We start from the raw sequence: 55609 nt of genomic DNA, 5'->3' as shown, positions 1-55609 counted from the left end.
TGATCGACGGCAAGTTCGTGATGGAGGACGGGCGACGCACAGACGTCCTCGCGGGACGCTCCGTACGCCGGACGCCGTAGCCGGCCCCCGCAGGCCCCGCCGCTACTTCCTCACTTCTTCTTGCCCTTGATGTCGATGTGGGCGTTGAACTTCGCGCCCAGGACGGTCACAAATACATTGCCCTGCCGTCCGCGCGTGGCCAGGGTGTCCCCGACCTGTCCCTTGCCGAGGGCTTCCTTGTCCTGGATCTTGGTCGAGTAGAGGTGCGTGAACTGGTCGTAGCGCTGGGTGGCCAACTCGGAGGCTTCCTCCCACTCCCCCTGGAAGGTGGCGTACTCGGCCTCGGTCATGCCGGATCCGAAGGTGAAATTGGGGTAGTTGGCCTGCTCGTAATGGTGCCTGCACAAATCGAGGAGCAGACCCGCGTTGCTCTTCACTCCGACCGCCTTCACCAGGGAGTCGGCCTGCTTCTGGATCACCGCCGTGCGCTCCGCCACCCGCTCCGCGCGCCGCTGTTCGGCCACGTCGTCGTCGAGGGTCTTCTTGGCCGCCGCCAGCCCGTTGTTCTTGTCCTCGTAGGTCGCGATACGGACAGAGGCTTCCCGCTTGCGCTGCGGGATCAGTCCCCAGGGAAGGCCGATCGACTCGCTGTAGGCCGTGAGCAGTTCCGTCGCTTCCGTCTCGTCGTTCGCGTACTCCACGTGACCGAGCATCTTGGTCATGGTGCCCCCTTCGTCCCCGCCGGTCCGTCCGGCGGCGAGTGCCGCGGGCAACGTCTCACCGCAGGGGGCAGTCGTCACCGGGTGGCGGCCCGTCCGGTTCGGCCGCGGGCAGCGCCAGCTCGAACCACACCGCCTTACCGATCCCGTACGGCCGGGCGCGGGCCCCCCACGCGTCGGCCAGCAACTCCACCAGCGCAAGACCCCGCCCCGACTCGTCTTCCGGGCCCGCCTCCCTCGGGCACGGCAGCGCATCACTCGCGTCCGCCACCTCCATTCGCAGGACACCCCCGTCCAGCACACACCTCGCCTCGACCTCCCGCCCCGCCGAAACCCGCCCGTGCCGTACGGCGTTGGTCATCAACTCGCTGAGCAGCAGTACGGCGGTGTCCGCCACGTCGTCCGGGACCTTCCAGGCCCGCGCCTGCTCGGAGAGGAGCGAGCGCGCCCGGCCGACACTGCGCGGAGTACGCGGCAGCCGCCAGTCGATCTCCCTCGGGAGGGGGGAAGTTGTGCGTTCCATGGCTCATACGCTGCCTGGCCGGGCATAGCCTTCTGGAGTATCGACGCGGGTACAGAACGTAACCGTACCCACCGTGCACCAGAGGGGCGGGCGCGATGACCGAGGTGAACTCCCAGCCGCCGATGGCCTGGCGTTACTGCGGCAATCAGGTCAAGCGGTGGCGGGAACAGGCGGGAACCACCCGCGAGGAGCTGTGCAAAGAGACCGGCTATCACTACGAGTACGTCAAGTCGATGGAGAACGGCCGCCGCAAACCGACGCTCCGGCTGCTCCAGATCGCGGACGAGATGTGCGATGCGCATGGGTTGTTGCTGTCGGCGCAGGACTATCTGAAGCCGGAGCCGTTTCCGGCGCGGTCGCAGGAGTACATGCAGGCGGAGGCAGAAGCGATCGCTCTGCACTTCTACGCACCGCTACTGGTTCCGGGACTCCTCCAGACCGAGGAGTACGCACGGGCGCTGATCGCCGCGAGTTGTCCGCCACTCGACGACGAGACCATCGAGGCCAGAGTGGGCGCCCGACTGATGCGACAGGAGGCGTTCACGCGCAGACCGACCACCACGTTCGGATTCGTGGTCTACGAAGCGGCGCTGCGCACTTTGGTTGGAGGCTGCGACGTTATGCGGCGCCAGCTTCTCCGCCTACTGGAGGTGGGCACGCTGCGCAACGCATCCATCCAGGTGCTCCAAGCCAGCCGGTGCAGCGGGCCCGCCCTCAACGGGTCTTTCGTACTGCTGGAGACCAGCGATCACGAGCAACTCGCCTACATTGAGGCGCCCGAGACCAGCGCCCTTTACTCCGACCCTGGCAAGGTCAGTGAGCTGAGCCAGTCGCATGGCATGATCCGAATGCAAGCCCTCGGAGTCGAAGACTCGGCCCGGTTCATCAAAGAGTTGGCGGAGGAGCTATGAGCGCTCGACTTACGTGGTTCAAGTCCAGCTACAGCGACAGCCAGGGCGCGGAGTGCATCGAAGTAGCCCTGGAATGGCACAAGTCCAGCTACAGCGACAGCGAGGGCAGCAACTGCGTAGAGATAGCCACCCGCCCCCACACCATCCACATCCGCGACTCAAAGCTCGGCGAAGCCGGCCCCACCTTCACCGTTCCCGCCACCGCATGGGCCCGATTCACGGCCGAGCTCCGGGACGCGGGATCCGAGCGCCTTTCCTGAGAAACGGGCGGTGGGTCTCAACCCGCTACCTCCGGGCGGCCGGGCGCGGCAGCTTGCAGCCCTTGCGGCCGAGGTCGATCTTGCTGTCGTGGCCGACGCAGGGCACGATCCCGTACGTCTCCTGGGCGTAGTTGATGTCCTTGCGGACCGTTACGTTGCCGTGCCGGTCGACCTCGCACGGGTTGTCGAGGGTGCAGCGCTCGCCGTCCTCGTTCCCCGTGTTGTTGACGGCGGTGACCTTGCCCGTCTTGTGGTCGATCACCGGTGAGCCGGACGTGCCGCCGATGGTCTGGCACTCGGGGGTGTAGCGGACGGAGTCCTTCCAGGTCCACTCGCCCTCCTTGAGGCGGTAGACGAACCCGTCGATCTTGCAGGTGTACGTCTGCTTCCAGTACCCGGAGACGACCGTGATGTCCCGCTTCTTGACCGGGTGGTCGTCCTCGATCTCCAGTGCCTTGATGCCGTACTTCTTCTGGATGTCGGCGTAGCTGGTGGTGAGCTGGTAGATCGAGATGTCGGTGTCGGTCATCGTCGCGTACGAGACCTTGCTCGCCTTGAGGGTCGCCTTCTCCGCGCCCTTCGCGTCGAGGAGCTTGAAGGTGCGGGTGGACGGCTGGTCGACGATGACTTCGCCCGCCGTCGGGAACCCGCTCTCCAGGCAGTGGCCGTTGGAGAGTACGAGCGCGGGGTCGCCCGCCTTCGACTGGGGCATGCGGACGACGGAGCCGGAACAGTTGCTGAGCGCGACGGTCCCCGCGAAGTCGACGCTCTTCTTCGCGGCCTCCCCCGTCGCCCGAGCCGAGGGTGTGCTGTCCGGAGCCGCGGCCGACGGCGCGGAGCCGAACCCTACGAGGGTGAGGGCGAGCAAGCCGCCCGCGAGAGCCTTCTTCATGTGTGGAGCCCCCCTTGTAGCTGTGCCCTGTGTGGTTGTCATGGGCATTCTTCGGGGGCCCACGGATGGGGGACAAGGGGTGAGAACTCTTGCATTTCGCCGGGCCCGGCAGGTCGCCTGACCCGTCGAAAGGGGCACGGTGTGCGAAAGGATGCCGCTCATGGTTGATCCCCAGCACACCGGCAACACCGGCAACCCCAACAGCACCGGCAACACCGGCAACACCGACCCCTCCGGCAAGGCGGCTCCGTCCCGGCGGCTGATCCCCATGACCGGCCGTGACCCGAACGAACACAGCCGGGTCTCCACACCGCTGGAGCTCCTGTTCGATCTCACGTTCGTGGTCGCCGTCGGCACCGCCTCGTCCCAGTTCGCCGAGATGGTCGCCGAAGGACACGCCGGGCAGGCGGTCACCGCGTTCGTGCTTGCGATGTTCGCGATCAGCGTCGCCTGGATCAGCTTCAGCTGGTTCGCCTCCGCCTTCGGCACCGACGACTGGCTCTACCGCGCCCTGACGATGCTGCAGATGATCGGCGTCGTCGTGTTCTCGCTCGGGCTGCCCGCGATGTTCCACTCCGTCGAGGAGGGCGGACACCTCGAACTGCGGGTCATGGTTCTCGGATACGTCGTGATGCGCATCGCCATGCTGTTCCAGTGGTGGCGCGCCGCCCACGACTCCCCCGCCTTCCACGATGTCGGCCTGGCCAACATCCGCTGGACCGCGATCGTTCAGGTCGGCTGGGTCGTGGTCGCCTTCGTCCATCTGCCGCTGGCCGCCGCGTTCGCCGCCTTCGTCGTCCTCGGGGCGCTGGAACTGGCACTGCCGCTGCTCGCGCAGGGCTCCGCGGGCGGCACGCCCTGGCACCCCCACCACGTCGCCGAGCGCTACGGCCTCTTCGCCATCATCGTGCTCGGCGAAGGCGTCGTCGGCACCGTCGCCTCGTCCGGCGGCCTCCTCGGGGGCGCGGACGGCACGCACTGGAGCGGCAACGCGGTCGCCGTGGTCATCGCCGGCGTCGGGCTGACCTTCGGTATGTGGTGGGTCTACTTCGCCACCCCCTTCGGTGATGTCCTGGTCCACCGCCGCAGCCGCGGATACCTCTTCGGCTACGGCCACATCCCTCTGTTCATCGCCATCGCCGGGGCCGGAGCCGGACTGCACGTGGCCGGACTGCGGCTGGAGCACCACTCCGAGCTCAGCGATGTCGCCGTGGTCCTGTCACTGGCCCTCCCGGTCGGCCTCTACCTGCTGATGGTCTATCTGCTGCACACCCTGCTGCTGTCCACGGCAGACCGATTCCACCTGCTCCTGATCTCCCTCACGCTCGTCGTCCTCCTCGCGGCCGTCCTGCTGGCCGCCGCCGACGTCTCGATCGCGGTCTGCCTGCTCGTCGTCATGCTCGCCCCCTTCGTCACCGTGCTCGGCTACGAGACGGTCGGCCACCGCCACCAGAAGCAGATGCTGGAGAGGCTCGGCACGGAGTCTCTCTAGGGGTATCGGGCTAGGGGTATCGGGCGGCAGACGTACCGCGCTCACCGGGCGTACCGGGTGCACCGGCCGGAGTCGCGCCCGCACGGCCAGGCGGGACCGGGCCGAAGCCCGGCCCCGCCTGCCGCGCCGCTCACCACTCTTACGGCTTGGGCAGCGCGCAGCCCTCACGGCTCAGGTCGATCTTGTTGCCGGGTGCCACGCACGGCACGATGCCGTACGTCTGCTGGGCGTAGTTGATGCCCTTGCGGACCGTCACCTTGCCGTTCTCGTCGACCTCGCACGGGTTGTTGTCCGTGCACTCCTCGCCGCTCTCGTTGCCGGTGTTGTTGACGGCGACGACCTTGCCGGTCGCGTCATCGATCACCGGAGAGCCCGAAGTGCCGCCGATCGTCTGGCAGTCGGACGTGTACCGGACCGAGTCCTTCCAGGTCCAGTTCCCCTCCTTGAGGCGGTAAGCGAAGCCGTCGACGCTGCACTTGTACATCTTCTTCCAGTAGCCGGACGCGACGGTGATCGCCTTGCCCTGCTCCGGGTGCGCCGCGTTCAGCTCCAGCGCCTTGATGCCGAACTTGCTCTCGATCTCGCTGTAGGTGCTGGTGAGTTCGTAGAGCGAGAGGTCGGTGTCCGTCATCGTCCCGTACGCGACCTTGCTCGCCTTGACCGTTCCGGCGTCGCCGCCGCTCGCGTCCAGGAGCGTGAAGCTGCGCGACGACGGCTTGTCGACGACGACCTCACCGGGCGCCGGGAATCCGGCCTCCAGGCAGTGGCCGTTGGACATCACGAGCGCCGGGTCGTCCGGCTTCGAGTCCGCCACGCGGACGACGGAGCCGGAACAGTTGCTCAGTGCCACCGTGCCCGCGAAGTCAACTGCCTTCGCCTTTGCGGGCCGTTCGTCACTGACGGCCGTCGCGGGCACCGCCGTGGCTCCGAGGAGCAGGGCGGAGAAGCATGCGACGACGAGAGGCTTGTTCATGTGGGGGGTCCCCTCTGTTGACTATGTGACCGAAGTTGCCTCGGTTTTGTCATGCGCATTGTTGAGGTAGTCGGCCGCGAGGACAAGACCGCATACGGACACGACTGACCGCTGACAGGACAGTCCGGAGTTCCACGCCGGGCCCCGCCACGCCGCATCGGAGGCCGCCACCCCCCTACGTGGCGGAAAACACGAGGCGGGTCTCGTTACGCGGCCGTAAGCTCGCGGACATGCAGGTCATCCAGTCGACGAAGCTCGCCAACGTCTGTTACGAGATCCGGGGTCCGGTGCTCGAGGAGGCGATGCGGCTGGAAGCGGCGGGCCACCGCATCCTCAAGCTCAATACGGGCAACCCCGCGGCCTTCGGTTTCGAGTGCCCCCCGGAGATCCTGGAGGACATCCTCCGCAACGTCGGCGACGCGCACGGCTACGGAGACGCGAAGGGCCTGCTCGCCGCCCGCCGCGCGGTGGTCATGCACAACCAGACCCTGGGCATCGAGACCGACGTCGAGCACGTCTTCATCGGCAACGGCGTCTCCGAGCTCATCGTCATGGCGATGCAGGGGCTGCTCGACGACGGCGACGAGGTCCTCGTACCGGCGCCGGACTATCCGCTGTGGACGGCCGCGGTCTCGCTCTCCGGCGGCACGGCCGTGCACTACCGCTGCGACGAGCAGGCGGACTGGATGCCGGACCTCGCCGACATCGAGCGCAAGGTGACCGACCGCACCAAGGCGCTCGTGATCATCAACCCGAACAACCCGACGGGCGCCGTGTACAGCGAGGACATGCTGCGCGGCCTGACCGACATCGCACGCCGCCACAACCTCCTGGTCTGCTCGGACGAGATCTACGACAAGATCCTCTACGACGACGCGGTCCACACCCCCACCGCCTCCATCGCCCCCGACCTGCTCACCCTCACCTTCAACGGCATGTCGAAGGCGTACCGGGTGGCCGGATACCGCGTCGGCTGGGTGGCCATCTCGGGGCCGAAGGCGCACGCCTCCTCGTACATCGAGGGCCTGACGATCCTCGCCAACATGCGCCTGTGCGCGAACATGCCGGGCCAGCACGGCGTGGTCGCCGCACTCAGCGGGCGGCAGACGATCAACGACCTCGTACTGCCGGGCGGCCGGCTCGTGGAGCAGCGCGACACGGCGTACGACCTGCTGACGCAGATCCCCGGGGTGAGCTGCGTAAAGCCCAAGGGGTCGCTCTATCTCTTCCCGCGCCTCGACCCGAAGGTCTTCAAGATCAAGGATGACCGCCAGATGGTCCTCGACCTGCTCCGGGCCGAGAAGATCATGGTCGTCCACGGCACCGGCTTCAACTGGCCAGAACCGGATCACTTCCGGGTCGTCACGCTCCCCACGGCGACGGACCTGACCGAGGCGGTGACCCGCATCGGCAACTTCCTCGACGGTTACAGCCAGCCGTGACGGCCCGTGACGGTGCTTTTCGACCGCGCTCAACTTTAGACGAGATCTAAGCTAGGATGGATCCAACACCGCTTGGAGGCCACCGCATGTATGAGCCGATCCGCACCAAGTCGGTCCACTCGCTGGCCGACGACGCGACGTACCCGCACCGCTCCCGCGAGGAGGAGCTGGACATCCAGCTCGCCGCGCACCTGGCGGCGCTGCTCGCCGTCACGGACGAGCTGCGCGCCCTGGCGCCCGCCGCCGACCTGGACGACGCCGCAGAGCAGCTGTCGTCCGAGGTGGCCCGGCTGCGTGGAGGGCTCCCGCCCGTCCGCTCGGCCGTGGTGACCGCCATCCACGAACCGCACCTCACCGCCCTGCACCAGCGCGCCCACGCCCTCGCGGGCCGCGCCCTGGTGGTGGCCGCGTCCCGTGCCGACACCGCGGCGGCGATCCTCGCCGCCCGTCGCATGGACGCGCACGCCGGCGCCGCCCACCTCGTCGGCGCCCACTGACGGCCTCGGTCCGCGGCCGGGAAGGCCGCGGACCGGGCGCCACCGACCGAGGCGACAGCTGGGGGTACCCGCCGCCTAGCCGGTGATCTTCACAGTGGCTTGCGCGGACGATCCGCTGTGCAGGTCGTCACCCTCGTAGCTCACCGCGTACACGGTCCTGCCCTTCTTGCTCGGCAGGTCCCTGATCCGGAACGTGCCGTCAGCGGCCACCGACGCCGAGGTCAGCTCACCCGTCGTGCCGAACCTGTCGGTCCGCGTCACCTTGAGGGCGATCCCGGACGGCAGCGCGCGCCCCTGCCCCGTCAGCTTCCCGGTGATCTCGACGCCGCCCGCGCGGGTCGCCTCCGCGGGCGCCGTCACCTCGAGCGCCGTCGCCGCCTTCGCCACGTCGACCGTGAGCGTGACGTCCTCGGCGGGACGGTGCGTGACATCGCCGAGGAACCGCAGCGTGTACGTGGCCTCGCCGAGCCGGTCCGGCACGTCCAGGACGGTGAAGCTGCCGTCGGCCGCGACCTTGGCCGCCGCCACCTCCGTCGTGCCGTCGGCGTCCTTGCGGACCGCCTCGACCTTCACGGGCTCCGCGGGCGCGGGACCGTCGAGCTCCAACTTGCCGCGGATGCCGAGGGGTTCACCGACCACGGGCTTCGAGGGCGTGGTGGTCAGGGTGCCCGCGAAGCGCGAGTCGTACTGGGCGGCCGGCGGCTTGATGACGTGCAGCCAGTGGCTGTAGCTGTCCGTGGTCACCGCGAAGAGCCGCGAGCCGTCCTTCGCCCAGCCAAGGCCCTGCGGCACGACCCGCGAGCCGTCGAGCTCCCCCTCGAAGGCGAACTCCATCGGCGTGGTGCCGTCCGCCGGGTCCGCGGGCTGGATCAGCAGGTCGGACACGCTGCCGGAGGCGTCCGCACCGCGCGCCACGTACTTCCCGTCGCCGCTGAACGCCACCGCCGAGGCCTTCGCGCCCGTCGGCAGCGACTGGTAGCCGGCCGGCGCGTCCGCCAGGTCGGAGGCGTCGAGCAGCCGGGTGCCGTACGCCGCGTCGGCGACGGCGATCCGCTTGCCGTCGGCGCTCTGGGCGATGTCCTTCAGGTCGAGCGCGCCCTTGCCCTCGGCGTCCGCGAAGCGCCGCTGCGGGCCGCGCACCAGGTTGGCGCCGCTCGCGTCGAACGTGGCGAGGAAGGCGTTGGCCGAGTTGTTCGTGCCCGCCTGCCCCACCACGAGGCGGTCCGGGGCGCCGGGCCCGGACTCCAGCTTCAGCCGCCCCCGGCTGTCCCAGCCCGCGTTGAACGAGGAGGTGCCGCTGACCCCGTACAGCAGGGCTTGGTTGTCGGGCCTGTCGCAGTACGAACTGCCGCTGTACGGCGTCTCCGTGAACCACGTCTTGCCGCCCGCGACAGCCACTTCCCGGCCGCAGGTGACGTCGTACGGCGTGCTCGCGGCACCGGTCCTGGTCTGCGTCGCCGTATCGAACGCGAGGATGCGGTTGGACTGCGACACCTGCAAGGTCGCGCCGTCCGCGCTGAGCGCCATGCCGGACGCCGGCTCGTCGGTGGCGAGCGAACCGATGCGCTGGCCCTGGAAGTTGTAGACCAGGACGGCGCTCGGACCATTGCCGCTCTTGTTGCCGTCGGTGACGTAGACCCGCTCGTGCGCGTCGTCGACCACCATCGCCCCGAACGAGTGGATCGGCAGCTTCGCCGCCTCGTCCGAGGGGGTGGCGGCGTACGCGGCGGGCGTACCGACGGCGACCAGACCGGCCGACCCCAGGGCCACCGCGAGCGCGGCGCCCGTCACTCGTCTGAACCGCTGAGACTTCTTCAACTGTGCCCCCCACAGGCTCATTTGACGGCCCGTGATGATCAGCGGGCCCCCGTGGGGGCCATTGAAACATGTGAGAGGAGTGTGAAGGCAAGGTGTTTGAGATGCGAGCGTGTCGCACGGCCGGGCCCCCGCACGCCGTTGTGCGGGGGCCCGGCCGAAAAACGGAACGGCTGAGGTCAGCCGAGACGCTGCACCAGGGCGCGGTACTCGTCCCACAGCTCCTTGGGCGTGTGGTCGCCGAAGGTGTTCAGGTGCTCGGGGACCAGCGAGGCCTCGTCGCGCCAGACCTCCTTGTCGACCGTGAGCAGGAACTCCAGGTCGTCCTTGGCCAGGTCAAGGCCCTCGGTGTCCAGGGAGTCGACCGTCGGCAGGATGCCGATGGGGGTCTCGACGCCCTCGGCCTTTCCGTCGAGGCGGTCCACGATCCACTTCAGGACGCGGCTGTTCTCGCCGAAGCCGGGCCACACGAACTTGCCCTCCGCGTTCTTGCGGAACCAGTTCACGTAGTAGATCTTCGGGAGCTTGGACTGGTCGGGCTTGTCCGCGCCGACCTTGACCCAGTGGGCCATGTAGTCGCCCATGTTGTAGCCGCAGAACGGGAGCATCGCGAACGGGTCGCGGCGCAGCTCGCCGACCTTGCCCTCGGCCGCGGCGGTCTTCTCGCTCGCCACGTTCGCGCCGAGGAAGACACCGTGCTGCCAGTTGAAGGACTCCGTCACCAGCGGCACCGCGCTGGCGCGACGGCCGCCGAAGAGGATCGCCGAGATCGGCACGCCCTTGGGGTCCTCCCACTCGGGCGCGATGATCGGGCACTGCGAGGCGGGCGTGGTGAAGCGGGCGTTCGGGTGCGCGGCCGGGACGCCCGACTCCGGGGTCCAGTCGTTGCCCTTCCAGTCGGTGAGGTGGGCGGGAGTCTCCTCCGTCATGCCCTCCCACCAGACGTCGTTGTCGTCGGTGAGCGCGACGTTCGTGAAGACCGAGTTGCCCCACAGGGTCTTCATGGCGTTGGCGTTGGTGTGCTCGCCGGTGCCGGGGGCGACGCCGAAGAAACCGGCCTCGGGGTTGATCGCGTAGAGCCGGCCGTCCTCGCCGAAGCGCATCCAGGCGATGTCGTCGCCGATGGTCTCGACCGTCCAGCCGCGGACCGTCGGCTCCAGCATGGCGAGGTTGGTCTTGCCACAGGCGCTCGGGAACGCGGCCGCGACGTACTTGCTCTCGCCCTGCGGGGGCGTGAGCTTGAGGATGAGCATGTGCTCGGCCAGCCAGCCCTCGTCGCGCGCCATGACGGAGGCGATGCGCAGGGCGTAGCACTTCTTGCCCAGCAGGGCGTTGCCGCCGTAGCCCGAGCCGAACGACCAGATCTCGCGGTCCTCGGGGAAGTGCGAGATGTACTTCGTGGAGTTGCAGGGCCACGGCACGTCGGCCTCGCCCGCCTCCAGCGGGGCGCCGAGCGTGTGGACGGCCTTCACGAAGAAGCCGTCCTCGCCGAGCTCGTCCAGGACCGCCTGGCCCATGCGGGTCATGGTGCGCATGGAGACGGCGACGTACGCGGAGTCGGTGATCTCCACACCGATGGCGGACAGCGGTGAGCCGACCGGGCCCATGCAGAAGGGCACGACGTACATCGTGCGACCGCGCATCGAGCCGCGGAAGACGCCCTTCTCGCCCTGGAAGATCTCCCGCATCTCGGCGGGGGCCTTCCAGTGGTTGGTCGGGCCCGCGTCCTCTTCCTTCTCGGAGCAGATGAAGGTGCGGTCCTCGACGCGCGCGACGTCGGTCGGGTCGGAGGCCGCGTAGTACGAGTTCGGGCGCTTGATCGGGTCGAGCTTCTTGAACGTGCCCTTGGCGACGAGCTCCTCGCACAGGCGCTCGTACTCGGCTTCGGATCCGTCACACCAGACCACGCTGTCCGGCTGGGTCAGTTCGACGATCTCGCTCACCCAGGAGACGAGGTCCTGGTGGTTGGTGGGGACGGTGCCCAGAGACTCAGAGAGAAGGGGAGCCGCGATGTCGCGCGCCACGATTGCTCCTATACGAGGGGTTTATAGGTTTGTTGCCCCGTGGGGGCTGCGACCCGGACGCTTCACGTGTTGTTCCCTCTGGCGCTCATCCGGTGCCGACCGCACTCATTTGATCATCCGACGGTTCCGCGCATATGTCCAGAGGGCCTCACAGGTGAGCGGCGTGAGTATCGCCACTCGCTCCGGCCGCCCTCCACACGCGAATCCGTCACTTGTACGCTCGGGTATCACCGTGAGCATCGCCACTTGTACGCCACGGTTCCCCCATGACTGATACCTAACTTACGGTTGCGTAGGTACGATGCCGTTATGACCGCTCCCGTCCCTGACGCGATCACGAACAACCAGGCCACCAGCCCCGATTCGTCCACGCGCGACGCCCTGACGCTTCCCGACGTCGCGGAAGTGAAGCCTCTGCTGCGCGGCTGGCTGCACGCGGGCATGTTCCCGGCGGTGCTCATCTCGGGCATCGTGCTCATCGCCCTGACGGACTCCACCCGCGCGCGGATCGCCTGCGGGATCTACGTCCTGACGGCCTGCCTGCTCTTCGGAGTGAGCGCGATCTACCACCGGGGCACATGGAGTGCGCGCGCGGACGGCGTGCTGCGCAGACTCGACCACGCCAACATCTTCCTGATCATCGCGGGCACGTACACCCCGCTGACGATGCTGCTCCTGCCCGACTCCAAGGGGCAGTGGCTGCTCTGGGGCGTCTGGGGCGCGGCCGTGGCCGGCATCCTCTTCCGGGTCTTCTGGGTCGGCGCGCCGCGCTGGCTCTACACCCCGTGCTACATCGCGATGGGCTGGGCCGCGGTCTTCTTCCTGCCCGACTTCATGCGCACCGGCGGCATCGCCGTCCTGGTCCTGGTGATCGTGGGCGGCCTGCTCTACAGCGCGGGCGGCGTGATCTACGGCATCAAGCGCCCCAACCCCTCCCCGCGTTTCTTCGGCTTCCACGAGGTCTTCCACTCCCTGACGCTGGCCGCCTTCGCGGTGCACTACGTGGGCATCTCGCTGGTGGCGTACCAGCACGGATAGACACCGACCCCACCCCCTTCCATGGCCGCGGCTTTCGAGCCGCGGCCATGTGCGTGCGCCGAGGACGGCCTCTGCGGGTTCGCATCTTGACGGTTACTACCTTTTGAGAGTTACCCTCATTTCATGGCCACTGTCACAAGCTCACCTGCCGTGATGCCCGACAATGAGGGCCATGACGGCCGCACGCATCACTCCTTCCGCCCCCCTGGGGCTCCGTGAGCGGAAGAAGCTCAAGACACGCATCGCGATCCGTGAGGCCACGTACCGGCTGATCGAGGAACAGGGGTACGACGCGACGACGGTCGAGCAGATCGCCGAGGCCGCGGAAGTGTCGGCGTCGACCGTCTTCCGTTACTTCCCGACCAAGGAGGACATCCTCCTCACCGACGAGTACGACCCGCTCCTGGAGGAAGAGCTGCGGGCGCGCCCCGCGGGCGAGCCGATCGTGGAGTCCCTGCGGCACGTGCTGCGCCATGCCGTGGGCCTCGGTTTCAGGGAGTCGCCCGAGGAGGTGCGCCTCCGGACGCGCCTGATGGTCGAGGTCCCCGCCGTGCGCTCCCGGATGCTGGAGAGCATGTCGGTCACCGGGCGGATGCTGTGCCGTGTCATCGCGGACCGCGCCGGCCGCGAACCGGGGGACCTGGAGGTCAGGGTCTTCTCGATGAGCCTGATCGGCGCGCTGACCGAGGCGATGGCGTACTGGGCGGAACAAGGCCACGAGGACGACTTGGGCGAACTGGTGAACCGCACCATGGACATGCTGGCCACGGGCTTCGGCTCCGGGCACGGGGCGCCGTAAATCCCCCGGCCTCCGCGCGCCCATCGTGCCATCCTGACCGCATGAACGGTCCGGAGATCCTCATCGACTTCGCCCCCGAGCTGGGGCTTTTCGTCCCGCACGAGCGAAGGGGCGGCCCCACCAAGGCCGTTACGGACGGTGTGTCCACGCTCGGGCACGTCGTCGAATCGCTCGGGGTTCCGCTGACGGAGGTCGGCTCGCTCGTCGTGGACGGCGCCGAGGTCCCGGTCTCGCACGTCCCGGCGGCGGACGAATCCGTGGAGGTCCGCACCGTCCCGCGCCCCCAGCCCGTCCCCGGCGCTCCCCTGCGCTTCCTCCTCGACGTCCATCTCGGCACGCTGGCCCGCCGGTTGCGGCTCCTGGGCGTCGACGCGGCGTACGAGAGCACGGACATCGGCGATCCCGCACTCGCCCGGCGCTCGGCCGCCGAGCGCCGGGTGCTGCTCAGCCGGGACCGGGGTCTGCTGCGGCGACGGGAGCTGTGGGCTGGCGCGTACGTCTACAGCGACGCGCCGGACGAACAACTCCGGGATGTCCTGGGCCGGTTCGCCCCCGAGCTGCGTCCGTGGACCCGCTGCACCGCGTGCAACAGCTCACTGCGGGCGGCGAGCAAGGAGGATGTGGCGGAGCGGCTGGAGGGCGGCACCCGGGGGACGTACGACGTGTTCGCGGAGTGCGGGGACTGCGGGCGGGTGTACTGGCGGGGAGCGCACCATGACCGTCTTGAGGGGATCGTGGCGCGGGCGTTGGAGGAGTTTTCCCCCACCCCGCCCCTTCCCGAAAACCGGTCGGCGCCGGGGCCTTGAGCGCGGTCGTCACCGGCTTCGCCGAGTTCGTCCTCAAACGCCGGGGGCCCAGGGGGCGGAGCCCCATGGTTTCGGGAAGGGGCGGGATCGGGGAGAGCCCCGCAGGGCCCGCCCGAGCCCTCAGCCGGACAGCTTCGCCGCCAGCTCCCCCGGGTCGGTGGTGGGCGCGTCGCAGACGAACCGGCGGCAGACGTAGGCCGCGGGCTGCTCCCTGCCCGCGAGCAGCGGGAACTCGTCGCCGCCCGCGGGACCGACCGCGACCACGGCCCCGGGTGCCGCCCCCAACAGCGCCGTACGGTGCAGGTCGCCCCCCACCTCACCGATCACGGCGACCTCACGCGGACCGTCGAGCGCGGCCTCGGCCACCGCGAGGCCGTTCCCGATGAACCGGGGCGCCCGGGGCGCGAGCCCCTTCACCACCCCCAGCGCCCGCTCCGCCGCGAGGCGATGCGGCTCGGCACCGGTCTGCGCGGCGTACGAGAGCAGCGCGCCCGCGGCCGCCGTCCAGCCGGACGGTACCGCGTTGTCCGTGGGGTCCTGCGGCCGCCGGATCAACTGCTCCGCGTCGGCCGCGGTGTCGTACAGGGACCCGGACTCCGGGTCCACGAACTGGCCGAGCACGTGGTCCAGGAGGAACCCGGCGAACTCCAGCCAGACGCCCTCGCCCGTCACGGACGCCAGCGCGAGGAAGCCCTCGGCGACATCGGCGTAGTCCTCCAACACGCCTGCGTTGGCGCCCACTTGACCGTCCTTGGACGTACGGGAGAGCCGCGCCTTGTCGTCCATGTGCAGCCGCACGAGCAGATCACCGGCGCCGACCGCCGCCGCCACCAGATCCGGCCGGTCGAAGTACGCGCCGACCTCCGCGAGCGCCGCGACGGCGAGCCCGTTCCAGGCGGCGACGACCTTGTCGTCACGGCCGGGCGCGGGCCTCCGCGAGCGCGCGGCGAGCAGCCGCTCCCGGATCGAGGAGAGCCGCTCGGCATCCGCCACCACACCCGGCGCCTCGGGGAGCTGAAGAACCGACGCGCCCTCCTCGAAGGTCCCTTCCTCCGTCACCCCGAAGTACGTGGCGGCCAGCTCGGCGTCCGCGTCACCGAGCGCCTCACGCAGCTGCTCCGGCGTCCAGACGTAGTACGCGCCCTCGACGTGCTTGCCGGTCGCCCCGTCCTCGCTGTCCGCGTCGAGTGCCGAGGCGAAGCCGCCCTCGTTCGTGCGCAGTTCGCGCACCATGAAGTCGGCGGTCTCCAGGGCGACACGCCGCGCGAGGTCCGATCCGGTGGCCCGCCACAGGTGGGCGTAGACCCGGCAGAGCAGCGCGTTGTCGTACAGCATCTTCTCGAAGTGGGGCACGACCCACTCCCGGTCCACGGAGTAGCGGGCGAAGCCGCCGCCCAGCTGGTCGTAGATCCCGCCGCGCGCCATCCGCTCGCACGTGTCGGCGGCCATCTGGAGGGCGCCCTCGGAGCCGGTGCGGGCGTAGTGCCGCAGCAGGAACTCGACGACCATGGACGGCGGGAACTTGGGCGCGCCGCCGAAGCCGCCGCGCGAGGCGTCGTAGTCGCGCGTCAGGCCGAGGAGCGCCTGCGCGAGCTCGTCCTCGCCGGGCATCTCGTCGGCGCCGAAGGAGAGCTGCCGGTCGGCGAGGTCCCGCACGATCTTCCCGGCGACCTCGGCGACCTCGCCGCGCCGGTCCGTCCAGGCGCGCCGGACCCCGTCGGCCACCTGCTGGAAGGAGGGCATGCCGTGCCGCGGCTCGGGCGGGAAGTAGGTGCCGAAGTAGAAGGGCTCGGCGTCGGGCGTCAGGAAGACCGTCATGGGCCAGCCGCCCTGCCCGGTCGCGGCCTGCACGGCCTCCATGTAGACGGCGTCGATGTCGGGCCGCTCCTCGCGGTCGACCTTGATGTTGACGAAGTGCGCGTTCAGGAAGGCGGCCGTGTCCGCGTCCTCGAAGGACTCGTGCGCCATGACGTGACACCAGTGGCAACTGCTGTACCCGACACTGAGCAGCACCGGCACACCCCGCTCCCGCGCCTCGTCAAAGGCCTCCGCCGACCAGGGCCACCAGTCGACGGGGTTGTCGGCGTGCTGAAGAAGATAGGGGGACGTCTCGTGGGCCAGTCGGTTCGGCATGCCTCCCATCCTCGCTCACATGGGCCGCCGATCCGGGGACTGGCCCACGTGATCCGCGGACTCCCTCGCGCCGGAGGCCCGTACGCAGGACACTTGTGACCGCAGGTGACTATTGCTCTCGGAGGGGGACCCATATGCGGGACAGCCATCGGGCCGAAGCCGAGCGGCTGTTGGTGCGGGCGGTGGAGGAAGAGGTGCGGCGCTCCGGTGGCCGTATCGACGGGGGCGTGCTGCTCTCGCGGGCCCGGGCCTCGCTGGATGCCATGGGGCAGACCGCCGCCGAGGAGTACGCCGCCTATACGCAGGCCGTCGAGGAGTCGGAGGCGGGACAGCTCTCCTTCGGGCAGCGCTATGCCAAGGAGGGCGCGGGAACTCCGCTGCTCGTGGCCGCCGTTGCGGCCGTGGGCGCGTGTCTCGCCGACCTCGTGCTCGGGACCGGGGTCTCGACCGCCATGGGTGCGGGCGCGGCCGTCGCCGTCGTCGGCGCCGCCACCACCGTCGTGAAGGTCACCGCGGACCACGTGCCCGCGGCCAGCCGCCGCGCCGGTGCGATCAGCCAGCCGGGCGGGCCCGAGCAGCTGCGGCTGCAGTGGCTGACCGCCCTGGAGGTGCGGGGCATCCGGCCCTTCCTCGACCAGCAGCGGGTGCTGCAGGCCCCCTCCGGCAAGAAGAAGGCCTCACCGCAGCTGCGCGGCACGGACAAGAGCGCGGCGGCGCGCAGGCGCACCGTACTGGAGCAGTCCTTCGCCCAACTCCCCGAGCTGGAAGGGCCGTTCTCGGGGCGCCGCACCGAGCTCGCCCGGGTCGCCCAGTGGGTGCACGCGGCGCGGGCCAGCACCGAGACCCGGCCCACGGTCGTCGTGCTGCACGGCGCGCCCGGCTCCGGGCGCTCCTCGCTCGCCGTCCGTGCCGCGCACGATCTGCGGGACCAGTTCCGGGGCGCCTGCGTCGTCGACCTGCGGGGCGAAAGCTCGCAACCGCTGACCACGCGGGACGCGCTCCTGCATCTGCTGAATCGATTGGGCGCCCCGCGCGAGCAACTGCTCTTCCGTGAGCGTTCCTCGCAGGAACAGCAGGTCAAGCGGCTCAGCGAGCTCTACCACCAGTATCTGACCGGCCTCGCCGTCACCGTCGTACTCGATGACGCCAGCGACCCGGAGCAGGTGCGCACCCTCGTGCCCGAGCGCTCCGACAGCCTCGTCATCGTCACCACCCGCAAGCCCCTGGAACTCCCGGCGGATCTTCCCGCCTGGGTGCATCAGCTGCCGGTGGAGCCGCTGGACGCGGCGGGCGCGGAGCAGCTCCTGCGGGAGGCCGCGGAGGACACCTCCGGGCCCTACGACGCCGAATCCGCCGACGCCGTGCGGGACTTGTGCGGCGGCCTGCCGCTCGCCCTGCGCGTCGCCGGTTCCTCGATCGGCGCGCGCACGACACGTCAGCTCGCCGCCGACCTGGCCGCGTACGGCCCCGTGGAGCCGGTCGAGCGCGTGCTGTGGCTGCGCTACACCGACCAGTCCGAGCCCGCGCGCCGCCTGTTGCGCAGGCTCGCGCTCGCCGGGCGCGCCTCGCTGGGAGCGGCCGCCGCCACTGCCCTGCTCGGCGCCGACGAGAACGAGGCGGCCCGCCAGCTCACCGCGCTCTCCCGTGCCGGCCTCGTCGACCACGTGCGCGGCAGCCGCTACCGCCTGCACGATCTCGTACGGGCCTTCGCGCTGGCCCGTCTCATCGACGAGGAGGAGCCCGCGGAGCGCACCGCCGCGCAGGAGCGCCTGATCGTCAGCTACAGCGAGCTCGCCGGATCGGTGATCCGCCTGGTCGACGGCAAGATGTCAACGCGGGCCGGCCAGTTCGACCGGCACGGCTTCTCCTCGCTCGACGCGGCCCTGCGCTGGCTCGACGACGAGTCGAGCTTCATCACGGCAGCCCTGCGGCACGCGGAGGGCGTCGACCAGGAGGCGGTGCTCAATCTCCTGGGCGCGCTGTGCGACTACTGCCTGCTGCGCGGCGACCTCTACCGCCTGGGCGAGATCAGCGAGCTGACGCAAGCCGTCGACCAGGGGCTTCTCGTACGGAGCGTGCGGTGGCGCACCGGCATCGCGTCCCGGCAGCTCGGCGAGCTCGACCAGGCGCGGACGACCCTGACGTCGGTCGTGGACCTGTACATGGAGGCCCACCAGGACGCGGGCGCCGCCCTCGCCCTCTGCTCCCTGGGGATCACCCTGCACCACCAGGGCAACCTGACGGAGGCGTCGGCGCGCCTGCACGAGGCCCTCGAACTGCAGTCCCCCGACGAGCTCGCCGGTGACCGCGCCTGGACGATGCACGCCCTGGCGGCGGTGGAGCGCGACCGCGCCAACCTCAACGAGGCGCTGCGGCTCCTGGAGGCCTCACTGGCCCTGCACCGCGAGAACGACTCCCTGCACGGCGAGGCCTGGGCGCACTTCCAGCTCGGCCAGCTCTGCCTGCGCATGGGCGACGTACCGCGTGCGGAGGAGCAGCTGCGCGGCGCCCTCGACCTGTACGGGCGCACGCGTGACGGCCGCGGCGAGGCGTGGGCCCTGACGCAGCTGGCGCGGGCCCGCATGGTGGATGGCGACGCGACGGCCGCGGTCGACGGGCTGCGCCAGGCGGTCTCCCGGCACCGCGACAACGAGGACGCGCGCGGCGAGGCGTGGAGCGCCTACTACCTGGGCCAGGCCCTGGAGGAGGCGGGCAGCCTCGACCAGGCGGTGCGCGAGCTGGAGCGCTCCCGCACGATGTTCTCGCGGATGCGGGACGTGTACGGCCTGGCCTGCGCCCGGCACCACTCGGCCCGGGTGACCCGCGACCAGCGCGCCGCCCAGACGGGCTCGCTGCGCAACTCCGGCTTCGCCCGTCAGCTCCTGGTGGACGCCCGCGCCGACTTCCAGCGCATCGGCGTCGCGCACGGCGAGGCCTGGACGTGCCTGGAGCTGGCGGTCGTGGACGCGGGGAACACCCGTGCCCAGCAGGCGCTCGCCCTGTGCGACGAGGCCGCCGCCCTGTTCGCCTCGTACGGAGACCGCCGGGGCGAGGACTGGGCCCGCTTCCTGCGCTGCACCGTGCTGCCGTACGGGGCGCCGGGCGGCTGGGAGATCGGCACCGCCGTCGCCCAGGAGGAGCTCAGCCAGCTCGCCCGCGCCGGTCACCCGACGCGCGACGGCAAGCTGGACGACTACATGGAGGCGTACGGCCTGCTCCTGGAGCGCGGCGCCGAGCTGGAGGCCGGCTGGCAGGCCTGGCGCCTGGGCATGGTGCCGAACCGCCACTCCCGAGAGGTGATGGGAGTGACGGTGGCGACAGCGGGCTAACCCTCGCGGGGCTCGGCCCCGGAGGTCTTCCCGTCACCGGTGGAGACCTCCGCGGGCTCCTTGAAGTCGACCTTCCGCATGTGCTTGCTCATCGACTTCATCAGCCCCCACACGGCGAGAGCCATCACCGCGAAGACGATGAAGCCGAGAACACCCGGGGTCACCTTGTCATCGTCGACCTCTTTGGCGAGAGGGACGAGATGCGTCATTGCCAGATGTGCGTTCACGCTAGGCATTGTCGCGGATGCCCGCAAAGAGGTCGTCCTCGGGGAGGGATGTATCGACGAGCGACTTCGCGAGCTCGTACTCCTCCGTGGGCCAGACCTCCTTCTGGAGCTCCATCGGGACGCGGAACCAGCCGCCCTCGGGGTCGATCTGCGTGGCGTGCGCGATCAGCGCCCGGTCGCGGACCTCGTAGAAGTCGGCGCAGGGAACGTGCGTGGTCAGCGTGCGCTCGACCCGCTCGAATTCGTCCCAGCGCTTCAGCCAGTCCCCGTACGGCGACTCCAGGCCCTTGTCGAGCATCGCCTGGTGCAGCGCCTCGGTGCGCGGCCGGTTGAAGCCCTGGTTGTAGTAGAGCTTCTGCGGCTGGAAGACCGGGCCGTACTCACTCTCGGGGTACTTCTCGGCGTCCGCCGCCCCGTCGAAGGCCACCATCGTGATCTTGTGGGTCATGATGTGGTCGGGGTGCGGATAGCCGCCGTTCTCGTCGTACGTCGTGATGACCTGCGGACGGAAGGAGCGGATCTGCCGGACCAGCTCACCGGCTGCCTTGTCGACGTCCTCCAGGGCGAAGCAGCCCTCGGGCAGCGGCGGCAGCGGGTCGCCCTCGGGCAGACCCGAGTCGACGAAACCGAGCCAGTCCTGCTTGACGCCGAGGATCTCGCGCGCCTCGTCCATCTCCTTGCGGCGCACCTCGTGGATGTTCTCCTGGATGTACTTGTCACCCTGGAGCTTGGGGTTGAGGATGTCGCCGCGCTCCCCGCCCGTGCAGGTCACGACATGCACGTCCACCCCCTCGGACACGTACTTGGCCATGGTGGCCGCGCCCTTCGACGACTCGTCGTCGGGGTGGGCGTGGACGGCCATCAGTCGCAGCTGCTCAGTCAAGACTCGTTCCTCAGTCATCCGGCGCCCTGGTCAATTCGGCGCGATGGGCGGCTTCTATAGTGACGGAACCGGGGGGCGGAAAATTCCGGCATCCCCTTTTCCTGGAGGACGATCATGGCGGCCGTGAGCGACAAGCTCCCCGATGGCCGGTACGGCCGTGAGCGCTCGGCCGACGAGCGCGCGGACCGCAAGCTGAAGATCGCCGGCTCGGTCCTCGGTGTGCTCTTCCTCCTGATGATCGGCTGGTTCGGGTACGACTACGTCTCCGGCACCAAGGTCAGCGGCGAAGTGATCAAGTTCGAGGTCGTCTCGGACAGTGCGGTCGAGGTGCACCTGGAGGTGCGCAAGGACGCGGACGCGAAGGGCTACTGCACCCTGCGCTCGCAGGCCGAGGACGGCGAAGAGGTGGGTCGCGCGGACTTCCGCTTCGACCAGAACGACGGCCGGATCGACAAGGTCGTCACGCTGCGCACGAAGGCGCGCGGGACGAGCGCCGAGCTGCTCGGCTGCCACTCCGGCTGAGCCGGACCGCCGCCGGCCCGCCCCACGCGTCACACTGACCGGCCGACGCCCCCGGTGTACCTGCTCTCACCTGCGTTGACGTATTTCTGATGGCTTATGTCCTCCCCCTCACGCGCCTGAATTGTTAGGCTCGTGGTTTCGCCCACCCGTTAGGGAACATCCTTCTGGGTAGGGCGATGCTTTGTATTCCCAGTACCTACGAGGAGCACCTGTGACCCAGACCAGCGAGAACGTCACCTGGCTTACCCAGGAGGCGTACAACCAGCTCAAGGCCGAGCTGGAGTACCTGTCTGGTCCTGCGCGCACCGAGATCGCTACGAAGATCGCGGCGGCACGTGAGGAGGGCGACCTGCGCGAGAACGGCGGGTACCACGCGGCCAAGGAGGAGCAGGGCAAGCAGGAGCTCCGCGTCCGCCAGCTGACCCAGCTCCTGGAGCATGCGAAGGTCGGTGAGGCGCCGGCGGCGGATGGCGTGGTGGCGCCCGGCATGGTCGTGACGATCGCTTTCGACGGTGACGAGGACGACACCGTGACCTTCCTGCTCGCCTCGCGCGAGTACGCGAGCGCCGATATCGAGACGTATTCGCCGCAGTCCCCGCTCGGCCGCGGCGTGGACGGCAAGAAGATCGGCGAGGACGCGCAGTACGAGCTGCCGAACGGCAAGCTCGCCTCGGTGAAGATCCTCCAGGCGAAGCCCTACCAGTCCTGAGGCCGCTTCGGTCGATGCGGAAGGCCCCCGGCGCCGAGTGCGCGGGGGGCCTTTCGCGTGTCTGGTCGCGTGCCCGGGTCAGGCCGTGGCCGAGCGGTACTTGCGGACCGCGAGGGTCCTGAAGAGCAGGACGATCAGGACCGAGTAGATCACCGAGGCCCAGACCGGGTGCTGCATGGGCCAGGCCGACGAGTCCGAGACGCCGGGATTGCCGAAGAGCTCGCGGCAGGCCTGGACGGTCGCGCTGAAGGGGTTCCAGTCGGCGACGTGCCGCAGCCAGGGCGTCATCTGGCTGGAGTCCACGAACGCGTTCGAGATGAACGTGACCGGGAAGAGCCAGATCAGGCCGCCCGATGTGGCCGCCTCCGGGGTGCGGACCGACAGGCCGATGAGCGCGCCGATCCAGGTGAAGGCGTACCCGAGCAGGAGGAGCAGGCCGAAGGCGGCCAGCGCCTTGCCTATGCCTTCGTGGACCCGCCAGCCGACCAGGAGCGCGACGATCGCGAGCACCACGAGGGTGAGCGCGGTCTGCACGAGGTCGGCGATGGTCCGGCCGGTGAGGACGGCTCCGCGCGCCATGGGCAGCGACCGGAAGCGGTCGATGAGGCCCTTGTGCATGTCGTCGGCGATGCCGGCTCCCGCGCCCGCGGTGGCGAAGGTGACGGTCTGCGCGAAGATGCCCGCCATCAGGAAGTTGCGGTAGACCGCCGGGTCGGTGCTGGCGCCGATCTTCATGGATCCGCCGAAGACGTAGCTGAACAGCACCACGAACATGATCGGCTGGATCAGGCCGAAGATGACCATCTCCGGGATCCGGGACATCCGGATGAGGTTGCGCTTGGCGACGACCAGGGAGTCCCTGACGGACTGGCCGATGCCGCCCGCGGGCCTGGGTCCTGCGGCGGGTTTGGTCACGATGCCGGTCGCGGAGCTCACTTGTCGGCCTCCTTCTTGGGCTCGGCCTTCGCGTCCTCGATGCCGTTCCCGTTGCCGTTGCCGTTGGCTTCGTCCGCCTCGGCGACGTGGCCCGTCAGCGAGATGAACACGTCGTCCAGGGTCGGGCGGCGCAGCCCGATGTCGTCGATCTCGACCCCGCGGGCGTCCAGCTCGCGGATGACCTCGGCGAGCAGCTTGGCGCCGCCGGAGACCGGGACCGTGAGCTTGCGGGTGTGGTTCTCGACGGCGACGTCGCCCTTGCCGAAGCCGCGCAGGACCTCGGTGGCCGAGGTGATCTGCTCGCGCTCGTGCACGACGACCTCGACGCGCTCGCCGCCGGTCTGCGCCTTGAGCTGGTCGGAGGTGCCGCGGGCGATGACGCGGCCGTGGTCGACGACGCAGATGTCGTGCGCCAGGTGGTCGGCCTCTTCGAGGTACTGGGTGGTGAGCAGCAGGGTCGTGCCGCCCGACACCAGCTCCTGGATGACCTCCCAGAGCTGCTGCCGGTTGCGCGGGTCGAGGCCCGTGGTCGGCTCGTCCATGAACATCACCGGGGGCGACACGACGAGCGCGGCCGCGAGGTCGAGGCGGCGGCGCATGCCTCCCGAATACGTCTTGGAGGGGCGGTCCGCGGCGTCGGCGAGATGGAACCGGTCGAGCAGCTCGCCCGCCCTGACCTTCGCCTCCTTCGCCTTCATCTGGTAGAGCTGGCCGACCATCTGGAGGTTCTCGCGGCCCGTCAGGTACTCGTCGACGGCGGCGAACTGGCCCGAGAGGCCGATCGACCGCCGCACTTCGTTCGGATGCTTCAGCACGTCGATGCCCGCGACGACCGCGCGGCCGCTGTCCGGCGTCAGAAGCGTCGTCAGACAGCGCACCGCCGTGGTCTTGCCCGCGCCGTTCGGCCCGAGAAGGCCGAGCACGGTGCCTTCCGGGACATCGAGATCGACGCCGTCCAGAGCCCTTACGTCGCCGAAGGTCTTCACAAGGCCTTCGGCGTAGATGGCGCCTGGCATGTGGGTTCTCCCAGTGGTGTGGGTGACTTCCTACGGAAAAGCTTAGATTTGCCGGGTACGACGTGCCCGGTGACCAGTGACGTGAGACACACCATAACGCGATACATCGCGTCTCCACAACGGGTTTCGCGGAGCCTGTGGACAACGCGAGACGAAGCCTGTGGACAACGCAAAATAGCGGCAACCGGCCGTGCGCGTACGGGAATTTCGGCGCGGCAGCGGCGCGACGCGGCCCGTCAGCCGATGACGGTGTAGCCCGCCTCGCCCAGGGCCCTGCCGACCTCGGCGCAGTGCGCGGGCCCCTTGGTCTCCAGGTGCAACTCCACCTCCACCTCCGTGAGTCCGAGGCGCGGATCGGTCCGCACGTGGCCCACGTCCAGGACGTTGGCGTCGACGACCGACAACACCCCGAGGAGCGTGGCCAGCGCCCCCGGCCGGTCCGTGAGGCGCAGCCGCAGCGACAGGTAGCGGCCCGCCGCCGCCATGCCGTGGCGCAGGATCCGCTGCATCAGGAGCGGGTCGACGTTGCCGCCCGACAGGAGCGCGACCACCGGGCCCTCGAACTCCTGCGGCCTGCTCAGGAGCGCCGCGACCGGGCTCGCGCCCGCCGGCTCGACGACCATCTTGGCCCGCTCCAGGCAGAGAAGCAGCGCGCTGGACAGCTCGTCCTCGGAGACGGTGACGATGTCGTCGAGCAGCTCGTCGATGATCCGGAACGGCACGTCGCCGGGGCGGCCGACCTTGATGCCGTCGGCCATCGTCGCCGGGTTCTCGATCGACACCGGGTGCCCGGCGGCGAGCGAGGGCGGGTACGCCGCCGAGCCCGCGGCCTGCACGCCGATCACCTTGACGTCCGGGCGCAGCGTCTTGACCGCCACCGCGATGCCCGCGGCGAGCCCGCCGCCGCCGACGCCAAGGACCAGCGTGCGCAGCTCGGGGCACTGCTCCAGGATCTCCAGGCCCACCGTGCCCTGCCCCGCGATGATGTCGGGGTGGTCGAAGGGGTGGATGAAGACGGCGCCCGTCTCGTGCGCGTACTCCTGGGCCGCGGCCAGCGTCTCGTCGACCACCTGACCGTGCAGCCGCACCTCCGCGCCGTACTCACGGGTCGCCGCGACCTTGGGCAGCGGGGCGCCCACCGGCATGAAGACCGTGGAGCGCACGCCGAGCAGCGAGGACGCGAGGGCCACGCCCTGCGCGTGGTTGCCCGCACTCGCGGCGACCACACCGGCCGCGCGCTCCTCGGGATAGAGGCCCGCGATCCGCACGTACGCGCCGCGCAGCTTGAACGAGCCCGTCCGCTGGAGGTTCTCGCACTTGAAGTGCACCGGCGCGCCCACCAGCTGCGACAGATGCCTGCTGCCTTCCATCGCCGTCACCCTGGACACACCCGAGAGCATCTTCTGGGCACCGCGCACGTCGTCGAGGGTGACCGTCGGCAAGGAGTGAGTCGTGCGGTAGTTCATGACGGCAAGTCTCCCAGTTCACACCGGGGTCCTCCTGTGGTGACCACGTGCCGAGACTGGTTTGCGCAGCGCCGGTACGCCTCGCGTCCCGGCCGCGTACCCTGTCCCCCAACCCATCGCCCTCGCATGAAGTGAGCCCCCGGCCATGCCCACAACTCCGGACATGACGACCGCCAGCGATCCCGGCCTCCTCGACACGCTGCAACACCAGGTGGCCGTGTTCGCCCGGCGTGCGGAGCAGACGCGCCTCGGCGGCGTCGGACAGGTCCGCAACTCCATGGACCGCGCCGCGTATCTGCTGCTCAACCGCCTCGACAAGGAGGGGCCGATGGGCGTCAAGGCGCTCGCGGCGAGCATGGGAATCGACTCGTCGACCGTCACCCGGCAGGTCGCCCCGCTGGTCGACACGGGCCTCGTCAAGCGCACCTCGCACCCCGAGGACGGCCGCGCCGTGGTGCTCCAGCTGTCGCCGCGCGGCGAGGCACGCCTCAACGAAGTGCGGTCCTCGCGGCGTGACCTGATGGCCGAGCTGACCGGTGACTGGTCCCCGGAGGAGCGCGAAAGCTTCTGCACGCTCCTCACGCGCTTCAATTCCGCGCTCTCCGCCCGCCAGACCTCACAGGCGACGCCGGACGCGCCCGCTTCCTGAGACGGACGGCTCCGAGTACGCCAACCTCTTGACCCCGGCCACCCGCCTGGCCTCATATGAGACCTGGGGGCCCGGTCCCCTCCAGGCGGGAGGCGCGGTGCGCGGACGGCAGGCGTTGGTGAACGCCCGCCGGGCCCGGGAGTTCGAGGCGTTCGTCGCGGGCGCGGCAGGGCGGCTGCTGCATGCGGCGACGCTGCTCACCACCGAGCCCCCGAACGCCAACCCACACGCGCGTGCCCTGCTGACCGCGTCCCTGGCGCACTCGTACGCGACCTGGGACCGGATGCGCGGCGAGGACCCGTACGACCGCACCCGCCAGCAGCTGGCCATCCGCTTCGCGCGCGGGGCCTGGCGGCGGCACCGGAGCCACGGCGGCGTCCTGGCCCGCCTCACGCCCCAGGAGCGGCTGATTCTCGTCCTGCGGCTGTACGAGGGCGTCGCCGAGGAGCAGACGGCTGCGCTGCTCGGCCTGCCCGCCGACCGGGTGGAGACGATCTGCGCCCGCGCCATGGAGACGGTGCTCCACCCGCCGCGCGGCCCGGCACCGACGGTTCCCCTGGGGGAGGCGGCCCCGTCATGAACCAGCACGACCGCAAGGCGAGCGCTGTCCGCCGCCTCCTGGACGACGGCACGCCCCCCTCGGCCCCGCCCGAGCTCTACGAGGAGGCGCTGCGCCGCGGCGGCCGCATGCTGCGCCGCAGAAGGGCGGCGCGCCGGCTGCTGTGGCTCCTGCTGCTCGTGGCGGCGATCGCCTTCGTGGTCTGGGCGTCGGTCGAGCAGCCGTGGGTGGAGCCGCCCTCGCAGACGACCCCACCCCTCACCAGCTGGTGACCCGGCGCCGGAACGAACGGGCCCAAGGGCGCGACTAGCCCAGCGCCTGCTGCAGGTCGGCCAGCAGGTCGTCCGCGTTCTCGATGCCCACGGAGAGCCGCACCAGGTCGGCGGGGACCTCGAGGGCCGAGCCCACCACCGAGGCGTGCGTCATCCGCCCCGGGTGCTCGATCAGGGACTCCACACCGCCGAGGGACTCCCCCAGGGTGAACAGCTTCGCGCGGTCGCAGACGGCGACCGCCGCCTCCTCGCCGCCGGTGACCTGGAAGGACACCATCCCGCCGAACGCCTTCATCTGCTTGGCCGCGGTCTCGTGACCGGGGTGCTCCGGAAGCCCGGGGTAGAGAACACGCGTCACGCGCGCGTGGCGCGACAGCATCTCGGCGACCTTCGTCGCGTTCTCACTGTGCCGGTCCATCCGGACGGCCAGCGTCTTGATGCCGCGAAGGACCAGCCACGCGTCGAAGGGACCGGCCACCGCGCCCATCGCGTTCTGGTGGTACGCCAGCTCCTCGCCGAGGTCGGGGTCGCTGACGACCAGCGCGCCGCCCACGACGTCCGAGTGCCCGCCCATGTACTTCGTCAGGGAGTGCACGACCACATCGGCGCCGAGCGCGAGCGGCTGCTGGAGGTAGGGGCTCGCGAAGGTGTTGTCGACGACGAGCCGGGCGCCCGCCTCCTTGGCGACCTGCGCGACGGCCGCGATGTCCGTGATGCCGAGCAGCGGGTTGGAGGGGGTCTCCACCCAGATCGCCTTCGTACGGTCGGTCACCGCGGCCCGTACCGCCGCCGGGTCGGAGGTGTCGGCGACCGACCACTCGACGCCCCACCGGGACACGACCTTCGCGAAGAGCCGGAACGTGCCGCCGTACGCGTCGTTCGGGATGACCACGTGGTCACCGGGAGCGAGCAGCGTACGCAGGAGGCAGTCCTCCGCGGCGAGACCCGACGCGAAGGCGAGCCCACGCCTGCCGCCCTCCAGGGCGGCCAGGTTCTCCTCCAGGGCGGTGCGGGTGGGGTTGGCGCTGCGGCTGTACTCATAGCCGCCGCGCAGCCCGCCGACGCCGTCCTGCTTGTACGTCGACACCTGGTAGATCGGCGGGACGACCGCGCCGGTCAGCGGGTCGGCGGTGTTGCCCGCGTGGATCGCGACGGTCTCGAAACTCTGGCTGCTGAACGTGTCACTCATGTGGCCAGAGCCTAGTCCGGGACGAGGTCGGGGCCGACAAGTTCGAGACTGGTTCGCCAAGTGTCAGAGCAGTCTGGTTCGCTTGTACTCATGGAGATTCTCTGGGCGCTGATGGCAGTGATCATGATCGGGGCGGTCCTCGGCCCTGTCCTGCTGCGCAGGCGCGGCGGAATCCGCCAGGTCGCCCCCGGTTCACCGGACGCCGCGGACCCGGCGGACTACGGCTTCGCACGGCAGGAGGAGCTGGACATCCGCATGCCGGGCCCGGACCACGACCTCCTCGACGTCCTGGACGTGGTCCAGCAGTCGCAGAGCTGGAAGGCGGCCTCGCAGCTGCTCGCGGGCACGGAGGTGCACGGCGAGGTGCGCTGGCAGCGCGTGCAGGCGTTCGCGGGCGCGGCGTCCCTGGAGCTGCAGGAGCGTCCCGGCGGGGTCAGCGACCAGCCCGGCGGGCAGTGGCTGCGCGTGTGGCGGGCCGAGGCACCCAAGGACGCGGGCGGCGCCGCGGTGCACGCGGAGTTCCTGGTCCAGCAGGCCTGGCGGTCGTCGACGTCCGGGACGGACGAGTTCCGGATCATCCTGGAGGAGGCGAGGGAGGCCTGCGCGCAGGCGGCGCTCCTCTCCCCCGGCGACCCCGTCCCGTACATCATCGAGCTCTCGATCGCGCGCGGCCTCGCGTACCCGCGCGAGGAGTTCGAGCAGCTGTGGCTGAAGATCCTGGACCGTGCGCCCGCGCACATGGGGGCGCATCTGGCGGCCCTGCACTACTGGTGCGAGAAGTGGCACGGCTCGCGCGACCTCGCGCACCACTTCACGGAGGCCGCGGCGGCCCGCGCCCCCAAGGGCTCGCTCCTGTCCGCGCTTCCGCTCTTCGCGGTGTACGAGCACCTGCCCGAAGTGAACCTCGTCCGTGGGTTCTACGAGAGCGAGGTCGTCACCAAGGCCGTGGAGGGCGCCCTCTACGCCGTGCACTCGGCCCGCCCCGACGACCCGATGCTGGCGCACGTGCGGCACCTCCTGATCTTCTTCCTGGTCCGCAGCGAGCGCTGGGCGGAGGCGATGAACCAGCTGGTCCACGTGGACGGCCACGTCGGCGCCCTGCCCTGGACGGTCTCCGGCGACCCGGCCGCGGACTACGCGGTGTACCGCGCGCTCGCCGTCGCGGGGTACGAGGCGAACGGCGGCAGCCCGGCGACGCTGTCGCACTGAGCCGCCGGGTCAGCCGGACCGGTCCGAGGAATGGGTCCGAGGAATGGGTCCGAGGAATGGGTCCGAGGAATGCGGCTCACCCCGCACACGTTGACGCAAGAGCCGCCAGCCCCAGCGCTGCACGCCCCGCTCGCCCCGCTCGCCCCGCTCGCCCCGCTTCAGGAGGACAGCCTTCATGCTCTTCGGCCGCACGCCCGAACTCCCCACCCCCGAGCAGGCCCTCAAGGGCCGCTCGACCCCGGAATTCGAGGTCCCGTCCCGCCACACGGTCCTCGGCAACCCGCTCCTGGGCCCGTACCCCGAAGGCCTGGAGATCGCGGACTTCGGGCTCGGCTGCTTCTGGGGCGCGGAGCGCAAGTTCTGGCAGACCGAGGGCGTCTGGACGACGTACGTCGGCTACCAGGGCGGCTCCACGGAGAACCCCTCGTACGAGGAGGTCTGCTCGGGCCTGACCGGCCACGCCGAGGTGGTCCGCGTGGTCTTCGACCCGGCCCGCGTCTCGTACGCCGCACTCCTGAAGCTCTTCTGGGAGTCCCACAACCCCACGCAGGGCTTCCGCCAGGGCAACGACGTGGGCACCCAGTACCGCTCGGCGATCTACACCCACTCCGCCGAGCAGGAGGCGGGCGCGGTGGCATCGCGCGACGCCTACCAGCAGGTCCTCACGTCGGCGGGCCACGGCGAGATCACGACGACCATCCTCCCGGCGGCCCCCCGCCCGTTCTGGCCGGCCGAGGGCTACCACCAGCAGTACCTGGACAAGAACCCCGACGGCTACTGCGGAATCGGCGGCACGGGCCTCCACCTGGACAGCCCCTCGGAAACGAACTGGGGCCGAGCCTGCCCCACGGGGATCGCTCCGGCGCCTCAGGCCTCGGAGCAGTAGGCCTTCGGGACCCGATCGACCTGACCGTCTGTGCCGCCGACTGTGAATCAGTACGGCGGCACAGCCGTTCCATGCGCGTTCAGCGCCATGACTGCGCAAGGCAAAGGGCCGTCTGCTTGGCGGGGTGGGGCAGTGGTGGGGCGTCTTGGCCGGCGCCCTACTCATCGCCGCGTGGATCAATGAGGCAGCAGGCCCGGCGGCGATCGTCGCCCTGTCCGCCGTAGTCCTCCTGTGGTCCTTCTTCCAGGCCCCAGTGACCTGCGGAGCTCCGGTCAGAGGCCGGAACGACGGCTGCCGCGACAACGCAACCGGCATCCTTATGGGCTGCCACATCCACCAACACCGATGGCAGAAGCTCAAGATGCTGATCTCCCGACGGCGCGTACGTGAGTTCTGCTCTGGGCTGCACCCCCGAGGTTCGTTCGACGACCTGCAATGCGTCCCGCAAGAGCAGTCGGTTCCTCCCCGAGGCGATGGTGCTGAGGAGAGGTGAGATCTCGTGGATTTCCTCTTCAGCTTCCCTCCACGCTTTGGCTCTTGCGTAGCTGTGCAATAGCTCGATGCGGTACAACATGACGCCCCGTGGCGTTGCATGTTCGAGTGCGCTTTGGAACTTGAGGGTCGCCGCGTTCAAGTCCGCGAGACTCAAGAGGGTATGCCCTGAGTGCCCTCCAATTTCCTGCTGGTTCACCCACCATGCCCACTTGGGATCACGTGCGCTCAGGGACTCTTCCACTCCCCCTCGGGCTGCGTCCAAATCTGTCAGAGCTCGCTGACGATCTCCTATCTGAGCGAGCGCCCTGCCTCGCCTGACACGCGCTAGGAGTGCTACACGCGGAGGAATCCGGGACTGCGACAACAGCTCATCGGTGATGCGATCCCTGATGCTGCGGTGGGCGAGTCGGGCTAACCGACTGAGAGCGAGGGATGGTTGGGCGCCTCTCCACCTGTCGTGTCGTGGGTAGGGGCGCACTCGGGAGGGAGGCGCGTTTCTGCCCCTACCGCTTATCCGTGTGACGGACGGCTTCGGTCTGCCGGGGCGTCAACATGCCCGTCCGTTCCAGCGGTGGGCGGGGTGAGGGTGAGGGTGCCTTCGACGATGGCGCGTGCGACACGGTCGATGCGGAGGCCGTGGCGGCGGGCATGGGCACGCAGGCGTTGGAACGCCCAGTCCGGGTCGGTGCCGTGGCTGGCGGCAATATAGCCCTTTGCCTGCTCGATGGCGTTGCGGGTGTTGAGGGCTTGTTGCAGCTGGACGCCCAGAGTGCGGTGCTGGTCGAGAGTGGTCTGCTGAAGCAGAGAGATGGAGGTGGCGTCCGCAAGGGCGTGCGCAAGCTTCCGGTCGGCATCGCTGAGCGACTCAGGGGTGCGACGGAAGAGATTGAGTACGCCGACGGTCTCCTTACGCAGTCGTACCGGCACCGCGTAGACGGACAGGTAGCCGTTGAGGTGGGCATGCGCGCTGAACTCCGGCCACTGCCCGGGGCCGGTCAGATCGTGTTCGAGGGCATGCCCCGCCTGGTATGCGGTGTGACCGGGTCCTTGGCTGGCATCGAGTGCGAAAAGCTCAACCAGGCGCATCCGTTCGGAGGTCGCTGCCACCAGCCGCAGCGGCCCGCCCGGAGCTGCCAGCATCACCCCCGCGTCGCCGATATCCAGCAGCGAGGTGCAGTGTTCCGCGACCCGATAGAGGAAGTCAGCCGGGTCAAAGTCAGCGGCCAGGGTGTCGGCCAGATCGACGAAGGCAGCAGTCAGTCGCTCCTCGCGTGTCGACCGTGAAGACATGGAACCGTCAACGCCGGGCGGTTCGGGTGCGGAGGCAGGATGCGAAGACACAAGGTGCTCCAGTCGTCGGTCTCAGCGAGGGGGGCCAAAAGCAAGGACAGAGACTAGGTTGAATACCACCTGACACCAGCACGCTGAGTGCTCGCAAGGCTACGTCCTCTCGAACCTTCATGAAGGAACGTCTCCTAACGTGTGCTGACAGATCCCACCCAGTCGAGGTTCGGGCCTGACCTGGGGTAATGGTGCGCGTTGAGCGCGCCGCCGGCCGCAGAGGCACTGGGCGGGAGCTGCCATGGGGCGAGTGGACAGGGGGCTTACGCTCGGGCAGGTCTTCGTCACCGACACCGGGCTTCGGCGCATCCCTCAGCCCTACGACGGTGGCGCGGACGTCATCCTGGCGACGAGCGACGAGCGACGACCGACGAGCGCGACCGGCTGAAGGCCGCCCGTGCCGAGTGGCTCTCCGAACACCCCAAGGCCTCTGATCTCGTAGGTGGGCTGCCCGGGGCCGGCCGGCCCTCTGCCGTCAGCGAATCTGCCGCAGGCCGAGAATCCTGACGTGGGGCGGGGTGGCGTCCGATGGTGGGGGGACAGGACAGCGGCCGGCAGGTGTGCCGCTCCCATCGTCAGGAGGACGATCGATGCCACCCATCGTCAATGCCCCGCGAGCCTCCGAGGGCGAGACACCCTCGACGCGGTTCGACGACCATCTGGCCGCGCAGTTGCTGACCCAGCGGATCGTCTTCCTCGGGACCCAGGTCGACGAGGTCTCCGCGAACCGGGTCTGCGCGCAGCTCCTGCTGCTCTCCGCCGAGGACCCGCGGACCGACATCAGCCTCTACATCAACAGCCCCGGCGGGTCCGTCACCGCCGGGCTCGCCATCTACGACACCCTGCGGCTCATCCCGAATGACGTGTCGACCCTCGCCATGGGGTTCGCGGCCAGCATGGGGCAGTTCCTGCTGACCGTCGGCACCGCGGGCAAGCGGTACGCGCTGCCCAACGCGCGGATCATGATGCACCAGCCGTCCGCCGGCATCGGCGGGACCACCGCCGACATCGCGATCCAGGCCGAGAACCTGGAGTTCACGAAGAGGTCCGTCGAGCGGATCACCGCCGAGCACACCGGCCAGAGCGAGGACGTCATCTCGCGTGACGGCGACCGCGACCGGTGGTTCACCGCCGAGCAGGCCAAGGAGTACGGGATGGTCGACCGGGTGCTCGACTCGCTCGCCGACGTACGGCCCGCGGCCTCCAAGCCGCGTATGGGACTGGGGGTCTGACCGACATGAGCCAGTACACGATTCCGACCGTCGTCGAGCGCACCCCGCAGGGCGAACGCGCCTACGACATCTACAGCAGGCTGCTCTCGGAGCGGATCATCTTCCTCGGGACCGAGATCGACGACGGCGTGGCCAACGTCGTCATCGCGCAGCTGCTCCATCTGGAGTCCTCGAACCCCGAGCGCGAAGTCGCCATCTACATCAACTCGCCCGGGGGATCGTTTACTTCGCTCATGGCGATCTACGACACCATGAGCTTCATCAGCGCCCCCATCTCGACGTTCTGCGTCGGACAGGCGGCCTCCACCGCCGCCGTGCTGCTCGCGGGCGGCAATCCCGGGCGGCGTTTCGTCCTCGAACACTCGCGCGTGCTGCTCGGGCAGCCCGCGAGCGGCGGGCAGCAGGGGACGGTCTCCGACCTCAGCCTCCAGGCCAAGGAGATGCTGCGGATCCGCTCGCAGGTGGAGGACGTGCTGTCCCGGCACTCGGGGCACGATGTCGCCACACTGCGCGCGGACATGGACCGCGACAAGGTGTTCACCGCCGAGGACGCGGTGGCTTATGGACTGGCTGATGAGGTGCTGAGTCGGCGGATGCTCGCCGCGGCGTAGAACGCTCCTGGAACGGTCCTACGCGGCCAGGCGGATGTCTCCCTGGCGCGGGCGCGTGGACTGCGCGTGGCGGGTCAACTCGGTCTGGGCCAGGGAGAGAAGGTCCGCCAGGCTCAGGCCGAGCGCCCGGGCGCCGGCCGCGAGGACTTCGGACGAAGCCTCCTTGCGGCCGCGCTCCACCTCGGAGAGGTACGGCATCGAGATGCGGGCCTCGTCGGCGACTTCCTTCAGCGTACGTTCCTGGGCGAGGCGCTCGCGGCGCAGCACGTCACCGACCACGTCCCGCCACAGGGGCTCTTTCGCCGCCGGTGACACGGGAGTTGGCATGGGAGTCATGCGCGTGGGGGCCGTGCGCATGGGGGCGGTGCGCGTGGGAGTCGTGCGCATGGGGTCGGTGCGCGTCGGCGCCTGCCGCGCGGCACGTGGGCGCAACGGGATGACGCGGGCCGACTCCTGGGGCCCGGCCTGCTCCACGGGCTGCGCCTGCTCCGGCTCGTTGTACCGCTCTTGGCTGCTCACCCCTTCAGGGTAGGAGCCGCCGGGCCGCCCGGGCAGTGATCAGCGTTCCGCCCCCGGCGAAATCCCTCCACCAAAGCCGACGTCCACCTCACGTCAGCGCCTCCGCCAGCGCCTCCGTGGCCTTGACCAGCCACGCGGGGTCCCCGTGCCGCATCCCCCAGTGCGCCGCCGTCACCGCCCTCGCCTGCGCCCACCTCCTGGCGCGTTCGCGGTCGACCTCGGCGGCGTCGGCGAATACGTCAAGGCGGCGCAGGGCGGCGGCCCGCGGGTCGGGCGCGGTGAGCAGGGCCTCGAAGCGGGTGCGGAGCAACGTGATCGAGTCGTACGCCGGGTCGCCGACGTACCCCTTGGGGTCGATGGCGAGCCAGGGCTCGCGCTCCGACCTCAGTACGTTGGTGAAGTGCAGGTCTCCGTGGACGAGGGTCTCCGGCTGGTCCCGGCCGAGTTCGCGCACGGTGGCGATCGCCGCGGCCACCACGCGCGCGGGCAACGGCGAACCCAACTCCCGGTCCTCGTCCCGCAGTTCGCACTCCCACTCGGCCACCAGCGAGCTCATCCGGGGCAGCCCGGCGGGCGCGGGCACGGCGAGGCGGCGCGCCAGGCGCCCGGCCACGGCCACCGCCTCGTCGGTGTCCTCCACGCTCGCGAGGGAATGGGCTGAATGCTCTGGATCCGCTGAAGGCGCTGAAGGCGCTCCCGCCCGCTCCAGCAGCATCGCGAACCGCGCGTCGTCCCGCTCGTACAGGCGGACCGCGCCCCGGCCCGCCCACACCGCGAAGGCGTCCGGCTCGTGGACGTTGCCGGGGTGCGGGAAGGAGATCTTCAGGACGGCGGGCGTGCCGTCGTACCGCCGCCTCACGGGTACGACGATGCCGACCTGCCCGTGGGTGACGGCTTCCGAGGGCTCGCAGTCCCAGCGCCGGAGCAGCTCGTCGGCGAGCCCCGGCAGCGTCGCGAGCCAGGCCCGGCCCCGCTCGCCCTCCCGCTGGACCGTGCTGAGCGCGAAGCCCTCTGGTACCTCGATGGGTGTCCCGGTCATCCCGGCACCCTAGGGCCTGTCGGGGACCCCGGGATGGTTACCGTTCACCCATGCCCTTCGCTGAAGCCGCCGACGGCACCGCCCTGCACTACGAGGTCCACGGCTCCGGCCACCCCCTGGTCCTGCTCAGCGGGCAGTCCAACAGCCGCCGCTGGTGGGACCCGGTGCGGGACGACTTCGCCGCCGCGTACCGGACCGTCGTACTCGACTGGCGCGGCACCGGCGAGAGCGGTCGCCCCGACACCGACAGCTACAGCACGCCCGGTTTCGCCCGCGACGTCATCGCCGTGCTCGACCACGCGGGCATCGGCCGCGCCCATGTGTACGGCACGTCGATGGGTGGCCGGGTCGCCCAGTGGATCGCCGCCGACCACCCCGGGCGGGTCGACCGCCTCGTCCTGGGCTGTACGTCACCGGGGGCGCCGCACGGCATCGAGCGCGGCCCCGAGGTGCGGGCCGCCCTCACCCAGGGCGACCCGGCGGACGCGCACCGCGCCCTGCGGGAGCTGATGTACACCCCCGGCTGGATCGCCGAACGGGAGCGTGGCCCCGGGAAACCCGTGTTCCACACCCTCGGCGATCCGGACATGCCCCCGCACGCGCGGCGGCGCCACCTGCGGGCCAGCGCCCGGCACGACGCCTGGGACGCGCTGGTGCGGATCACGGCACCGACGCTCGTGGTGCACGGCACCGATGACGTGTTCAATCCGGCCGCCAACGCTCCCCTGCTCACGGAACGCATCTCCGGGGCGCGGATGCGGCTCATCCCCGGGGCGCGGCACGCGTACTTCGAGGAGTTCGCGGACGTGGCGACGCCGCTCGTGCTCGACTTCCTGGCGGAGGGCGTCCCGGCGGTCGAAGGTTCCTGAGTTCCTAACTGCCGCTGCCGCCGCTGCCGTACGGCCTCGTGAGGATCTCCAGGTTGTGGCCGTCCGGGTCATCCCAGTAGACGCCCCGGCCGCCGTCGTTGGTGTTGATCTCGTCGACGACCGTGTGGTGCGGGTCGGCCCAGTAGGTGAGCCCCGCGTCCTTGATGCGCCCGAAGATGGCGTCGAACTCGTCCTCGGAGACCAGGAAGGCGTAGTGCTGCGAGGTGATCGGGCCGCCGTCGCCCTCGTAGTAGTCCAGCGTGACGCCGTTGGGGATCTCGACGGGGATGAACGGTCCGTACTGGGGGCTCACCTCGAGGCCCAGGACGTCGGCGAGGAACTGGGCGGACGCCTTCTTGTCCCGCGCGGTGACGATCGTGTGGTTGAGCTCGATGGACATCGTGCGACCTCTTCCTGTGCGTCTGAAGTACCCGTGCAGACGCCCACCACACTAGGCACGGCCCGACCGCCCGGCATCGGTCACACGGCCCCCCACCTGGTGCGCAATGCGTCCTAGGCCCGCGGTCCGAGTCGAGTTCCGGCCACACGTCGATGACGCCCGAGACAGCGAGACCCCGAGACAGCGATGACGCCCGGGGCGGCATGGCCTCGGGCGTCATCAAGGGGCGAGGGGCAAGGGGTCAGAGGCAGGGCGCCTCTGACATCAGTGCATCAGTGCATCAGTGCATCAGTGCATCAGATGGTGGCCGCGTCGATCACGAAGCGGTAGCGCACGTCGCTGGCGAGGACGCGCTCGTACGCCTCGTTGATCTGGTCGGCGTCGATCAGCTCGATCTCCGAGCCCAGGCCGTGCTCGGCGCAGAAGTCGAGCATCTCCTGGGTCTCCTGGATGCCGCCGATCATGGAGCCGGCGAGGGTCTTGCCGCCGCCGATCACGGAGAACAGGTTGAGCGAGACCGGCTCCTCGGGGGCGCCGACGTTCACGAAGGCACCCTCCGAGCGCAGCAGGCCCAGGTACTCGTCCAGCGGCAGCGGCGCGGAGACCGTGGAGAGGATCACGTCGAAGGAGCCCGCGAGCTGCTCGAACGTGGCCTCGTCGCTGGTCGCGTAGTAGTGGTCGGCGCCCATCTTCAGGCCGTCGTCCTTCTTGCGCAGGGACTGCGAGAGAACGGTCACTTCGGCGCCCATGGCGTGCGCGATCTTGACGCCCATGTGGCCGAGACCACCCAGGCCCACGACGGCGACCTTCTTGCCGGGGCCCACGTTCCAGCGGTGGAGCGGGGAGTACGTGGTGATGCCCGCGCACAGGAGCGGCGCGGCGACGTCCAGGAAGAGGCCGTCGGGGATGCGGACGGTGAACGCCTCGTCCACGACGACGTGCGAGGAGTAGCCGCCGTAGGTCGGCTCGCCGTCCTTGCCGAGGCCGTTGTACGTCGGCACATTGCCCTTGACGCAGTACTGCTCGAGGCCCGCCTTGCAGTTGTCGCACTCGCGGCAGGAGTCGACCATGCAGCCGACGCCGACGCGGTCGCCGACCGCGAACTTGGTGACGGCGGAGCCGACCTCGGTGACGACACCGGCGATCTCGTGGCCCGGGACCATCGGGAAGATGCCCTCACCCCAGCCGTCGCGAGCCTGGTGGATGTCCGAGTGGCAGATGCCCGCGTACTTGATGTCGATCAGTACGTCGGACGCGCCCACCGGGCGGCGCGGGATGGTGGTCCGCTCCAGGGGGGCCTTGGCGGACGGGGCGGCGTAAGCGGAAACGGTGGTGGTGCTGGTCTGTGCGGTCATGCCCTCAACCGTGCCAGCCATACGGACATCTACCCAGGTCACGGCTCTGCCTACGTCCAGTGGTCCTACTACTGGCGGGGACAGGCTCGTACGCGTACGAGCCTGGATACTGGAAAGCATGGACCAGCCGACCCCCGCCCCCGCCCCCGAGCCCCTCGATGGCCGTGCCGAGCTCAGTGAGTTCCTGCGCACCCGCAGGGCCCGGCTGCAGCCGGAGGACGTCGGGCTGCCGAACTTCGGGCGTCACCGGCGGGTGCCGGGGCTGCGCCGCGAGGAGCTCGCGCAGCTGGCCGGGGTGTCCGTCGCGTACTACACCCGTCTTGAGCAGGGAAACGGCCGCAACGTCTCGGGCGAGGTGCTTGACGCGATCGCCCGTGCCCTGCGCCTCACGGACGCCGAGCACGCCCATCTGACGCATCTGGCGAAGCCGAAACAGCACAAGAAGAAGCGTCCGGCGCGCCCTCAGCGCGTGCGGCCCGCGCTGCTCCAGCTCATGGACGCGATGGACGGCGTGCCCGCCTACGTGGTCGGCCGCCGCTCGGACATCCTCGGCTGGAACCGTATGGCCGCCGCGCTCTTCGGCGACTGGGGCGAGGTGCCGCCGGAGGAGCGGAACTGGGCGCGGATCTGTTTCCTGCGGCCCGATTCACGCGTGCTGTTCCGGGACTGGGAGCAGAAGGCCTCGGACATCGTGAGCTTCCTGCGGATGGACGCGGGCTGCTTCCCCAACGACCCGCTGCTCTCGGCCCTGGTCGGCGAGCTCTCCGTGAAGAGCGAGGAGTTCCGGAGCCTGTGGGCGACGCATGACGTGCGGGAGAAGGGGCACGGCGTCAAGCGCCTGCACCACTCCCTGGTCGGCGATCTGACCCTGTCGTTCGAGACGCTGCGACTGCCGGACGATCACGATCAGTCACTGGTGACGTACCACGCGGAGCCGGATTCGGCCTCGGCCGACGCCCTGCGGCTCCTGGCCAGCTGGGGAGCGGACGCGACACGGACCGGCGCGGCGGGGTCGGGGACGCAGTAGACCCCGCCCTGGACGCCCGCCACACCTTCAGACCCTCAGGGCTGGTACGGGGGCGCGGCGCCCCAGTTCCACAGCGGGACCGGCTGGTCGGTGGGGCGGCTCGCGTCGGGGCCCGAGAAGTAGACCGCGAGGCGGGTGCCCCACTCGACGTAGGCAAGGAAGGCGGAACGGAACTCGGCGTCCGTCGGCAGCCCCGCGTCGTCCGCCGCGTCCTGCATCAGGTTGACCCAGCGGCGGCGCTGCGGCTCGGTGATGCCCTTGCCGAGGTGCTTGCCGACCATGGCGGCGTGCCCGCCGTGCTCCTGGGAGTAGGCGGCCGGGCCGCCGAAGACCTCGCCGAGCCACTGGGCGACGTGCAGGGCGTGCTCGGCGGGCAGGCCCGCGAAGAGCGGGGCGAGGAGGTCGTCCTTGAGGACCTTCTCGTAGAAGATCTCCGTCAGGCGGTCGAAGTTCTCCTCGCCACCCGCCCAGGTGTACAGGGTCGGCGTCGACGCGCCCGTGCCGCGTACGGCGGTGGGTGTGTAGTGGCGCATCTCCTCGATGTTCTCGACGTACGGACGGATCTCCGCGAAGAAGTCACGGAAGAGCTCCGAGCCGCGGAAGCCCTCCAGGTGATCCTTGGTCGACGTCCAGGTGATGCGGAGGATGAAGTGCTCGAAGTCCCCCTCGCAGCGGGTGAGTTCGTAGTCGACGCACTGCGGGGCGGCCGCCAGCGGGACGGCGGCGCGGGTGTACGCGGAGAGGAACTCCGCGGAGCGTTCGGAGGGTATGCGGTAGCGGATGTACTCGACGGTGTGCGCGGTCATGTGACGTCGGCTTCCTCTGCGGTGGGTGCTGCCGGGAGAACCAGCCGCTCTGTGAGCACCTTGTCCGACAACTGGCGGAGCATGGAGGCCAGTTCGCTGTGCGCGTAGGCCTCGGGCCACGGATGTGGCGAGGCGCGGCGCCGACAGACACCGGCGATACGTGATCGCCAGTCCTTTCGGCGCCGCGCCCGGCGGCAACGGCTTACTCGGCGGCTAGCTCATCCGCCTGCCTACTTGCCGTAGTAGGCGTTGTAGATCGACAGCGTCGACTTGTTCCCCTTCTTGTCCGTGATCTTGGCGTGGAAGGAGATGCCCTTGCCCGCGGCCGGGTTCTTGACCTTGATCTTGCCGCCGGAGACGGTGACCTTCTTCCAGGTCTGGCCGTAGTCGTACGAGACATAGGCGGCAAGGGACTTGAGGTTGGCGCCCGCCGCCGCGCCCTGCACCGTCACCGGCACGGACTGGGTCTCGCCGGCCTTGGCCTTGCTGCTCAGGTCGACCGCCGCGGCGAACCGCGCCGTGGAGACCGGCAGCTTCGCGTTGTCGGCCTTCTTGGAGCGGAACGTCCAGCTCGCGTCGATGCGCGTGGAGGCGGCAGCCACCGTGACGCTGCGCTTCACGGACGTCGACAGCTTGTACTCGGCGTCGGCCGCGGGGACCTTGAACGGGACACCGCCGGCCAGCGGGTCCGTGTTCTCGCCGATCTTGGTGGAGCCCTTGTAGAGGGTCGTCTTCACCGACGAGTAGCGCGAGGAGCCCGAGTGCGTCTTGCCGTCGGCGAACAGCGGCAGATAGCCGCTGATCTCGTTGTCCTGACGCCGGACGCCGTACTCGCCGCCGATGCGCGGCCCGAAGACGGCCGTGTTGAACGTCTTCTCGTAGCTCTTGCCCGCCGCGAACGTCTGCGCCGCGCCCAGCGAGTAGGCCGCGTCGACGATCGGCCAGCCATCCGGTTCGACCCCGCCCTGCTGCTCGAAGTCCATGCCCCACTTCACGGCGTCGGCCGTGGACAGGTACAGCGTCCGGGTGCCGGGCAGCTTCTGCGGGATGTTGATCGAGGAGCCGCCCGAACTGCCGGGGAGGTAGCCGAGGGCGCCGATCGTGCCCTTGTTGTCCTTGGCCGCCGCGCCCAGGTCCACCTTCACCGTGGCGAGTTCGGACGCCTTGTAGTGCTTGGTGTAGCCGGTCGCGACCTGCTTGACCTTGCCGCCGGCCACGGTGTCGTACTCGGCGTCGTCACCCTTGAGCCAGTGGCCGTCCCACTGCTGGTGCAGCGAGCCGTCGGTGACCTGCGGGCCCAGGTGCGCGCTCCGGAAGTTGACGTATCCGGCGTCGAGCCACCAGCCGAAGGAGTAGCTGGCGCCGGGCGTGTCCACCGTGTAGTCCGGGGATCCGAAGTGCGGCTTGGCGTCCGCCGACGGCACGGTGATGTCCACCGGCTTCGTGGTGCGGGCGTCCAGCGTCACCGTGGTGTCCTTGGTGATGCTCAGCTTCGGCTGGGCGATCCAGTCGGCGCCCTTGCTGAAGTCCCTCGGGTCGGCGTACATGCTGCTGTTCAGCACGTAACCGCCCTTGGGAACCCGGAGCTTGACCGTGCCGGAGTCGTCGAACGGGTCGAAGGACTTCTCGGTGGCGAGCCCCGAGATGCCCTCCAGGTCCGTGTCGTAGTACTTCGGGGCCTGACCGTCGCGCCCGATGTGCTTGAGCGTCAGCTCGTACGACTCGACCTCGCGCTCGACCGAAGCGGCCGTGCGCACGGACTGCCCGCCGCCGGTCGCCACGACGTACGCGGAATAGGCGCCGTCGACCGTGCCGCCGAGCTTGGTGTCGGTGGTCAGGTCGACCGACGCGGTGCCGCCCGCGGGGACCTTCACCGTCTTCGCGCCGAGCTTGAAGAAGCCCGCGGGAGCCGGGGCGCCCTTGGGGTTCGTGCCCGCGACCGCGAGGTCGAGGGTGACGTCGTCCTTGCCGAGGTTCTTGTAGGTCACCTTCTCCGTGGCCGGCTTGTCGTCGGTGTGCGGCCACTGCTGCATGGCGAAGGAGAGCGACACCGGCTCGGCGATCACCGTCTGCTTGATGGCCTTGTCGACGGCGATGCGTCCCGAACCCTGCTCGAACGGCGTGTACTTGCCGCCCTTCGTGGACGCGGTCAGCGCGCCCTTGAGCTCGGCGTACTTCCAGTCCGGGTGCTGCTGCTTGAGCAGTGCGGCGGCGCCCGCCACGTGCGGGGTGGCCATCGACGTACCGGAGATCGTCAGATAGCCGTCGGGCTCCTGGCCGACCTCCTTGTCGATGACGCTGCCGGGAGCGGCCGCGGCCGTGATGTCCACGCCGGGGGCGGTGACGTCGGGCTTGATGGCGCCGTCGCCGACACGCGGGCCCTGGCTGGAGAAGTCGGCGAGCTTGTCGTCGCCGTCGACCGCTCCGACGGTGAGGGCCGCGTCCGCGCTGCCCGGGGAGCCCACGGAGCCGGGCTCCCCGTCGTTGCCCGCCGCGATCGCGAAGAGGATGCCCTTGTCCGCGGAGAGCTTGTTGACCTCGGCTTCGAGCGGGTCGACACCGGGGGTGTCACCGCCGCCGAGGCTGAGGTTCACGATGTCGGCGCCCTGTTCGGCCGCCCACTCCATGCCCGCGATGATCCCGGAGTCCTCGCCGGAGCCGCCGTCGTCCAGGACCTTGCCGTTCAGGAGCTTGGCGCCGGGCGCCACGCCCTTGAGCTTGCCGCCCGACTTCGCGCCGGTGCCCGCCGCGATGGAGGCGACGTGCGTGCCGTGGCCGTAGTGGTCCTTGGCATCCTCCGCGGGCGTGAAGTTCTTCTCGCCGACGACCTGGTCCTTCAGGTCGACGTGCGTGGCGTCGACGCCGGTGTCCAGGACGGCGACCTTGACGCCCTTGCCGTCGAAGCCGGCCGCCCACGCCTTCGGGGCACCGATCTGCGGCACGCTCTTGTCGAGGCGCGCCTTGCGGACTCCGTCCAGCCATACGCGGCTGACGCCGGACGCCGTGGAGCCGCCCTGGTCCGCGGTCAGCGCGGACCACAGGTCGGTGGCGTCCTGCTTCGGGGTCGTGATGGCGTCGGCGTTGAGGGACTTCAGGGTCCTACGGACCGTGGTGTCACCCGCGGCGCGCACGTCGGACCTGGCCGAGGCAGCCGCTCCCTGGTAGCCGACGATCAGCTTGAGGCCCTTCTTCTGGGCCCTGCGGTTGTCCTTCTTGCTCAGCTCGGTGATGTCGAACAGCCGCTGGTCGAGCTTGCCGGTGGCTATCAGGCGCTGCGCGTCGGCCGGTATCGCGAGCTGGTGACCGCCGACGCGCTTCGTCAGCACGGGTATCCGCTCGCGCCCCTTGGCCCGGTCGAAGCCGGTGACGCGGCCCTTGGAGTCGGCGGTGACGCGGTCGCCGGTGATGAGGGTGATGTGGTGCGTGGTCTGTCCGGCGCTCTCGAGGCCCGCCGGCTGCGCGGCTGCCGCCTGTGCGTCCGGCGACTGCTTCGCCGCCGACGCCGGGCTGGTCATGCCCGCGGCGAGGGCCACGGCCGCCGCTGTGGCGATCGTGGCCCCGTAGGCTCTCTTCACTTTTCTGCGCAAGTCTCCCCCTGGAGGTCAAGGGGCTCTCGCCCCTGAGCCAGGAAGTATTGCTCAGGGTCGAACATCTGCTCAATAGCGCGTCAGAAGTGGCGAGTTGGGCGTGTGGTCACTGAGTGGCGGAGAGTTCGGCGGGATGATGGCTGCGGCCCGCACCCCCGTAGAGGGGTGCGGGCCGCTGCCGTGAAGGTGAAGGGGGTTACCCGGGTCTCAGACCGCGGAACCGGCCTTCCACTGCGCCCAGTCCATGACCCAGCCGTTGAAGCCGTTGTCGGGCTGGACCGTCTTGTCGCCGGTGTTCCGGACGTCCACGACGTCACCGACCATCGAGTTGTCGTAGAACCAGGCGCCCGGGGTGCTCTTGTCGCCCGCGCCCTTGGCGTCCTGGAGGCCGACACAGCCGTGGCTGGTGTTGGCGCCGCCGAAGATGGACTTCGCGCCCCAGTAGTTGCCGTGGATGAACGTGCCCGACTGGGAGAGACGCATGGCGTGCGGCACGTCCTTGATGTCGTACTCGCCCTTGCCGTCGCCGTCCTTGAAGCCGACGGTCGCGCCGTCCATCCGGGTCTCCTTGAACTTCTCGGAGATCACCATCTGGCCCTGATACGTCTTGTTCTCCGGGGAGCCCGCGGAGATCGGGATGGTCTTGACGACCTTGCCGTCCCGCATGACCTTCATCGTCTTCGTCTTGGCGTCGACGACGGAGACCTGGTTACGGCCGATCTTGAACTGGACCGTCTTCTGCTGGACACCGGTGACGCCGTCCGCGCCCTCGACGCCGTCCAGGGCCAGCTTCAAGGTGACCGTGGAGTTGCCCTGCCAGTACTTCTCGGGGCGGAAGTCGATGCGGTTGTTGCCGAACCAGTGGCCGACGACTTCCTGGCCGCTGCTGGACGACACCTTGATGTGGGACTGGACGTCCTTCTTGTTCGTGATCGCCTTGTCGAAGTTGATCGACACCGGCATGCCCACGCCGACCGTGGACCCGTCCTCGGGCGTGAAGTTCCCGATGAAGCTGTTGGCCGGCGAGACCGTCGTGAACTTCGAGTTCTCGTGCGCCTTGCGGCCCTCGGAGTCCGTGGCGGTGGCGGAGATCTTGTAAGTGGTCGCCCGCTCCAGCTGGCCGGTGGGCTTCCAGCTCTTCTTGTCGGCAGCTATCTGCCCCTCGACCGCGGTCCCCTTGTCGGTCGTCATCGTGACGTCCGACAGGGAACCCTTGCTCACCTTGACCGCGGCGGCGCTGTTGATGCTCGCGTTGTCGGAGCCGTCCTTCGGCGCGATCTTGATATCGGCGTCGGACGTCTTCTTGGCGGCTGCTTCGTCGACCTGGTTCTGCGACTCCTTGCCTGCGCCGGCACTGTTCTTGTCGCCGTCGTCGCTGCTGCAGGCCGAGAGCACCAGGACGCCGCCGACCAGAGCGGATACGGCCGCAAGACCCTTGCGCCGTCCGCGCTGTCGCCTACTGTCCGTCATCACACGCTTCTCCATCGTTGCCGAAATCCCCAACACGCCATGAACGCCGGGAGTCCCCGTAATCCCGCATAACGTCCTGCCCGGTTCGTCCCGTTCCACTTCTTCGGAAGATGTGGGGAACACCACGTCCCGCGGTGCGCCAGTGACAGCCGTGCACCCCTGAGACGACGGAACCCCGAGCGGCGGTTGCCGTCCGGGGCTACGGGTTCCGTTTTTTCCGTCCGGTAGACGTACTACTTTCTGTCTACCGCCTACAACCCCCGGCCACCGGCGCCGCCCCCGGCCACAGCCTCGTCGGCCGCACCATCCTCGTCGTCGTCATCATCCTCGTCGGGGTCCCAATCCGGCGAATCGGGGTCGTAGTCGATCTGCTCGCTGCTCCAGGAGGCCTGCGAGAGCTCCACCCCCGGCAGCTGGCTGACCAGGTCGAAGGGATCCACCAGATAGGCGAGCGCCTCCGCGTCGTCCTCCTTGACGGCCGTCTCGGCGTGCAGCCGCTCCTCGGCGGGCATGTGCTCGTCCTCCGCGATGCGGCGCAGGGCGGAGGCCGACAGCTCGCCGGAGTCGTCGACCTCGACCACCAATTCCACGCGGAGCCGTACAAAACGTGATGTCTCAGGTGTGCTCATGAGTCGGAGGGTACGACCCATGACCCCCGCGACTTTCCCGCGACCCGCGCCTTTCATTACCATCGCCCCACACGGCCAATTCGCCAGCGCCACAAGGGGGATCCGATTCCGTGTCCGCACGTCGATCGTTGCTCACCGCCACTGCCGCAGGGGCCCTCCTCGGCGCCCTGTGGTTCGTTCCCTCCGCGAACGCGTCAGCGACGTTCAGATCCCCGGAGGCCCCTGACGCCCCCCGGGTGGTCCACACCGAACAGCGCCGCGCGACGCTGAACTCGGAGCACACCGCCACCACCGCCGCCACCACGGAGGACCGCCTCGCCGACACCGGCGCAGGCGTGGACACGACCCCGTATCTGATCGGCGGAACGGCGTTCCTGGGCCTCGGAGCGGGCTTCGTGGCGTACTCGGTACGCCGGGAACGCCAGGGCCCGGCGTACCGAGGGGCTTACTGAGGTCGCAGTGAGAGGGCTCGCGTGCCGGGCACTCGGGTGACCCTGGCCGCGCGCCGACATGGCCGGATACCGGTCGAGGGCTAGGCATGCGGGTATGAGATTCGAGACCCGGAACAAGAAGACCGGAACACTCCGCGCCCGCCGCCTCCGTCTCGTCGGCGCCCTGTGCGCCGTCGCGGCATCGGCGGCCCTGGTCACCGGCTGCGGGTCGGACAGCGACAAGGCGTCGTCCGCCGAAGCGACCTCAAAAGCGGCGAAGACCATTCCGAAGGAAGCGCCGTCGGAGAGCCCCACGGGCAGCGCGTCCCGCACCCGGGACCAGCAGGAGCGCAAGGATCTGCTCGGCGCCACCAAGGTCACCTACGACAAGGCCGCCGCCACGGCGGTGGACAAGGTCCCGGGCGGCAAGCTGACCGACCTCGACCTGAAGGACGCGGCCGACGTCAAGGACGACAGCGACGATGACGACGACGCGAGCGCAAGTCCGAGTCCCAGTGCCAGGGCCAGTGCCAGCCCGAGCGGCGGCGCGGCCGGCCCGCAGTGGGTCGCCGAGGTCGCCGAGAAGGACGGCACCGTGCACGACGTCCGCATCGACGCCGTCTCCGGCAAGGTGATCAGCTCCGCCCCCGAGAGCGACCAGGACGCCGACGACAAGAAGGAGACGGCCGGCTGGCTCTCCCGCGTCAAGCAGTCGCCCGAGCAGGCGGCCAAGGCCGCCACCGGCAAGAAGAAGGGCACGGTCACCTCCGTCGGCCTGGACGACAAGGACGGCGGCGCCCTCGTCTGGTCCGTCGACGTCGTCACCGGCGACTGGAACAAGACCGACTTCGAGGTCGACGCCGTCAAGGGCACGATCACCCACGAGGAGACCGACCGCGACTGACACCGACCGCGACTGACACGTCGCTCACCACGCAAGAGGGGCGCCGTCACCTGGTGACGGCGCCCCTCTTCGCGCAGAGGTGCGGTGGCTAGGCCAGCGGGCCCGTCACCGGCTCGACCGCGGCGAGCAGCGCGCCCGAGCGCACGAACTCGTCCGCCGCCGCCAGGTCCGGCGCGAGGAAGCGGTCGGGGCCCGGGCCCTGGACGCCCGCCTTGCGGACCGCCTCGATGACCGCCCGCGTGGCGGGGGCCGGCGTGAGGCCCTCGCGGAGTTCGACGGCGCGCGTCGCCGCGTACAGCTCGATCGCGACGATGCGGGTCAGGTTGTCGACCGCGGTGCGCAGCTTGCGGGCCGCGGACCAGCCCATCGAGACGTGGTCCTCCTGCATCGCGGAGGACGGGATCGAGTCGGCCGATGCCGGGACCGCGAGCCGCTTCATCTCACTCACGAGCGCCGCCTGCGTGTACTGGGCGATCATCAGGCCCGAGTCCACGCCCGCGTCGTCCGCGAGGAACGGCGGCAGACCGTGCGAACGGTTCTTGTCGAGCAGCCGGTCCGTGCGGCGCTCGGCGATCGAGCCGAGGTCGGCCGCGGCGATCGCGAGGAAGTCCAGGACGTACGCGACCGGGGCGCCGTGGAAGTTGCCGTTCGACTCGACGCGGCCGTCGGGCAGGACCACGGGATTGTCGACGGCGGCGGCGAGCTCGCGCTCGGCGACCGTACGGGCGTGGGCGAGGGTGTCCCGGCCCGCGCCCGCGACCTGCGGCGCGCACCGCACCGAGTACGCGTCCTGCACGCGCGGCGCGTCGTCCTGGTGGTGGCCGGTCAGGCCCGAACCGGCGAGCACCGCGGCCATGTTGGCGGCGGACGCGCCCTGGCCCGGGTGCGGGCGGATGGCGTGCAGCTCGGGGGCGAGGACCTTGGCGGTGCCGAGGAGCGCCTCGAGGGTGAGGGCCGCGGTGATGTCGGCGGACTTGTAGAGGTCGTCGAGGTCGGCGAGGGCCATCACCAGCATGCCGAGCATGCCGTCGGTGCCGTTCAGGAGGGCGAGGCCCTCCTTCTCGCGCAGCTCGACCGGGGTGATGCCGTGCGCGGCGAGCAGCTCGCCCGCCGGCTTCAGCTCACCGTCGGGGCCCTCCGCGTCACCCTCGCCCATGAGCGTGAGCGCGCAGTGGCTGAGCGGTGCGAGGTCGCCGGAGCAGCCGAGGGAGCCGTACTCGTGGACGACGGGGGTGATCCCCGCGTTGAGTACGTCGGCCATGGTCTGCGCGACCTCGGGGCGTACGCCGGTACGACCGGAGCAGACCGTTTTGAGCCGCAGGAACATCAGCGCACGCACGACCTCGCGCTCCACGCGCGGGCCCATTCCGGCCGCGTGCGAGCGGACGATGTTGCGCTGCAGCTGGGCGCGGAGGTCCGGGCCGATGTGCCGGGTGGCGAGGGCGCCGAAGCCGGTCGAGACGCCGTAGACGGGCTCGGGCTTCGCCGCGAGGGCGTCGACGATCTCGCGGGCGGCGGCAAGGGCGGCCACGGCTTCGGCCGACAGCTCGATGCGGGCGTTGCCGCGTGCGACGGCGATGACGTCCGCCGCGGTTGTCCCGGACGTCCCCAGGACCACGGTGTGCATATCCATATTCAGCAGAGTACGGATTGAATCGCCAGGTGTCACGGGCGGATGCGGTCTTAGCCTCTTACCGAGGGCGGGGTGGGGTGCGGGAGTGCGCCGCTTGGGGGGGGGCGGGGAGCTGCGCGGGGCAAGGGGGCGCGGGAAGTACGCCCCGTAGAGGGCGCGGGGAGTTACGCAGGGCGAGCGGGCGCGGGGAACTTCGCCCCGTAAGGGGCGCGGGGAACTGCGCAAAGCCAGAGGGCGCGGTGGGCTGAGCCCCGTAAGGGGCGCGGGGAACTGCGCGGTCAGCCCCCACCGGCCCGCAGTTTCGTCACCGAGCCGCCTACCCACCCCCCTTGCCCTCCCGGGAGCTCCGCGGCCCCGGCTCGGGGCCCCTCCCCCGGAAGCGGCGCCTCTCGCCCGCCGGGCGCGAGCCCTCCGAGTTCGCCAGGCGCACCACCGGATCGTCCGCGCCCTCGCGCCCCGCGACCACCGGCTTCGGCGCGCGGGCCGCCTTCGCGCGGTACTGGGCCGCGTCCGCGAGGCGGAACAGGCGGCGGGCCGAGCGGACCTCGCCGATCCGGTCCTCCGTGGAGGCGACACCGCACGCGACCCCGTCCCCCAGCTCCAACTCGGCTGCCCGTACGCAGAGTTCGTCCGCCACCCGCACCACCTCATCGGCGGTGGGCCCCACCGAGAGCAGGCAGAACTCGTCACCGCCGAGCCTCGCGGCCAGCGTCCCCGGCAGCATCGCCCCGCACAGGGAGAGCACCGAACCGAAGCGTTCGAGGAGGCGGTCACCGACCGCGTGCCCCTGGGTGTCGTTGACCCACTTGAGACCGTTCACGTCGCAGACGACCAGACTCACCACCGTCCCGTCAGCACGGTGGCGCTCCACCGCCTCCTCAAGACGCAGATCGACCGCACGCCGGTTGGCGAGGCCCGTCAGCGCGTCGGTGAAGGCGAGGCGGCGGGCCTCCTCCAGCCGTTCGGTCTGCGCGATGCCCGCCGCGACGACCGAGGCGAGCACCGTCGCGAAGTCCGCGTCCGCGCGGCCGAAGGGCGGCGCCCCCACCGGACGCGCCACATAGAGCTCGCCCCACGCCCGCCCGTGCAGCACGATCGGCGCCACCACACAGCAGCCGCGGCCGCGCCTGCGCAGGGCGGCGACGCGCTGATGGCAGTAGCCGGGGGCCGTGTTCTCGGCGGGACCGCACGCCGTCTCGACCCAGGCGTGCGGCTCACCGCCGCCCGCCCAGCGCTCATGCAGGAACTCGGTGATCTCCGGGAACTCGTTCACGGGGTACGCCTCGTGCTCCGGGAACTCTTCCTCCCCCTCGACCCGTTCGCCCACGTTCACGAGCACCCTCAGCCGCCCGAGGTCACGCTCCCAGACGGACAGTGCCGCGAAGTTCCCGGACAACGCACGGCACGCGCCCCGGGCAGCCGCCCGCCAGGACTCACGCGGAGTGCGCGCGGCGGCCATCCCCTGCGCCAGCACCACCACGGCCCGTAGCCGGACATCCTCTCCCATCTCCCTAGGCTAGGAGATTAGGGACAATTTGGGCGTTTGGAACATTACGCAGCGTGTGGGGTCACGCACATCCGCCTGGCACAGCTACGCCACCCACGCCCCGGACCCGTACCGCCACTCACTCCCCGCACCCGTCCACCCCTCACTCCCCGGGCCACTGCGGCTTGCGCTTCTCGTTGAACGCCGCGACGCCCTCCGCCCGGTCACCGGAGAAGGCCACCGAGCGCCATGCGGCGTCCTCGACCTCAAGGCCGGCGCGCAGGTCGAGCCCGTGCCCGAGCCGCAGGGCACGCTTGGCGGCGCGCAGCCCGACGGGCGAATTGGCGGCGATCCGCTCGGCGAGCGCGAGCGCTTCCGTACGGTCCTCGCCCTCGCCCACGAGCTGGTCGACGAGCCCCAACTCCCGCGCCTCGCCCGCCTCCACACGACGCGCGCTGAAGATCAGCTCGGCCGCTCGCGCCGCGCCCACCCGGCGCGGCAGCAGCTGCGTACCGCCGCCGCCCGGGATGACGCCGACCGACACCTCGGGGAGCCCGACCACGGCGGTCGGGTCGGCGACGATGAGATCGCAGGCGAGCGCGAGCTCGAAGCCACCGCCGAGCGCGAAGCCGTGCAGGGCCGCGACGGTCGGCATGGGCAGGTCGAGTACGCCGGTGTAGGCGGCCCGCGCCGTGGGCCGTTGGCGCACCAACTCGGCGTCGGAGAAGGAGTTGCGCTCCTTCAGGTCGGCGCCGACGCAGAAGGCACGCTCATGGGTCGAGGTGAGGACCACGACACGGGCGTCGCGGTCCTCCGCGAGGGCGGCGCAGGCGGAGCCGATGGAGCGGGCCATGTCCGTGGACACGGCGTTCATGGCCCCCGGCCGGTCGAGGACGAGCTCGGCGACGTAGGCGTGCCGCCTGACGCTGACGAATTCCCCGAACCGCTGCTCGCCACCCATTGCTTTCCTCCACGTCCGGTTAACGCCCGTTACCGGGCCACCCGCGGATCATGCCACCGCCGTAGGGCAATCGGGCGGGCGGACGAAAAAAATCTGCAGCGAACCGCCGGTACGCGCCTCCCCGCCGGTTCAGCTCCGGCGGTTCAGCTCCGGCGGTTCAGCAGCCAGGGCTCGACGACGCCGAGGCCTCGTACGGGCCGCTGCCACATCGGCTGCAGGGCGAAGCGATAGGAGGGCGGCTCCGCGCCTTCCTTCTCGGCCCGCTCGGCCGCCTCCGCCGCCTCGGTCTCGGAGGCGGGCGCGTCCCCCGTACGCGTCAGTTCCTCCGCGAGCGCGCCGTCCACCAGGACCGCGTCCCGGGGCGCTATCGAGGTGAGGCGGCTCGCGAGGTTCACGGTCGTGCCGAAGACGTCGCCCATCCGCGTGGTGACCGTGCCGAAGGCGATGCCGACGCGCAGTTCGGGCATCGTCTCGTCGTTGGCCATGGTCTCGATCAGCCGCAGGGCGATCTCCGCGGCCACGCCCGCGTTGTCGGCGGCGTACAGCACTTCGTCGCCCAGCGTCTTGATGAGCCTGCCGCCGTGGGCGGCGACGAGGTCGGCCGCCGTGGTCTCGAAGGCCTCGACGAGCTCGCCGAGCTCCTCCTCCTCCATGCGCCGGGTGAGCCGCGTGAAGCCGACGAGGTCGGCGAAGCCGACGGCGAGGCGCCGGTCGACCATTTCCTCGTCGTCAGCGGCCTGCACGACGCGGCCGGTGGCGGCGGCGAGCTGCCGTCGCCACACGTAGACGAGGAACTCCTCCAGCTCGGGCAGGAGCAGCTCTATCAGCGGATACGTGACTTCGGTCCGCGTCATGCCCGGCTCGGGCGGCTCCGTCAGACCCTCCAGGAAGGAGTCGATCTGCCATTCGGCCAGGCGGGCGGTGGTCTGTCCGGTCGACCGGGCCACCTGCACGGCCATGGCCTCGCTGAGCAGGCCCGCTTCCACGAGACCGGCGAGGCGGCGCAGTGCGAGGACGTCCGCCTCGGTCAGGGCCTTGGCCTGGCCCACGTCGGGAAAGCCCATGGCCCGCCAGAAGCGGGAGGCCAGCTCCATGGATACGCCGGCGCTGCGGGCCGCCTGGAACGGGGTGTAGCGGCGGTCCGCGCCGAGGATCAGCCCTTCGAGACGCAGGGCCAGGGGGTCCCTCTCCGGGTCCCCCGGCTTCTCGTCCCCGGAGTCCATCGAGTCGAACGTGTGGCTGACGGACCCAGCGGTGCGTCCGGGCTCACCGTCGGGCGATGCACCCGTGCCGGAGCCCGTGTCGTCGACGGTCACGCCTGCTGCCCTTCCGATCTGCCGCGGTCAGGTATCGACCGGCGCCAACTTTACGGCAGGTGTGCCGCAGCTCACGCCTGGCGGTACGCCTTTGCCTGGCGGGGCGCCTCGATCTGTGGCTCCCCCGTAGCCGCGCCGCCGAACACACCTTCCCCGCCCACCCGCCCCGTTTGCCCCACACCCTCACCTGAACGAACAGCTCCCCCACCCACCGCCCGAGTGCTCCGCACCCACCTCTGCCCGAACAGGCCTTCCCGCCCGATTGCCCGGCAGCACCATCGATCGGCCGCATTCGGCGACGCTCACGAGGCGACGTGCCGGTATGTCCGCCCGGAGCACGGCTCGCGGCGCTCCGGAACCGAAGCACCCCAACCACCGGACGTTAGCGAGGACGGACATGCCGGCGCGGCACCGCACCCCGGGCTCAGGCTCAGGCCCACCCCCCTACGCCCCCCGCAAATGCACAACATCCCCCGCCCCCACAGGCTCCTGCACCCCGTCCCCCGTAGCCAGCACCAGTCGTCCATCGGCGTCCACCGCCACCGCCTCCCCCGTGATCGACCGATCACCCGGCAGCTCCGCGCGGACCTTGCGGCCCAGCGTCGCGCAGCCCGCCGCGTACGTCTCCTGGAGGCGGGAGGCCGACGGGTCGCCCTCTGCCGCGCGCCAGTCCCCGTACCACTGCTCCAGTGACCGCAGCACCGCCCGCAACACCGTGTCCCGGTCCGTCGACGCCGCCCCGGCCAGCGCCAGCGACCCCGCCGTCGGCACCGGCAGCTCCTCCGCCCGCAGGGTCACGTTGATGCCGATGCCGATCACCACGCCCCCGCCGGCCGCGGAGCCGGCCCGCTCGGCCAGGATGCCGCCCGCCTTCCGCTCCTCCCCCGCCACCGTCACCAGCAGGTCGTTCGGCCACTTCAGGGCCGTGTCCACCCCGGCAGCCCGCGAGAGCCCCGTGGCGACAGCGACCCCGGTAAGGAGCGGCAGCCACCCCCACCGTTCGACCGGCACCGCGGCCCCCGGCTTCAGGAGCACGGAGAAGAAGAGACCGGAACGCGCGGGCGCCGACCAGCGGCGGTCGAGGCGCCCACGCCCCGAGCTCTGCTCCTCGGCGACGAGCACCGCCCCCTCGGGCAGCTCGTCCGCGCGGGCGGCCAGATCCGTGTTGGTCGACCCCGTCGCGGGCACCACGTCCAGAGAGGTCCACAGCCCCCCGTCCCGAATGAGCGCACGCCGCAGCGACGCGGCGTTCAGGGGCGGCCGGTCCAGGTCGGACCACCGGCCACCCCCAGGGGTGCCGGAAGCGGGACCAGGAACCGGACCCGACCCTGGACCCGAATCCGGACCCGAAGGAGTCTCTGAAGAGTCGTCTGAAGCATCTCGCGGCGTCATGCAAGCCACCTTAGGTGTGGTAAACGCCGCACTGCCGATCCGTAGGCGCGCCGATACCCTACGAGTCAGTAGCAAGCGATCACCCCCCAGAGCCGCACCTCCGAGCCGCACCCCCAAGCCGCATCCGCAAGCCGCCAGTCGCCCCTTTGAGCAGGCAGGGAGCCGCATCCCTATGTCCGAGCCGGAAGAGCCCAACGTGCCCGTGCCCAGCGCCGCAAGCGATACCGCCGCCACCCCCGACACGGGCGACGCAGGTATCGACATCCATACGACTGCGGGAAAACTCGCTGATCTCCAGCGCCGCATCGAGGAGGCCAAGCACGCCGGTTCGGCTCGCGCGGTCGAGAAGCAGCACGCCAAGGGCAAGTTGACGGCGCGTGAGCGCATCGAACTGCTCCTGGACGAAAGCTCCTTCGTCGAGTTCGACGAGTTCGCCCAGCACCGCTCGACCGACTTCGGCCTGGAGGCCAACCGCCCGTACGGCGACGGAGTCGTGACCGGTTACGGCACCGTCGACGGCCGCCCCGTGGCCGTCTTCTCCCAGGATTTCACCGTCTTCGGCGGTGCACTCGGCGAGGTCTTCGGCCAGAAGATCGTCAAGGTCATGGACTTCGCCCTGAAGACCGGCTGTCCGGTCGTCGGCATCAACGACTCCGGCGGCGCCCGCATCCAGGAGGGCGTCATGGCCCTCGGGATGTACGGGGAGATCTTCCGCAGGAACACCCACGCGTCCGGCGTGATCCCGCAGATCAGCCTGGTCGTCGGCCCGTGCGCGGGCGGTGCGGTCTACTCCCCCGCCATCACCGACTTCACCGTCATGGTCGACCAGACGTCGCACATGTTCATCACCGGACCCGACGTCATCAAGACCGTCACCGGCGAGGACGTCGGCTTCGAGGAGCTCGGCGGTGCCCGCACCCACAACAGCACCTCCGGTGTCGCGCATCACATGGCGGGCGACGAGAAGGACGCGATCGAGTACGTCAAGTCCCTTCTCTCCTACCTGCCTTCGAACAACCTCAGCGAGCCCCCCGCGTTCCCCGAGGACGCGGACCTGGCGCTGACGGACGAGGACCGCGAGCTGGACACGCTGGTCCCGGACAGCGCCAACCAGCCGTACGACATGCACGGCGTGATCGAACACGTCCTGGACGACGCCGAGTTCTTCGAGACGCAGCCGCTGTTCGCGCCGAACATCCTCACCGGCTTCGGCCGGATCGAGGGCCGCCCGGTGGGCATCGTCGCCAACCAGCCGACGCAGTTCGCCGGTTGCCTGAACATCGACGCCTCCGAGAAGGGCGCCCGCTTCGTCCGCACCTGCGACGCGTTCAACGTCCCGGTCATCACCTTCGTCGACGTGCCGGGCTTCCTGCCGGGCGTCGAGCAGGAGCACACGGGCATCATCCGCCGCGGCGCCAAGCTGATCTACGCGTACGCGGAGGCCACGGTCCCGCTCATCACGGTCATCACGCGCAAGGCGTTCGGCGGCGCGTACGACGTCATGGGCTCCAAGCACCTGGGCGCCGACCTCAACCTGGCCTGGCCGACCGCGCAGATCGCGGTGATGGGCGCGCAGGGCGCGGTGAACATCCTGCACCGCAAGACGATCGCGGCGGCCGAGGCCACCGGCGACGTCGAGGCGACCCGGGCCCGGCTGATCCAGGAGTACGAGGACCGTCTCCTCAACCCGTACACGGCCGCCGAGCGCGGCTACATCGACGCCGTGATCATGCCGTCGGAGACCCGCTCCCATCTGGTGCGGGGTCTGCGTCAGCTGCGGACGAAGCGGGAATCCCTGCCCCCGAAGAAGCACGGCAACATCCCCCTCTAGACCGTGCCCCAGCGAGGAGAGCGAGGAGAGCATTCATGATCAAGGTCGTACGGGGCAATCCCACCCCGGAGGAGCTCGCCGCCGCGCTCGCGGTGGTCC

Annotated in this window: 54 protein-coding genes (1 of these 54 cut by a window edge); 26 read left to right on the top strand and 28 right to left on the bottom strand. The window is 70.1% G+C overall.

All coding sequences use genetic code 11. From position 1 onward, the window contains the following. Nucleotides 1–80, top strand: the 3' end of a protein-coding gene (locus AB0E78_RS17005; RefSeq protein WP_361832931.1) for a D-aminoacylase. It extends 1522 nt beyond the left edge of the window; only the last 80 of its 1602 coding nucleotides appear in the window; its start codon lies off the left edge, out of view; its stop codon occupies nucleotides 78–80. Nucleotides 81–110: 30 nt separating this feature from the next. Here the strand turns inward: AB0E78_RS17005 and AB0E78_RS17000 are convergent, their stop codons facing one another. Continuing rightward, nucleotides 111–722: a hypothetical protein gene (locus tag AB0E78_RS17000; RefSeq protein WP_361832929.1), complete on the bottom strand. Its 612-nt coding sequence runs from the start codon at nucleotides 720–722 to the stop codon at nucleotides 111–113. A gap of 55 nt (nucleotides 723–777) precedes the next feature. Continuing rightward, entirely contained in the window at nucleotides 778–1242 is a 465-nt protein-coding gene (locus AB0E78_RS16995) for an ATP-binding protein (protein ID WP_361832927.1), read from the bottom strand. Nucleotides 1243–1337: 95 nt separating this feature from the next. Between AB0E78_RS16995 and AB0E78_RS16990 the strand changes: the two genes are divergently transcribed. Together AB0E78_RS16990 and AB0E78_RS16985 are read left to right on the top strand one after the other, a co-directional pair. Beyond that, nucleotides 1338–2153 carry a helix-turn-helix transcriptional regulator gene (locus AB0E78_RS16990; RefSeq protein WP_361832926.1) on the top strand — a complete coding sequence of 272 codons (816 nt, stop codon included), beginning with the start codon at nucleotides 1338–1340 and terminating at the stop codon, nucleotides 2151–2153. Next, nucleotides 2150–2413: a DUF397 domain-containing protein gene (locus tag AB0E78_RS16985; RefSeq protein WP_361832925.1), complete on the top strand. Its 264-nt coding sequence runs from the start codon at nucleotides 2150–2152 to the stop codon at nucleotides 2411–2413. The genes AB0E78_RS16990 and AB0E78_RS16985 overlap by 4 nt, the downstream gene beginning before the upstream one ends. Before the next feature lie 25 nt (nucleotides 2414–2438). Here the strand turns inward: AB0E78_RS16985 and AB0E78_RS16980 are convergent, their stop codons facing one another. Further along, the gene (locus AB0E78_RS16980) at nucleotides 2439–3305 is read right to left on the bottom strand and encodes a serine protease (protein WP_361832923.1); all 867 of its coding nucleotides are present in this window, start codon (nucleotides 3303–3305) and stop codon (nucleotides 2439–2441) included. Nucleotides 3306–3465: 160 nt separating this feature from the next. On the opposite strand from AB0E78_RS16980, the gene AB0E78_RS16975 reads away from it, so the two are divergent. Beyond that, nucleotides 3466–4797: a low temperature requirement protein A gene (locus AB0E78_RS16975; RefSeq protein WP_361832921.1), complete on the top strand. Its 1332-nt coding sequence runs from the start codon at nucleotides 3466–3468 to the stop codon at nucleotides 4795–4797. Between the two features lie 139 nt (nucleotides 4798–4936). Here the strand turns inward: AB0E78_RS16975 and AB0E78_RS16970 are convergent, their stop codons facing one another. Beyond that, the gene (locus AB0E78_RS16970) at nucleotides 4937–5770 is read right to left on the bottom strand and encodes a serine protease (RefSeq protein ID WP_361832920.1); all 834 of its coding nucleotides are present in this window, start codon (nucleotides 5768–5770) and stop codon (nucleotides 4937–4939) included. Nucleotides 5771–6000: 230 nt separating this feature from the next. Between AB0E78_RS16970 and AB0E78_RS16965 the strand changes: the two genes are divergently transcribed. Further along, a complete protein-coding gene (locus AB0E78_RS16965; RefSeq protein WP_361832918.1) occupies nucleotides 6001–7212 on the top strand; it encodes a pyridoxal phosphate-dependent aminotransferase in 1212 nt (403 codons plus the stop codon). A gap of 86 nt (nucleotides 7213–7298) precedes the next feature. Then, nucleotides 7299–7709, top strand: a complete 411-nt coding sequence (locus tag AB0E78_RS16960) for a hypothetical protein (RefSeq protein ID WP_361832916.1) — start codon at nucleotides 7299–7301, stop codon at nucleotides 7707–7709. A gap of 75 nt (nucleotides 7710–7784) precedes the next feature. Here the strand turns inward: AB0E78_RS16960 and AB0E78_RS16955 are convergent, their stop codons facing one another. Together AB0E78_RS16955 and AB0E78_RS16950 are read right to left on the bottom strand one after the other, a co-directional pair. Further along, nucleotides 7785–9548, bottom strand: coding sequence for an Ig-like domain repeat protein (locus AB0E78_RS16955; RefSeq protein ID WP_361832914.1), 1764 nt, complete (start codon nucleotides 9546–9548; stop codon nucleotides 7785–7787). Between the two features lie 155 nt (nucleotides 9549–9703). Further along, entirely contained in the window at nucleotides 9704–11548 is a 1845-nt protein-coding gene (locus AB0E78_RS16950) for a phosphoenolpyruvate carboxykinase (GTP) (protein WP_361832912.1), read from the bottom strand. 309 nt (nucleotides 11549–11857) lie between these two features. Here AB0E78_RS16950 and AB0E78_RS16945 point away from each other — a divergent pair, with 309 nt between their 5' ends. The 3 genes from AB0E78_RS16945 to AB0E78_RS16935 all read left to right on the top strand — a co-directional run bounded on the left by AB0E78_RS16945 (nucleotide 11858) and on the right by AB0E78_RS16935 (nucleotide 14191). Next, nucleotides 11858–12586: a hemolysin III family protein gene (locus AB0E78_RS16945; RefSeq protein ID WP_361832910.1), complete on the top strand. Its 729-nt coding sequence runs from the start codon at nucleotides 11858–11860 to the stop codon at nucleotides 12584–12586. Nucleotides 12587–12758: 172 nt separating this feature from the next. Then, complete coding sequence (locus AB0E78_RS16940; RefSeq protein WP_361832908.1) at nucleotides 12759–13385, top strand: TetR family transcriptional regulator; 627 nt, start codon at nucleotides 12759–12761, stop codon at nucleotides 13383–13385. A 41-nt stretch (nucleotides 13386–13426) separates the two neighbouring features. Further along, nucleotides 13427–14191, top strand: coding sequence for a Mut7-C RNAse domain-containing protein (locus AB0E78_RS16935; RefSeq protein ID WP_361832906.1), 765 nt, complete (start codon nucleotides 13427–13429; stop codon nucleotides 14189–14191). A 120-nt stretch (nucleotides 14192–14311) separates the two neighbouring features. Here AB0E78_RS16935 and AB0E78_RS16930 read toward each other — a convergent pair whose 3' ends face one another. Continuing rightward, on the bottom strand, nucleotides 14312–16324 hold the full coding sequence (locus tag AB0E78_RS16930) for a thioredoxin domain-containing protein (protein WP_361832904.1): 2013 nt from the start codon (nucleotides 16322–16324) through the stop codon (nucleotides 14312–14314). 134 nt (nucleotides 16325–16458) lie between these two features. On the opposite strand from AB0E78_RS16930, the gene AB0E78_RS16925 reads away from it, so the two are divergent. Further along, on the top strand, nucleotides 16459–19653 hold the full coding sequence (locus AB0E78_RS16925) for a tetratricopeptide repeat protein (protein ID WP_361832902.1): 3195 nt from the start codon (nucleotides 16459–16461) through the stop codon (nucleotides 19651–19653). On the opposite strand, the gene AB0E78_RS16920 is transcribed toward AB0E78_RS16925, so the two are convergent. Beyond that, the gene (locus AB0E78_RS16920; protein WP_361832900.1) at nucleotides 19650–19889 is read right to left on the bottom strand and encodes a hypothetical protein; all 240 of its coding nucleotides are present in this window, start codon (nucleotides 19887–19889) and stop codon (nucleotides 19650–19652) included. The genes AB0E78_RS16925 and AB0E78_RS16920 overlap by 4 nt on opposite strands. After that, nucleotides 19882–20763, bottom strand: coding sequence for a mycothiol conjugate amidase Mca (gene mca, locus AB0E78_RS16915; protein ID WP_361832898.1), 882 nt, complete (start codon nucleotides 20761–20763; stop codon nucleotides 19882–19884). Before mca ends, AB0E78_RS16920 begins: the two co-directional genes overlap by 8 nt. 114 nt (nucleotides 20764–20877) lie before the next feature. Between mca and AB0E78_RS16910 the strand changes: the two genes are divergently transcribed. Beyond that, complete coding sequence (locus tag AB0E78_RS16910) at nucleotides 20878–21285, top strand: DUF4307 domain-containing protein (RefSeq protein ID WP_361832896.1); 408 nt, start codon at nucleotides 20878–20880, stop codon at nucleotides 21283–21285. A gap of 211 nt (nucleotides 21286–21496) precedes the next feature. Then, nucleotides 21497–21994 carry a transcription elongation factor GreA gene (gene greA / locus AB0E78_RS16905; protein ID WP_361832894.1) on the top strand — a complete coding sequence of 166 codons (498 nt, stop codon included), beginning with the start codon at nucleotides 21497–21499 and terminating at the stop codon, nucleotides 21992–21994. 78 nt (nucleotides 21995–22072) lie between these two features. On the opposite strand, the gene AB0E78_RS16900 is transcribed toward greA, so the two are convergent. From AB0E78_RS16900 to ilvA, 3 genes are all read right to left on the bottom strand, one after another. After that, nucleotides 22073–22912 carry an ABC transporter permease gene (locus AB0E78_RS16900; protein WP_361833771.1) on the bottom strand — a complete coding sequence of 280 codons (840 nt, stop codon included), beginning with the start codon at nucleotides 22910–22912 and terminating at the stop codon, nucleotides 22073–22075. Nucleotides 22913–22926: 14 nt separating this feature from the next. Beyond that, nucleotides 22927–23946: an ATP-binding cassette domain-containing protein gene (locus AB0E78_RS16895; RefSeq protein WP_361832892.1), complete on the bottom strand. Its 1020-nt coding sequence runs from the start codon at nucleotides 23944–23946 to the stop codon at nucleotides 22927–22929. A 236-nt stretch (nucleotides 23947–24182) separates the two neighbouring features. After that, nucleotides 24183–25412, bottom strand: coding sequence for a threonine ammonia-lyase (gene ilvA, locus AB0E78_RS16890; protein WP_361832890.1), 1230 nt, complete (start codon nucleotides 25410–25412; stop codon nucleotides 24183–24185). 145 nt (nucleotides 25413–25557) lie between these two features. Here ilvA and AB0E78_RS16885 point away from each other — a divergent pair, with 145 nt between their 5' ends. From AB0E78_RS16885 to AB0E78_RS16875, 3 genes are all read left to right on the top strand, one after another. Beyond that, a complete protein-coding gene (locus AB0E78_RS16885) occupies nucleotides 25558–26061 on the top strand; it encodes a MarR family transcriptional regulator (RefSeq protein ID WP_361832889.1) in 504 nt (167 codons plus the stop codon). Nucleotides 26062–26158: 97 nt separating this feature from the next. After that, nucleotides 26159–26641, top strand: a complete 483-nt coding sequence (locus tag AB0E78_RS16880) for a sigma factor-like helix-turn-helix DNA-binding protein (protein WP_361833769.1) — start codon at nucleotides 26159–26161, stop codon at nucleotides 26639–26641. Further along, entirely contained in the window at nucleotides 26638–26892 is a 255-nt protein-coding gene (locus AB0E78_RS16875; protein WP_361832887.1) for a hypothetical protein, read from the top strand. Before AB0E78_RS16880 ends, AB0E78_RS16875 begins: the two co-directional genes overlap by 4 nt. Nucleotides 26893–26926: 34 nt before the next feature. Here AB0E78_RS16875 and AB0E78_RS16870 read toward each other — a convergent pair whose 3' ends face one another. Then, nucleotides 26927–28081: a cystathionine gamma-synthase gene (locus AB0E78_RS16870; protein ID WP_361832885.1), complete on the bottom strand. Its 1155-nt coding sequence runs from the start codon at nucleotides 28079–28081 to the stop codon at nucleotides 26927–26929. Nucleotides 28082–28171: 90 nt separating this feature from the next. Here AB0E78_RS16870 and AB0E78_RS16865 point away from each other — a divergent pair, with 90 nt between their 5' ends. Both AB0E78_RS16865 and msrA read left to right on the top strand, forming a co-directional pair. Next, nucleotides 28172–29290 (top strand): hypothetical protein, encoded by a 1119-nt coding sequence (locus AB0E78_RS16865; RefSeq protein WP_361832883.1) that lies wholly within the window; start codon nucleotides 28172–28174, stop codon nucleotides 29288–29290. 175 nt (nucleotides 29291–29465) lie between these two features. Further along, nucleotides 29466–30176 (top strand): peptide-methionine (S)-S-oxide reductase MsrA, encoded by a 711-nt coding sequence (gene msrA / locus AB0E78_RS16860; RefSeq protein WP_361832881.1) that lies wholly within the window; start codon nucleotides 29466–29468, stop codon nucleotides 30174–30176. 157 nt (nucleotides 30177–30333) lie between these two features. Here msrA and AB0E78_RS16855 read toward each other — a convergent pair whose 3' ends face one another. Together AB0E78_RS16855 and AB0E78_RS16850 are read right to left on the bottom strand one after the other, a co-directional pair. Beyond that, complete coding sequence (locus AB0E78_RS16855; protein WP_361832879.1) at nucleotides 30334–30810, bottom strand: hypothetical protein; 477 nt, start codon at nucleotides 30808–30810, stop codon at nucleotides 30334–30336. A 371-nt stretch (nucleotides 30811–31181) separates the two neighbouring features. Continuing rightward, nucleotides 31182–32012: a GAF and ANTAR domain-containing protein gene (locus AB0E78_RS16850; protein WP_361832877.1), complete on the bottom strand. Its 831-nt coding sequence runs from the start codon at nucleotides 32010–32012 to the stop codon at nucleotides 31182–31184. Between the two features lie 250 nt (nucleotides 32013–32262). On the opposite strand from AB0E78_RS16850, the gene AB0E78_RS16845 reads away from it, so the two are divergent. From AB0E78_RS16845 to AB0E78_RS16835, 3 genes are all read left to right on the top strand, one after another. Continuing rightward, complete coding sequence (locus tag AB0E78_RS16845) at nucleotides 32263–32400, top strand: hypothetical protein (RefSeq protein WP_361832875.1); 138 nt, start codon at nucleotides 32263–32265, stop codon at nucleotides 32398–32400. Nucleotides 32401–32602: 202 nt separating this feature from the next. Beyond that, the gene (locus AB0E78_RS16840; protein ID WP_361832873.1) at nucleotides 32603–33244 is read left to right on the top strand and encodes an ATP-dependent Clp protease proteolytic subunit; all 642 of its coding nucleotides are present in this window, start codon (nucleotides 32603–32605) and stop codon (nucleotides 33242–33244) included. 5 nt (nucleotides 33245–33249) lie between these two features. Beyond that, complete coding sequence (locus AB0E78_RS16835) at nucleotides 33250–33855, top strand: ATP-dependent Clp protease proteolytic subunit (RefSeq protein WP_361832871.1); 606 nt, start codon at nucleotides 33250–33252, stop codon at nucleotides 33853–33855. 18 nt (nucleotides 33856–33873) lie between these two features. Here the strand turns inward: AB0E78_RS16835 and AB0E78_RS16830 are convergent, their stop codons facing one another. Next, on the bottom strand, nucleotides 33874–34374 hold the full coding sequence (locus tag AB0E78_RS16830; RefSeq protein WP_361832869.1) for a helix-turn-helix transcriptional regulator: 501 nt from the start codon (nucleotides 34372–34374) through the stop codon (nucleotides 33874–33876). 88 nt (nucleotides 34375–34462) lie between these two features. Then, entirely contained in the window at nucleotides 34463–35413 is a 951-nt protein-coding gene (locus AB0E78_RS16825; RefSeq protein WP_361832867.1) for an aminoglycoside phosphotransferase family protein, read from the bottom strand. A 50-nt stretch (nucleotides 35414–35463) separates the two neighbouring features. Here AB0E78_RS16825 and AB0E78_RS16820 point away from each other — a divergent pair, with 50 nt between their 5' ends. Next, entirely contained in the window at nucleotides 35464–36282 is an 819-nt protein-coding gene (locus tag AB0E78_RS16820; protein ID WP_361832865.1) for an alpha/beta fold hydrolase, read from the top strand. Nucleotides 36283–36286: 4 nt separating this feature from the next. On the opposite strand, the gene AB0E78_RS16815 is transcribed toward AB0E78_RS16820, so the two are convergent. Next, nucleotides 36287–36682, bottom strand: coding sequence for a VOC family protein (locus tag AB0E78_RS16815; RefSeq protein WP_361832863.1), 396 nt, complete (start codon nucleotides 36680–36682; stop codon nucleotides 36287–36289). 296 nt (nucleotides 36683–36978) lie between these two features. Next, nucleotides 36979–38037: an NAD(P)-dependent alcohol dehydrogenase gene (locus tag AB0E78_RS16810; protein ID WP_361832861.1), complete on the bottom strand. Its 1059-nt coding sequence runs from the start codon at nucleotides 38035–38037 to the stop codon at nucleotides 36979–36981. 118 nt (nucleotides 38038–38155) lie between these two features. On the opposite strand from AB0E78_RS16810, the gene AB0E78_RS16805 reads away from it, so the two are divergent. Next, nucleotides 38156–39064: a helix-turn-helix transcriptional regulator gene (locus tag AB0E78_RS16805; RefSeq protein ID WP_361832859.1), complete on the top strand. Its 909-nt coding sequence runs from the start codon at nucleotides 38156–38158 to the stop codon at nucleotides 39062–39064. Nucleotides 39065–39099: 35 nt separating this feature from the next. Here the strand turns inward: AB0E78_RS16805 and AB0E78_RS16800 are convergent, their stop codons facing one another. From AB0E78_RS16800 to AB0E78_RS16785, 4 genes are all read right to left on the bottom strand, one after another. Further along, nucleotides 39100–39870 (bottom strand): antibiotic biosynthesis monooxygenase, encoded by a 771-nt coding sequence (locus AB0E78_RS16800; RefSeq protein ID WP_361832857.1) that lies wholly within the window; start codon nucleotides 39868–39870, stop codon nucleotides 39100–39102. A gap of 230 nt (nucleotides 39871–40100) precedes the next feature. Continuing rightward, nucleotides 40101–43445 carry a S8 family peptidase gene (locus tag AB0E78_RS16795; protein ID WP_361832855.1) on the bottom strand — a complete coding sequence of 1115 codons (3345 nt, stop codon included), beginning with the start codon at nucleotides 43443–43445 and terminating at the stop codon, nucleotides 40101–40103. A 219-nt stretch (nucleotides 43446–43664) separates the two neighbouring features. Continuing rightward, a complete protein-coding gene (locus AB0E78_RS16790; RefSeq protein ID WP_361832853.1) occupies nucleotides 43665–44927 on the bottom strand; it encodes an Ig-like domain-containing protein in 1263 nt (420 codons plus the stop codon). Between the two features lie 251 nt (nucleotides 44928–45178). After that, a complete protein-coding gene (locus tag AB0E78_RS16785) occupies nucleotides 45179–45556 on the bottom strand; it encodes a hypothetical protein (protein WP_361832851.1) in 378 nt (125 codons plus the stop codon). 110 nt (nucleotides 45557–45666) lie between these two features. On the opposite strand from AB0E78_RS16785, the gene AB0E78_RS16780 reads away from it, so the two are divergent. Next, nucleotides 45667–46008, top strand: a complete 342-nt coding sequence (locus AB0E78_RS16780; protein WP_361832849.1) for a hypothetical protein — start codon at nucleotides 45667–45669, stop codon at nucleotides 46006–46008. Between the two features lie 94 nt (nucleotides 46009–46102). After that, nucleotides 46103–46891 (top strand): PepSY domain-containing protein, encoded by a 789-nt coding sequence (locus AB0E78_RS16775; protein WP_361832847.1) that lies wholly within the window; start codon nucleotides 46103–46105, stop codon nucleotides 46889–46891. A gap of 88 nt (nucleotides 46892–46979) precedes the next feature. Here AB0E78_RS16775 and hutH read toward each other — a convergent pair whose 3' ends face one another. The 5 genes from hutH to AB0E78_RS16750 all read right to left on the bottom strand — a co-directional run bounded on the left by hutH (nucleotide 46980) and on the right by AB0E78_RS16750 (nucleotide 53679). Continuing rightward, the gene (gene hutH, locus AB0E78_RS16770) at nucleotides 46980–48518 is read right to left on the bottom strand and encodes a histidine ammonia-lyase (RefSeq protein ID WP_361833767.1); all 1539 of its coding nucleotides are present in this window, start codon (nucleotides 48516–48518) and stop codon (nucleotides 46980–46982) included. Between the two features lie 322 nt (nucleotides 48519–48840). Continuing rightward, nucleotides 48841–50031, bottom strand: coding sequence for a diguanylate cyclase (locus AB0E78_RS16765; RefSeq protein ID WP_361832845.1), 1191 nt, complete (start codon nucleotides 50029–50031; stop codon nucleotides 48841–48843). Between the two features lie 142 nt (nucleotides 50032–50173). Beyond that, entirely contained in the window at nucleotides 50174–50971 is a 798-nt protein-coding gene (locus tag AB0E78_RS16760; protein WP_361832843.1) for an enoyl-CoA hydratase-related protein, read from the bottom strand. 143 nt (nucleotides 50972–51114) lie between these two features. Then, entirely contained in the window at nucleotides 51115–52287 is a 1173-nt protein-coding gene (locus tag AB0E78_RS16755) for an adenylate/guanylate cyclase domain-containing protein (protein WP_361832841.1), read from the bottom strand. Between the two features lie 444 nt (nucleotides 52288–52731). Further along, nucleotides 52732–53679: a biotin--[acetyl-CoA-carboxylase] ligase gene (locus AB0E78_RS16750; protein ID WP_361832839.1), complete on the bottom strand. Its 948-nt coding sequence runs from the start codon at nucleotides 53677–53679 to the stop codon at nucleotides 52732–52734. A gap of 172 nt (nucleotides 53680–53851) precedes the next feature. Here AB0E78_RS16750 and AB0E78_RS16745 point away from each other — a divergent pair, with 172 nt between their 5' ends. Together AB0E78_RS16745 and AB0E78_RS16740 are read left to right on the top strand one after the other, a co-directional pair. Next, a complete protein-coding gene (locus tag AB0E78_RS16745; protein WP_361832837.1) occupies nucleotides 53852–55510 on the top strand; it encodes an acyl-CoA carboxylase subunit beta in 1659 nt (552 codons plus the stop codon). Between the two features lie 35 nt (nucleotides 55511–55545). Beyond that, a partial coding sequence (locus tag AB0E78_RS16740) for an acyl-CoA carboxylase subunit epsilon (protein WP_146065047.1) occupies nucleotides 55546–55609 on the top strand: 64 nt, incomplete at its 3' end.

The sequence above is a fragment of the Streptomyces sp. NPDC032198 genome (assembly GCF_040636975.1).
Classification (GTDB): domain Bacteria; phylum Actinomycetota; class Actinomycetes; order Streptomycetales; family Streptomycetaceae; genus Streptomyces.
The sequence above is the reverse complement of the archived record's forward strand: the minus strand, read 5'-3'. Positions and strand labels throughout refer to the sequence as shown.

Coding starts and splice junctions, on each gene's coding strand:
- AB0E78_RS17000 (WP_361832929.1), bottom strand. CDS start 722: ATGACCAAGATGCTCGGTCACGTGGAGTACGCGAACGACGAGACGGAA.
- AB0E78_RS16995 (WP_361832927.1), bottom strand. CDS start 1,242: ATGGAACGCACAACTTCCCCCCTCCCGAGGGAGATCGACTGGCGGCTG.
- AB0E78_RS16990 (WP_361832926.1), top strand. CDS start 1,338: ATGACCGAGGTGAACTCCCAGCCGCCGATGGCCTGGCGTTACTGCGGC.
- AB0E78_RS16985 (WP_361832925.1), top strand. CDS start 2,150: ATGAGCGCTCGACTTACGTGGTTCAAGTCCAGCTACAGCGACAGCCAG.
- AB0E78_RS16980 (WP_361832923.1), bottom strand. CDS start 3,305: ATGAAGAAGGCTCTCGCGGGCGGCTTGCTCGCCCTCACCCTCGTAGGG.
- AB0E78_RS16975 (WP_361832921.1), top strand. CDS start 3,466: ATGGTTGATCCCCAGCACACCGGCAACACCGGCAACCCCAACAGCACC.
- AB0E78_RS16970 (WP_361832920.1), bottom strand. CDS start 5,770: ATGAACAAGCCTCTCGTCGTCGCATGCTTCTCCGCCCTGCTCCTCGGA.
- AB0E78_RS16965 (WP_361832918.1), top strand. CDS start 6,001: ATGCAGGTCATCCAGTCGACGAAGCTCGCCAACGTCTGTTACGAGATC.
- AB0E78_RS16960 (WP_361832916.1), top strand. CDS start 7,299: ATGTATGAGCCGATCCGCACCAAGTCGGTCCACTCGCTGGCCGACGAC.
- AB0E78_RS16955 (WP_361832914.1), bottom strand. CDS start 9,548: ATGAGCCTGTGGGGGGCACAGTTGAAGAAGTCTCAGCGGTTCAGACGA.
- AB0E78_RS16945 (WP_361832910.1), top strand. CDS start 11,858: ATGACCGCTCCCGTCCCTGACGCGATCACGAACAACCAGGCCACCAGC.
- AB0E78_RS16940 (WP_361832908.1), top strand. CDS start 12,759: ATGACGGCCGCACGCATCACTCCTTCCGCCCCCCTGGGGCTCCGTGAG.
- AB0E78_RS16935 (WP_361832906.1), top strand. CDS start 13,427: ATGAACGGTCCGGAGATCCTCATCGACTTCGCCCCCGAGCTGGGGCTT.
- AB0E78_RS16930 (WP_361832904.1), bottom strand. CDS start 16,324: ATGCCGAACCGACTGGCCCACGAGACGTCCCCCTATCTTCTTCAGCAC.
- AB0E78_RS16925 (WP_361832902.1), top strand. CDS start 16,459: ATGCGGGACAGCCATCGGGCCGAAGCCGAGCGGCTGTTGGTGCGGGCG.
- AB0E78_RS16920 (WP_361832900.1), bottom strand. CDS start 19,889: ATGCCTAGCGTGAACGCACATCTGGCAATGACGCATCTCGTCCCTCTC.
- AB0E78_RS16910 (WP_361832896.1), top strand. CDS start 20,878: ATGGCGGCCGTGAGCGACAAGCTCCCCGATGGCCGGTACGGCCGTGAG.
- AB0E78_RS16895 (WP_361832892.1), bottom strand. CDS start 23,946: ATGCCAGGCGCCATCTACGCCGAAGGCCTTGTGAAGACCTTCGGCGAC.
- ilvA (WP_361832890.1), bottom strand. CDS start 25,412: ATGAACTACCGCACGACTCACTCCTTGCCGACGGTCACCCTCGACGAC.
- AB0E78_RS16885 (WP_361832889.1), top strand. CDS start 25,558: ATGCCCACAACTCCGGACATGACGACCGCCAGCGATCCCGGCCTCCTC.
- AB0E78_RS16875 (WP_361832887.1), top strand. CDS start 26,638: ATGAACCAGCACGACCGCAAGGCGAGCGCTGTCCGCCGCCTCCTGGAC.
- AB0E78_RS16870 (WP_361832885.1), bottom strand. CDS start 28,081: ATGAGTGACACGTTCAGCAGCCAGAGTTTCGAGACCGTCGCGATCCAC.
- AB0E78_RS16865 (WP_361832883.1), top strand. CDS start 28,172: ATGGAGATTCTCTGGGCGCTGATGGCAGTGATCATGATCGGGGCGGTC.
- msrA (WP_361832881.1), top strand. CDS start 29,466: ATGCTCTTCGGCCGCACGCCCGAACTCCCCACCCCCGAGCAGGCCCTC.
- AB0E78_RS16840 (WP_361832873.1), top strand. CDS start 32,603: ATGCCACCCATCGTCAATGCCCCGCGAGCCTCCGAGGGCGAGACACCC.
- AB0E78_RS16835 (WP_361832871.1), top strand. CDS start 33,250: ATGAGCCAGTACACGATTCCGACCGTCGTCGAGCGCACCCCGCAGGGC.
- AB0E78_RS16825 (WP_361832867.1), bottom strand. CDS start 35,413: ATGACCGGGACACCCATCGAGGTACCAGAGGGCTTCGCGCTCAGCACG.
- AB0E78_RS16820 (WP_361832865.1), top strand. CDS start 35,464: ATGCCCTTCGCTGAAGCCGCCGACGGCACCGCCCTGCACTACGAGGTC.
- AB0E78_RS16815 (WP_361832863.1), bottom strand. CDS start 36,682: ATGTCCATCGAGCTCAACCACACGATCGTCACCGCGCGGGACAAGAAG.
- AB0E78_RS16810 (WP_361832861.1), bottom strand. CDS start 38,037: ATGACCGCACAGACCAGCACCACCACCGTTTCCGCTTACGCCGCCCCG.
- AB0E78_RS16805 (WP_361832859.1), top strand. CDS start 38,156: ATGGACCAGCCGACCCCCGCCCCCGCCCCCGAGCCCCTCGATGGCCGT.
- AB0E78_RS16800 (WP_361832857.1), bottom strand. CDS start 39,870: ATGACCGCGCACACCGTCGAGTACATCCGCTACCGCATACCCTCCGAA.
- AB0E78_RS16790 (WP_361832853.1), bottom strand. CDS start 44,927: ATGACGGACAGTAGGCGACAGCGCGGACGGCGCAAGGGTCTTGCGGCC.
- AB0E78_RS16785 (WP_361832851.1), bottom strand. CDS start 45,556: ATGAGCACACCTGAGACATCACGTTTTGTACGGCTCCGCGTGGAATTG.
- AB0E78_RS16775 (WP_361832847.1), top strand. CDS start 46,103: ATGAGATTCGAGACCCGGAACAAGAAGACCGGAACACTCCGCGCCCGC.
- hutH (WP_361833767.1), bottom strand. CDS start 48,518: ATGCACACCGTGGTCCTGGGGACGTCCGGGACAACCGCGGCGGACGTC.
- AB0E78_RS16765 (WP_361832845.1), bottom strand. CDS start 50,031: ATGGGAGAGGATGTCCGGCTACGGGCCGTGGTGGTGCTGGCGCAGGGG.
- AB0E78_RS16760 (WP_361832843.1), bottom strand. CDS start 50,971: ATGGGTGGCGAGCAGCGGTTCGGGGAATTCGTCAGCGTCAGGCGGCAC.
- AB0E78_RS16750 (WP_361832839.1), bottom strand. CDS start 53,679: ATGACGCCGCGAGATGCTTCAGACGACTCTTCAGAGACTCCTTCGGGT.
- AB0E78_RS16745 (WP_361832837.1), top strand. CDS start 53,852: ATGTCCGAGCCGGAAGAGCCCAACGTGCCCGTGCCCAGCGCCGCAAGC.